This window comes from Sphingomonas sp. NPDC019816 (assembly GCF_050274375.1).
Classification (GTDB): Bacteria; Pseudomonadota; Alphaproteobacteria; order Sphingomonadales; family Sphingomonadaceae; genus Sphingomonas.
This window is the reverse complement of record NZ_JBNNOB010000014.1, coordinates 1-43,061: the sequence shown is the minus strand read 5'-3', so window position 1 is coordinate 43,061 and position 43,061 is coordinate 1. Positions and strand designations below refer to the sequence as shown.

Below are 43,061 nucleotides of genomic sequence, written 5' to 3'. Positions count from 1 at the left end.
GTCGATGTGCGGGATCACGTTGAAGGCGATCTGCTTGGTGAACTTCTTCGGCTCGGCGGGGTCGCCGACGAAGATGTTGCGGCTCTGCTCGAACAGCTCATCCATGCCCGCCTTGCCCGCGCCCGACACCGACTGATAGGTCGCGACGACGACGCGCTTGATCGTCGCCCTGTCGTGCAGCGGCTTGAGCGCCACGACCATCTGCGCGGTCGAACAGTTGGGGTTGGCGATGATGTTCTTGGCCGTATAGCCGTCGATCGCGTCGGGGTTCACCTCCGGCACGATCAGCGGCACGTCGGGGTCCATGCGATAGAGCGACGAATTGTCGATCACGACGCAGCCGGCGGCGGCGAATTTGGGGGCATAGATTTTGGTCGCGTCAGATCCGATCGCGAACAGCGCCATGTCCCAGCCGGTGGGATCGAAATGCTCGATATTCTTGATGGTGAGCATCTTGCCCGTCTCACCATATTCGATCTGGTCGCCCTGGCTGCGCGACGAGGCGACGACCGCCAGTTCGTCGATCGGAAATTCCCGCTCCGCCAGAATGTTGATCATTTCCCGGCCGACATTGCCCGTCGCCCCGGCGACCACCACGCGATAACCCATTAAACCCTCCACTCGGAAGCGTGAGCCGGTAGCGTCATTGCGCGGACGCGTCCACCAACTTTGCGAAAAGTGCGCGTTTGGTAAGGCCAAGCGGGGGTTTAGGGGGGACCGTCGCCCCAGCGAAGGCTGGGGCCTCCCGTCTCACGCCAATCGGCCGAAAAGATCGTCCCAATCCGGATTGATGCTCTCGATCAGCCGAACTTTCCACGTTCGCTTCCACGCCTTCATCGCCTTCTCGCGCGCGATCGCATCATCGATGCGGCCATGTTCTTCGGCATAGACCAGCCGGTGCAAGCCATAACGTCGGCAGAACTCAGCGCCGGTGTCCGTGCGGTGCTGGTGAACGCGCGCAGCCAGATGGGCGGTCACGCCGATGTAAAGCACACCGTTCGGTCTGTTGGTCATGATGTAGACCCAGCCTGCCATCGTTCAGCCCATGCGAAGAAAGGCCCCAGCCTTCGCTGGGGCGACGGATTGAAGGGATGGGGTGGGGCCGTCAATCATGCGTGCTGGCGGCCCAGGTCGCGTGGGTGATGCCGTGGACGGTCTGGAAATGGTCGGTGATGCGGTCGAGTTCGCCCGCCTCGACGATGGTGCTGGTCAGCGTGGCGGCGACCGTCACCTGATCCTCGCCCAGTTCCTCCGTCTCCAGTTCGCCGACCGGCAGGCCGGCGCGCTCGAGATGTTCGACCAGCATGTCGCCGACCGGGCCGGCCTGCGCGGCGCTGGTGGTCAGGCTGACCGAATAGGTCGCCTCGACATGCCGTCCCTCGACCGGGATGCGGTTGATCGCGTCGACCAGCGGGCGCAGCGCGGTGTTGGCGAGCAGCACGACGCCGGTCAGCAGCACCGCTTCGGCCACCATGTCGCTGCCCGCGATCGCGCCGACCGCCGCCGAGCACCATAAGGTCGCGGCGGTGTTCAGCCCGCGGACGTTCATCCCCTCCTTCATGATGACGCCCGCGCCCAGGAATCCTATCCCTGAGACGACATAGGCGATGATGCGGATCGACTCGACATCGCCGCTCAGCCGCTGGCCCAAATCCACGAACGCCGCGGCGCCGATCGCGACCAGCGCATTGGTGCGCAGGCCCGCGGTCCGCTGGCGGTACTGCCGCTCCGCGCCGATGACGGTGCCGAGGATGAAGGCGGTCAGATAGCTGACCAGCGTGTCGAGGAACGGCCAGAGATGGAAGGTCTTCAGGAATGCCATATGCAGGCTCCTAAATCCTCCCCGTTACGGGGAGGTGGCAGCGCGTCAGCGCTGACGGAGGGGGCGTGCCACATAGGTCAGCCTTCGCGGCAAGCCCCCTCCACCAGCTCCGCTGGTCCCCCTCCCCGTACCGGGGAGGATCATTACTTCGCCGGCTTGTCCTTCACCGTCCGGTCGAGGAAGTTCAGGATCGTGTGCCACAGATGCTGTGAAATACCCGGCCCGCCGACACGGTGGGTCTGCCCCGGATAGAGCATCATCTCGAACGGCGTGTCGGTCTTCTGCATCTCGGCGGCGAAGGCGGTGGCATTGTCGAGGAAGACGTTGTCGTCCGCCATGCCGTGGATCAGCATCAGCGGATCGCGGATCTTCGCCGCATCGGTGATCGCTTGCGACGTCGCATAGCTTTGCGGGTCGGTACGTGGGTCACCCAGATAGCGCTCGGTATAATGGGTGTCGTATAGCTGCCAGTCGGTGACCGGCGCGCCCGACACGGCGGCGGCATAGACGCCCGGCGTCTTCTCCAGCATCTTGATCGACATATAGCCGCCGTACGACCAGCCATAGGTCGCGATGCGCGCGGGATCGACAAAGGGCAGCGTCTTCAGATAATTCGCCCCCGCCAGCTGATCGGCGACCTCGACGGTGCCCATCGCGTGGTAGATGTGATCCTCGAACGCCTTGCCGCGATTATACGATCCGCGATTGTCGATCTGGAAGAAGATCCAGCCCTGATCGACCAGATATTGCGGCAGCGCGCCCTGCCAGCCGCGCGTCACCTGCTGACCGGTGCCGGGGCCGCCATAATGCTGGAAGAACACGGGGTAGCGCTTGCCCGGTTCCAGCTTGGGGGTAATCATCTCCCAATAGAGCGTCGTGCCGTCATCGGCCTTGATCGTGCCGAACTTGGTTTCGCGGTGGCTGGCGAGATAGGGCGCATAGGGGTGCCCGGCGACAATCGCATTCTCGTTGATCCAGTTCAGCCGCTTGCCCGTCGTATCGGCGAGATAGATCTGTGTCGGCTGGGTCGGGCTGGAGCGCGAGACGATGAAGCGGCTGGCGGAAGAGTCCATCGACGCGCTGTTGGTATAGCCGCGCTCGGTCAGGCGGGTAACGACGTTCGGCTGCGCGATGTCGACCGCGTAGAGATGCTGTTCGAGGACATCGTCCTTCAGCCCGGTGAAATAGAGCCGCCCCTTCGCTTCATCGACGCCGACGAGATTGGTGACGACCCACGGCCCCTTGGTCAGCTGCGTCCACTGGCCGTTCGCGAAGCGATAGAGATGGCCATAGCCGTCGCGCTCCGACCGCCAGATCAGGCTGCCGTCCTTCATCGGGCGATAAGCGTCGGACAGGTTCAGCCAGCTGCGATCGCCGGAACGCTCGGTGAAGAGCACCGTCGACTTGCCCGTCTTGGGATCGACGCGCAGCATGTCGAGCGTCTTCTGGTCGCGGCTTTCCCGCTGGACCAGCATCGCCGAGCCGTCGGGCGTCCAGTCGACACGCGCCAGATAGATGTCCGGGTTGGTGCCGAGATCGACCTTCACCCGGCCCGAACCGTCCGCCTTCATGACGTACAGGTCGACCAGCGCATTGGGCGTGCCCGCCGCCGGATAGCGCTGTTCATAGACCTTGGTGCCCGCCGCACCAATCGCGGCGCGCACCGCGACCTTGACCGGTGCCTCGTCGAACCGCTCGACCGCGATGTAGCGCTCGTCGGGGCTCCACCAATAGCCGGTGAAACGGTGCATTTCCTCCTGCGCGACGAACTCCGCCTCGCCGAAATGGACGGTGCCGCCGCCCTCCTTGGTCAGCGCGCGCGCCTCGCCGCCGGCCAAGGGCATGGCCCAGAGATTCTGGTCGCGTACGAAGCTGACATAGCCGCCCTTGGGGCTGACGATCGGGTTCAGCTCGCCGCCTGGCGTGTTGGTCAGGCGGCGGACCTGCCCGTCCAGCCCGGCGAGATACAGGTCGCCGTCCAGCGGGACCAGGATCGACTTGCCATCGGGGGCCCAGTCATAGGCGACGATGCCCTTCGACCCGCCGATACGCGCACGCTCGCGCTGCATCTTCTCGGCCTCGGACAATTCCGCGCCGGAGCCGACCTTCTTGGAGTCGACCAGCATCCGCTCCTCGCCGGTGCGGGTATCGCGCGCCCAGAGGTCCAGCCGCTCCTTCTCATCGGCGCGCGGGCGCAGCGAGGTGAGCAGCGTGCCGTCGGGCGACAGGCGCAGGCCGCGCGGCTGCGACCCCGACAGGTCCGGGCTGCCGAACACCCGCGCCAGCGTCAGGTCGCCTGCCTTCTCATTCCGCTCAGCGGCCATCGCCGGCACCCCCGATCCGATCGCGATCGAGGCCCCGACCGAAGCCAGCGCCAGACCAAGCACCCATTTGCGCATCCATAGCACTCCAAACCATCGTTCGCCGGTCATTCCGGCCTATGGCGCGCGTTATCGCGGCCGTGCCGTCATCCGTAAAGCGGCATCCTGGGCCAGGAATGTCGCGCCGCGCGGATATTCGTAAACCCGGCATTAACGAAAAGCCGATAGGACCGACGATCGGGAGCATAAGGGCGGCGCACCTCCCCTCGCGGTCGGGAGGCTTATCGGAACGGACATGACGATCACGGCAGCATTCGACATCCAGCATGACCGGCGCGGGGATATCGACGCGATCCTGGCGCGGCTGGGCAGCGCGGGGCATCCGCATGTCCAGGCGCTGCTGATGCCGCAGGCGCTGCTGCACGACCTGACCGACGCGGTGCATGCGTTGTGCGCGGTGCATGGCAATCATCCCAGCATGATCGACTATGCGATGGCGCGCGGTATCCAGATCGAAACGCTGCCCTGGCTGATCCGTTCGTCCAACGCCTTTGCGCATGAACGCGCCTTTCTCGCCAACCTGACCTCAGCCGCCGGCCCGCTTCCCTCCACCCCCGGACAGGCGCAGGCTGATGCCGCGCTGACCCAGCTGCGCCACACGCTGGAGATGCTTGCCAATTCCGACCGGCGCGGCTGCGCGACGGGTGCCGTCTCCGCCCTCATCCTCGACTGGCAGGCGATCCGGCAATTGCTGGACCATGCCGCGAACCGCTTCGGGATCGAGGCGCCGCCCGAAATGCTGCCCGATCCGATCCGGCGCGAAACCGATGGCGACGATCCCGCGCTGGGCATCGCCCGTGCGCGCGGGTTCGGCGCGACGCAATTGCTCAACCAGCATCGCGGCATGTGGGAATTGCTCGAAGCCCGCGCCAGCGCGCGTCGGGGATAGGGCATGACGCGGCGTACCCTCGACCGGGCGTACGCGAGGCACCGTTCGCCGGCTTGCCTGGCCGTTAACCATATCGAGCAGGCCCGAGTTAATCCCCGAAAATCACTATGGTGGGCATGAAAGGCATCGTTCCCCCCGTAACTTTGTCACTCTGCGCCGTGGCGATCGCCTCGCCCGCCCCCGCGCGCTCGCTGCTCGATTATGTCGGGCAATGCGTACCCTTCGCCCGGCAGGCGTCGGGTATCGCGATCTATGGCGACGCCTGGACCTGGTGGGGACAGGCGGAGGGGAAATATCCGCGCGGCCATACGCCGCAGGTCGGCGCCGTGGTCGTCTTCGCCAAGACCAGCCGCCTGCCGCTGGGCCATGTCGCGGTGGTCAGCCGGGTGGTCGAGGACCGAGTGCTGATGCTGACCCACGCCAATTGGTCGATCCAGAATGGCGAGCGCGGCCACGCCGAACAGGACGTGACCTTGTTCGACGTCTCTCCCAACAATGACTGGAGCAATGTCCGCGTCTGGTTCCGCGACTCGGATGGCCTGGGCAGCTCGACCTACCCGCTTTACGGCTTCATCTACGGCAAGGGCCGCACCGCGCCCGAGCTGACCAGCGAAAAGCCCGATTATGTCGGCGCGCTGATCGACGCCTATGTCGCGCGCTGATTGCTGGAAACCTCGATAAGGCATGGTCTGACGGCCGTTGCCTGGGAGGAGAATGGCGATGATGATGCTGGTGGCGTGGCTGACCCTGTCGACCATCGGTGAGGATGTGCTGAACACCATGCCGACGCATGGTAAGCCCCTGGCCCGTTGCACGCCGCATGCTGACCAGGTGGCCAGCCCCGCCCCGACGAAGGGCGGCCTTCGCAAGCTCAACGAAATGCCCGCCGTCGAGCCGCATCTGGCGGTGCTGCGCAGCGTCGATGGCTGCCCCGTGCCCGTCAAGGTCCGCGCCGAGGTCACCCCGCGCCGCTGATCCTCATGCGACGGCGGGGCGGTGAATGACGCCGCCGGTCATCGGCTTGGGTACGCCGGTCGTCCCCGGAAAGCTGATCGGCAGGTCGCACAGGCGGCGCACCGCCATATAGGCGAAACCCTCCGCCTCCAGCGCGTCGCCGTTCCAACCGAGCGTATCGGTCGGCTCGGGCGTCAGGCCCGTTTCGGCGGCGATCATCGCCAGCATCGTCGCATTGTGCCGGCCGCCGCCGGCGACCAGCAGTCGCTCCGGCCGCTCCGGCAGATGGTCGAGCGCGCGCGCCACCGTCCGTGCGGTAAAGGCGGTCAGAGTGGCGGCACCGTCCGCCGCCGACAGCCCCCGCGCCGGCTGGATGGTGAAGTCGTTGCGGTCGAGCGACTTGGGCGGCGCGAGGTCGAACCAGTCATTGTCCATCATCGTGTCGAGCACGGTCGGCTCGACCCGCCCCGCCCCCGCCAGCGCGCCGCCGGCATCGAAACGCTGCCCCGCCTCGGCCTCCATCCAGTGATCGATCAGCCCGTTGGCCGGCCCCGTGTCGAAGGCGACCAGCGCGCCGTCGCGCCCGATCCAGGTGATATTGGCCACCCCGCCCAGATTGAGCAGCGCGACCGGCCGCGCCAGTCCGGCGGCGAGCGCGGCGTGATAGATCGGGATCAGCGGCGCCCCCTGCCCGCCCGCGGCGACATCGGCGGACCGGAAATCGCCGACCACGGTGATCCCGGTCGCCTCCGCCAGCGCCTGTCCATCGCCGATCTGCCAGGTCCAGCCGCGATCGGGGCGGTGCGCCACCGTCTGGCCGTGAAAGCCGATGACGTCCACCGCCTCCGCAGCCAGCCCGGCATCGCGCAGCAGCTTCTGCACGACCATCGCATGAGTGCGCACGATCAGGTCGCTGGCGGCCACGATCGGCGGGCTGGCGCGCGGCCGCTCGAAGGTCAGCGCCAGCGCGGTCGCCTCGGCCAGTTCGGCGCGGGCGGCATCCGAATAGGCTTCGGTGCGAAAGGCGACGGGACGTACCTGGCCCTCGCCATCGGTTTCGATCAGTGCGGCATCCACCCCGTCGAGCGAGGTCCCCGACATCAATCCGATCGCCAGCATCACGCCCAACCCTTGTGAATTTACGCCTCTCATGCCGGGATCGCGGCGGCCTGTCGACCACATGGCGCAAGCGCATCTGGAAAAGCGGTGCGTTTTGCACTATGTGCGCGCGCATCCCATGGCAACCAAACTCCCCACTCCGCCGCGCGTCGGCATGGTCTCGCTCGGCTGTCCCAAGAATCTGGTCGACAGCGAACGCATCCTGACCCAGCTTCGCGCCGATGGCTATCAGATGTCGCCCGACTATGCCGGCGCGGACGTCGTACTCGTCAACACCTGCGGCTTTCTCGACTCCGCCAAGGAGGAAAGCCTGGAGGCGATTGGCGAGGCGATCAAGGAGAACGGTCGCGTCATCGTAACGGGGTGCATGGGCAAGGAAGCCGAGGCGATCCGCACCCGCTTCCCGGACGTGCTGGCGATCACCGGCGCGCATGAATATGAGCAGGTGGTGGAGGCGGTCCACGCCGCCGCGCCCGCCAATTTGTCGCCCTATATCGACCTGATTCCCGACGCCGGCCTGAAGCTGACGCCGCGTCATTACAGCTATCTGAAGATTTCGGAGGGCTGCAACCACCGGTGCAGCTTCTGCATCATCCCCAGCCTGCGCGGCGATCTGGTCAGCCGCCGCCCCGACGCGATCCTGCGCGAGGCGGAGAAGCTGGTCGCCGCGGGCACGCGCGAACTGCTGGTCATCAGCCAGGACACCTCGGCCTACGGCATCGACATCCGCAAGGAGCCGCGGATGTGGAAGGGGCAGGAGGTCGTGCCGCACATGACCGACCTCGTCCGCGAACTGGGCAAGATAGCGCCGTGGGTACGCCTCCATTATGTCTATCCCTATCCGCATGTGGATCAGGTGATCCCGCTGATGGCGGAAGGACTGGTACTGCCCTATCTGGACATTCCGTTCCAGCATGCCGCGCCGTCGGTCCTGCGCCGTATGAAGCGTCCCGGCAACGACGCCAAGGTGTTGCAACGCATCCACCAGTGGCGCGACATCTGCCCCGACATTGCGATCCGCTCGACCTTCGTCGTGGGTTTCCCGGGGGAAACCGAGGAGGACTTCGAATACCTCCTCGACTGGCTGGACGAAGCCCAGCTCGACCGGGTCGGCGCCTTCCGCTTCGAACCCGTCGAGGGTGCCGCCGCCAACGCGCTGCCCGATCACGTCCCGGAGGAGGTGAAGGAGGAGCGTTACGCGCGGATTATGGCGAAGACCGCCGCCATCTCCGCCGCCAAGCTGGCCGCCAAGGTCGGCCGCACCCTGCCCGTCATCATCGACGCGGTCGACGAGGACGGTGGTGCTACCGGCCGTAGCCAGGCCGACGCGCCCGAGATCGACGGCGAGGTCTTCCTGCGCGATGCCGGCCATCTAAGCGTCGGCGACATCGTGAAGGTCGCAATCGAGGACGCCGACGAGCACGACCTGTACGGCGTCCCCGTTACAGGAAACGGATAAGCATCATCACCAGTCCGGCCATCGAAACCAGATAGGCAAGCGACCGTACATAGCGGACGCCGAAGATGTACAGCGGGACATAGGCGACCCGCGCGAGGAACCACACCCACGCGCCGGTCGCCGCCAATCCGCCGCTCTGGCCCGTCACCGCCAGCCCCAGCGCCAGCGCGATGAAGACGGGCCAGGTCTCGCGAAAATTGGCCGAGGCACGCTCGGCCCGCCCGGCATAGGGGCCAAGCGGTGCCGGCGTTCCATCCCGCGGCCCGGCGTTCCAGCCGATCCCCCGGTCGAGCGTCGCCAGCTGCGATTGCAGGGCGATATGGACGAACAGCAGAATGATCGACCAGCCGAGGATCGTCAGTTCGGTCGTCATTTGCCCTTACCCTTCACTCCACCCCGGCGCAGGCCGGGAGTCCCATGCCATAGCGGTTCCAACGCAAAGCATCGCGACTGGACCCCGGACTCCGCCGGGGTGGCAAAGAAATTCACTCCCCAACCCCCGTTCAGCCTGAGCGTAGTCGAAGGCCAAGGGAAACCCTCTCCACGCCAACCACTAATCCAATGTGGCGGACGTGCCGGCGTGGCCTTCGACTTCGCTCAGGCTGAACGGAGGGTGGGATGATTTCGCAAAAGCCGTTCAGGCGGAGCGTAGTGGAAGCTCACACCCCCAACACCCCGCACCCCGTTGCACCGCCCCGCCAAACCTGCTTCCTTGAGCGCCATGAGATACCCCCATTTGCTGGCGGCGATCGCGTTCATCGCCCCCGCCCCGTTGCTTGCCCAGGCGCTGACCCCCGCCGAGACCCGGACGATCGATGCGCTGGTGACGAAGACGCTGGCCGATACCGGCGTTCCCTCCGCCTCGATCGCGGTGGTGCGTGGCGGCAAGACCGTGCTCGCCAAGGCGTATGGCAAGCAGTTCGAGGGGCAGAAGGGGCCGGCCGATCCGACCCTGCCCTATCAGATCGCCTCTGTGTCCAAGCAGTTCACGGCCGCCGCCGTCCAGTTGCTGGCGGACGAGGGCAAGCTGTCGCTCGATGACACGGTCGGCAAATACATTCCCGGCATCACCGGTGGCGACACGATCACCATCCGCCAACTGCTCAGCCACACCTCGGGCCTGCGCGATTACTGGCCGCAGGATTACAGTTTCAAGGCGATGGCGACCCCGACCACGCCGCAGGGCATCGTCGACCGCTGGGCCAAGGCGCCGCTCGACTTCGCGCCGGGCACCCAGTGGCAATATTCCAATACCGGCTATGTCGTCGCCGGCATGATCGTGGAGAAGGTCTCCGGCCAGCCGCTGCTCGAGTTCCTCCAGGCGCGCGTATTCCGCCCGCTCGGCATCCGCGCGCTGGATCAGGACAAGGCGATCGGGCCGGGCTTCCCGCAGGGCTATCTGCGCCATGCGCTGGGTCCCGTCCGGGTCGAGACGCCGGCCGCGCCCGGCTGGCTCTATGCGGCGGGCGAACTCGCCATGTCGCCGCAGGATCTGGCCAAATGGGACATCGCCCGGATGAACCGCACCCTGCTGCCGGCCAAGCTCTGGGCCGAGCAGGAGACGCCGATCAATCTGACCAACGGCACCAGCACCGGCTATGGCCTGGGCGTCGGGATCGGCACGAAGGATGGTCGTCGCATCGTCGAGCATAGTGGCGAGGCGGTCGGCTTCCTGACCGAGAATATCGTCTATCCCGAGGACAAGGCGGCGATCGTCGTCGCGGTCAACGCCTGGTTCGCCGATGCGCAGGGCCGCATCGCCAAGGGGATCGCCGACGTCATCCTGCCCCAGCCCCAGGCGAGCAATCCCGACGCCGCCGCGCTCGACCGGACGAAGCAGGTCTATGCCCAGTTGCAGGCCGGGCGGCTGGACCGCGCGCTGCTGACCGAGGATGCGGCCTATTATTTCACCCCGGCGACCATCACCGATTACCGGACCAGCCTGTCACCGCTGGGCGCGCCGAGCAAGATCGAGCAGGTCGGCCAGACACGGCTGCGCGGCGGTTTCGTCAATCGCTCGTACCGCGTCAGCTATCCGACCCGGACCCTGCGGATCAGCACCTATGCCGAGCCGGGTGTTCAGGGCCGCATCGAACAATTTCTGGTAAGCCCCGTCGAATGAACGATTTCTCCGCTCTGCTTCAACCCGATCGTGGCCAGCCCGCGCAGTCCGTCACCGTCCTGACCGCCGATGGCTTTCCCGCGTGGCTGACCCGCCAGTCCGCCGCCACCCGCGCGCTGGCGACGGCGCAGCGTTTTGCGGCCAAGCCCGACACACATCTGCTCGTGCCGCATGGTGACGGCATCGCGGTCATCGCGGGTGTCGCCGATCCCGCCTCGCCCTGGGCGCTCGCCAAGCTCGCCGAGAGTCTGCCGGCGGGCACCTATCGCCTCGACGGGGCAGCGGTCGGCGCCAATGCGCTGGGCTGGCTGCTCGGCCAATATCGCTTCACCCGCTATCGCAAGGGCGAGACGATTGGCGACCGCGTGCTGCTGACCGGCGACGTCGCGCATCGCGACGAGATCGTGCGCATCGCTTATGCGACCGCACAGGTGCGTGACCTGGTCAATACCGGTGCGGGCGATCTCGGCCCGGCGGAGCTGGAAACGGAGGCCCGCGATCTCGCGCAGCGTCATGGCGCCAGTGTGACGGTGACGGCCGGCGAGGCGCTCGCCCGCGACTATCCGATGATCCACGCGGTCGGCCAGGCTGCGATCCGCGAGCGCGCGCCCCGGCTGATCGAGCTGCATTGGGGCGATCCCGCCCATCCGCGCATCGCCATCGTCGGCAAGGGGGTGTGCTTCGACACCGGCGGCCTCGACATCAAGCCGTCTGCCGGCATGCGCCTGATGAAGAAGGACATGGGCGGCGCGGCGCATGCGCTATCGCTGGCCGGACTGGTCATGGCGGCCGGGCTTCCGGTGCGGCTGCACCTGCTGATCCCGGCGGTCGAGAATGCGGTGTCGGGGGCGTCCTTCCGCCCTGGCGACGTGCTGCGGACTCGCAAGGGCCTGACGGTCGAGAACACCAATACCGATGCCGAGGGGCGCCTGATCCTGGGCGACGCGCTGACCCGCGCGGGCGAGGACAACCCCGAGCTGATCCTCGATTTCGCGACCCTGACTGGCGCGGCGCGCGTGGCATTGGGTCCTGACCTGCCGCCGCTGTTCACCGATGACGAGAGGCTAGCGGCCGATCTGCTCGCGGCGGCGGCCAGCGAGCGAGACCCCGTGTGGCGCCTGCCGCTCTGGGACGGCTATGACGAGATGCTGAAGTCGGACATCGCCGACATGGTCAACGCCCCCGATGGCGGCTTTGCCGGCGCGATCACCGCTGCGCTGTTTCTGCGCCGCTTCGTGCCCAGGGACACGGCCTGGGCGCATCTTGACGTGTTCGCGTGGCGGCCTTCGGGTAAGCCGGGGCGGCCCAAGGGCGGTGACGCCTATGCGTTACGTGCGGCATACCGGATGTTGAAGGGGCGGTATTCGGGGATTTGAGGCGTGGCCTTCGACTACGCTCAGGCTGAACGGAGGTTGGGGGGTGAGGCCAAACAGCCGTTCACGCTGAGCGAAGTCGAAGCGCACGCCCAGCCCTCACCCTAACTGCACAACCCCGTCCGGCGTTTGGAGTGAACGCCGGGGCGTAGCCTACGACTACGCTCAGGCGGAACGGAGATTGGGGGTGGGACCAAACAGCCGTTCCCGCTGAGCGAAGTCGAAGCGCACGCCCCGCCCTCACCCCGGGCTCACAACCCCGCCGCCGCCTCGATGATCGGTACGAACTTCGCCGCCGTCAGGCTGGCACCGCCGACCAGCGCGCCGTCGACATTCTCGACCGCCAGCAGCGTCGTGGCATTGTCGCCCGTCACCGAGCCGCCATACAAAATCCGCACCCCGTCCGCTGCATCGCCGATCAGCATGCGCAGCTTGGCGCGCGCGATGGCGTGGATGCTGGCGATCTCCTCCACGGTCGGCGTCCGCCCCGTGCCGATCGCCCAGCGCGGTTCATAGGCGAGCGTGAACCAGCTGCCCTCCGCATTGTCGGGCACCGACTTCTCGATCTGCGCCTGCACCACCCGTTCGGCGCGGCCGGCATTGCGCTCAGCCTCGGTCTCGCCGCAGCACAGGATGACGTGCAGACCGTTGCGATGCGCCGCCGCCGCCTTGGCCCAGGCATCCTGGCTGGTCTCGCCCTGGTCCGCGCGGCGTTCGGAATGGCCGACGATGGTGAAGCGCGCGCCCGCCTCCTTCACCATGCCCGCCGAGACGCAGCCGGTATGCGCACCCGAATCGCGCTCATGCACGTCCTCCGCGCCGATCGACAGGTCCGGCACGCGCTCGGCCGCCGCAGTGATCAGCGTGAAGGGCACCGCCATCGCTACATCGACCTGCGGAGCCGCCTTCGCCGCCGCCGCGATGGCGTCCAGCTCGGCCAGGGCCGCGCGCGAGCCGTTCATCTTCCAATTGCCCGCCACCAGTTTGCGCCGTGCCATTTCAAAGGCTCCCATGAGTCGACTGTTATACGTGTTCAACACCGATAGCGGATCGCGCGCGCGGCACAAGCTTGATGCGGGCGCGCCGTCCCCCTAAAGCACATCCGTTTTTATCCCTTGCCGATCGGTCGTCCATGCTCAGCTTCTTCCGCCGGATCATCAATTCCAAGGCCGGCGTCATCGTGACCTTCATCGTGCTCGGCGTCATCGCGATCGCCTTTGCCGCTGGTGACGTGTCCAACGTCGCGGGTATGGCCGGCGGGCTGACCGGCTCGACCGTCGCCAAGGTCGGCGACGCCAAGGTTACCGTCGACGACCTGCGCACCGCCGCGCAGAACGAGGTCGCCGCCTATCGTCAGGAACAGCCGACGCTCGACATGGCGCAGTTTATCGCCGCCGGCGGGTTCGAGGGCGTGTTGCAGCGGGAGGTCACCGGCCTTTCGCTTGAACAGTTCGGCAAGGACCAGGGCATGGTCGTCTCGCGCCGGCTGATCGACGGACAGATCGCCTCGATCCCCGCCTTTCGCGGCCCCAATGGCCAGTTCGATCCGGCGCTGTATCAACAGCTTCTGGCGCAGCGGAAGATGACCGACGCGCAGGTCCGCACCGACCTGCAGCGCACGCTGTTCGCGCAGCAGCTGACCGTGCCGACGATCGGTGCGACCCAGATGGCGACGCAGATGGCGTTGCCCTATGCCTCGCTGCTCCTCGAAAAGCGGCAGGGCGAGGTCGGCTATATCCCGACCCGTCTGGTCGGTGCCGGTGCCGCGCCGAGCGATGCCGACATCCAGACCTTCTATACGCGCAACGTCCAGCGCTACACCCTGCCGGAGCGTCGCGTGGTGCGTTATGCGCTGGTGACCCCGGCGTCGGTCGCGGCCCAGTCCGCCCCGACCGATGCGGAGATCGCCCGCTATTACCAGACCAATGCCGCGCGCTATGCCGCGACCCAGAAGCGCGACATCACCCAGGTGATCGTCGCCGATCAGGCGGGTGCCAATGCGCTGGCGGCGCGTGCCAAGGGTGGCACCAGCCTGGCCGATGCGGCGCGCGCCGCCGGGCTGGAAGCCTCTGTCCAGAAGGGCGTCGACAAGGCGACCTATGCCACCCAATCCTCGCCCGCCGTCGCCGATGCGGTGTTCGGCGCGGCGCAGGGAGCGGTTATCGGCCCGGTGCGGGGGCCGCTCGGCTTCGTGGTGGCACGCGTCGACGCGGTAACCCAGGTTCCGGGCAAGACGCTGGCCCAGGCGCGGCCCGAGATCGTGACCGAGCTGACCAAGCAGAAGCAGGCCGCCGCATTGGGTGAGACCCGCAACGCGATCGAGGACTCGCTGTCCGGTAACGCGACCTTCGACGAGGTCGTCGCCGACCGCAAATTGCAGGCGCAGACCACCCCGGCGGTCACCGCGCAGGGCGCCGCGCCCGAGGCCCCCGCCTTCCAGCCGACGCCCGAACAGCGCGCGATGATCACCGCCGCCTTCACCGCCGAGGAAGGCGACGCGCCGCAGATCGTACCGGTCGGCGAGGATGGCGGCTTCGCGGTGGTCGGCGTCGGACAGATCCAGCGCGCCGCCCCGCGTCCGCTGGCGCAGGTCCGCCAACAGGTTATCGCCGACCTGACCGCCGACCGTGCCCGCGCCGCCGCGCGCAAGCTCGCCAATGCCGTCCTTGCCAAGGTGAACAAGGGCATGCCGATGGCGCAGGCGCTGAAGGAAACCGGGCTGGCGGTGCCGCCGGTCCGCCCGATCGCCGCGTCGCGCCGCGACCTCGCCGCCGCGCAGAACACGCCTGCCGCCGCGCCGCTCGCGCTGCTGTTCTCGATGCCGCAGGGCAAGGCCAAGACGCTGGAAGCCCCGGCCAATGAGGGCTGGTACATCATCCGCGCGACGAAGATCGATGCGGGCAATGCCACCGGCAACACCGCCGCGATCCAAGCTGCGCGCCAGGACATCGGCCGCCTGATCGGCCGCGAATATGTCGCGCAGTTCGCGCGCGCCGTGCGCGACACGGTCGGCGTGAAGACCGATCCCAAAGCGGTGGCCAAGGTGCGCTCGGAGCTGCTGAACAATGGGAGCAACTAAGCCCCGCACCGACGACGCCGCGATCGCCCAGCTTGAGGCGGGTCGGCCGGCGCTGATCTGGCGTCGGCAGATCGCCGACACCGAAACGCCGGTCGCCGCCGCGCTGAAGCTGATCGAGCCGGGGCGCGGCGACTTCCTGCTCGAATCGGTCGAGGGCGGTGCGACGCGCGGGCGCTACAGCCTGATCGGCCTTGCCCCCGATCTGGTGTTCCGCGCGCATGGGCATGCGGCGGCGATCAACCGTCGCTGGGCGACCGATCGCGAGGCGTTCGAGCCCAGCGCCGCGCCGACGCTGGAGGCGCTGCGCCAGCTGGTGGCCGAATGTCGCGCCGATGTGCCCGAGGGACTGCCCGCCGCGCTCGCCTGCCTGGTCGGCTATTTCGGATATGAGACGGTCGGCCTGGTCGAGACGCTGCCCCAGCCGGCGAGCGATCCGCTCGGCCTGCCCGACATGATCTTCGTGCGCCCGACGGTGATCCTGGTGTTCGACCGGCTGGCCGATGCGCTGTACCTGGTCGCCCCCGTCTGGCCGGGTGCGGACGTCGATCCCGCGAGGGCGGTTGCCGAGGCGCAGGACCGGCTGGACGCCACCGCCGCACGACTGGCCTCGACGCCTCTGCCCGCGCCGGTTCGCGCCGAGCTGGACGAGCCCGCTTATACCCCCGCCCTGCCCGCCGGCCGCTATGGCGAGATGGTGGCGCGCGCGAAGGACTATATCGTCGCGGGCGATATTTTTCAGGTGGTGCTGGCGCAGCGTTTTTCCGCGCCCTTCGCGCTACCGCCGTTCGAGCTGTATCGCAGCCTGCGTCGGATCAACCCGTCGCCCTTCCTCTATCATCTCGACCTGCCGGGCTTCGCACTGATCGGGTCCAGCCCCGAAATTCTGGTGCGCGTTCGCGATGGCGAGGTAACGATCCGCCCGATCGCCGGCACCCGTCCCCGGGGCAAGACGGCCGCCGAGGACATGGCGAACCGCGACGGCCTGCTCGCCGACCCCAAGGAACGCGCCGAGCATCTGATGCTGCTCGACTTGGGCCGCAACGATGTCGGTCGCGCGGCGCAAGCCGGGAGCGTGCGGGTCACCGACAGCTACACGGTCGAGTTCTACAGCCATGTGATGCACATCGTGTCCAACGTCGTCGGTCGATTGGCGGACGACAAGGACGCGCTCGACGCGCTGTTCGCTGGCTTCCCCGCCGGCACGGTCAGCGGCGCGCCCAAGGTGCGCGCGTGCCAGATCATCGCCGAGCTGGAACCGGAGCGGCGCGGCGCCTATGCCGGCGGCGTCGGCTATTTCTCGCCCGACGGCTCGATGGACTCGTGCATCGTGCTCAGGACCGCCGTGGTCAAGGACGGCACCATCCATGTCCAGGCGGGCGCCGGTATCGTCGCCGACAGCGACCCTGCCTATGAGCAGCGCGAATGCGAGGCCAAGGCGGGCGCGATGCTGGCGGCGGCGCGCGACGCGGTGGCACGGGCGGGCGAAGGCGGTTTCGGGCAGTAAGCTACGGGGTGGGTGTGCTCGGGGGGCGGCATCGCCCGCTGCGAGAATTTCCATTCCGCACTGTTCCCCCGCGAAGGCGGGGGCCCAGTTCTCTTTTAGGACGCAATTATCAGCGGGCCCGCTTTCACAATAACCCGACAAAGACACTGGGCCCCCGCTTTCGCGGGGGAACGGCGGACTTACTGGGTTTCGGTTGGCAAACTCTCAGCGCCCCGCTTACTCTCCATCGGCCGCCGGTGGCGTCGCCTCCGCCCGGCGGGCGCGGCGTTCGGCCTGATATTGCTGGTTCCACATCATGCTGCATCCGCTCTGGCCGCCCGTGCCCACCGGCGAGCAGGTATCGGGGATGCCCCCCGCCACACGTCCGACCTGATCGATCGTCGCCGCGCGGTTGACCCAGCTCTGGTTCTGGGCGGGAATAGGGCGATCGTCGCGCAGGGCCTTGGGGATGCGATACGGTTCGTCGTCGCGGCCGCACACCACTACTTCATCGGCGGTGCTCTCCGGGCACTTCTGGTCACCGGTCAGCGTGACGTTGCGCACCCGCTTGGGCGGTTGACCGGTCGCGGCCTGCTGATCCTGCGGCGTCGCCTGGGCAAGGGCGCCCCCGGAGGACAAGAGCAGGGCGGCGATCAGAGCGGCACGAACCATGGCAACGGGACTCCTTTGACATCCTAACGTCAGACACGGCGCATGGCTCCATGCTGAATGACCTGCCCAGACGCCCGCATTCGGGCAGAATTACGGCCGCCCGCCTACCCGTGGCCCCGCCACCTGACCCATGGGTCAAGCGGGGCGTTGCACCGCCCGCGCGATCGTTTATGGCGGGGGAATGATCCTGGTCGTCGACAATTACGACAGCTTCACCTGGAACCTCGTCCATTATCTTCAGGAATTGGGCAGCGAGGTGGAGGTGGTGCGCAACGATGCGATCTCGGCGGGGCAAGCGCTCTCGTCGGGGGCGCAGGCTTTTCTCATTTCCCCCGGCCCCTGCACGCCGACCGAGGCCGGCGTCAGCCTGGACCTGGTCGCCGCCGCCGCCGATGCCGGCCGGCCGCTGCTGGGCGTGTGCCTGGGCCATCAGGCGATCGGCCAGCATTTCGGCGGGCTGGTCCAGCGTGGCGGGCTGATGCACGGCAAAACCTCGCCGGTGCTGCATGACGGGACCGGGCTGTTCCGCGGCCTCCCCTCGCCCTTCACCGCAACGCGCTATCACTCGCTGATCGTCAACGATGTGCCGGACGATCTGGTCGTCAACGCGCGCGCCGAGGACGGGACGGTGATGGGCTTCCGGCACCAGACGCTGCCGATCCACGGCGTGCAGTTCCACCCCGAAAGCATCGCCACCGAATATGGCCATGCGATGCTCGCCAATTTCCTGCGCGAGGCGGGCGTGGCGCATGACCTGCCCGAACGGCTGCGCCCCCCGGTCGGACACGCCGCGTGACGACCATCGCGCTCCTGCCCGATACGATCAGCCCGTTGTCGCGCGAAAGCGCGGCGGCGGCCTTTTCCGACATTCTCGACGGGCGCGCTGATGACGAGGCCATCGCCGCCTTCCTGATCGGCCTGACCGAACGCGGCGAAACCTCGATCGAGATCGCCGAGGCCGCACGCGCCATGCGCCAGCGGCTGATCCCCATCGAAGCGCCCGCCGGCACCATCGACGTCTGCGGCACGGGTGGCGACGGGCATCATACGCTCAACGTCTCGACCGCCGTATCGCTGGTCGTCGCCAGCCTGGGCGTGCCGGTCGCCAAGCATGGCAATCGCGCCGCTTCGTCCAAGGCGGGGGCCGCCGACACGCTGGAGGTGCTGGGCCTCGACATGCAGCGCGCCGGCGAGATGGCACAGGCCAGCCTGACGGATATCGGCATCGCCTTTCTTTTCGCCGCCAACCACCATCCCGCCATGGCGCGGATCACCCCCATTCGGAAACGGATCGCGCGGCGCACCATCTTCAACCTGATGGGGCCGCTCGCCAATCCGGCGCATGTCGGGCGGCAGCTGATCGGTATCGCCCGCCCCGATTATGCGACCGTCTATGCCGAGGCGCTGGAGCAGTTGGGGGCAGAGGCGGCCTTGGTCGTCTCGGGCGAGGAAGGGCTGGACGAACTGTCCGGTGCCGGTCCCAGCATCACCGTATCGGTCGGCCAGGTCGACGCGCCCCGCACGATCACGCCCGAGGATGCCGGGCTGCCCCGTCATCCCATCACCGCCATTCGCGGCGGCGACGCGCGGCACAATGCCGAGGCGCTTCGCCGTCTGCTCGCCGGAGAGCCGGGCGCCTATCGCGACGCGGTTCTCCTCAATGCCGCAGCCGCGCTGCTGGTCGCCGGGCATAGCGCCGATCTGGCCCAGGGGGCCGTGGCCGCCGCCCGCGCGATCGACAGTGGCGGGGCCGCAGCACTTCTCGATCGATGGATTGCCTACCGATGACGATGCTCGACCGCATCCTGGAAACCAAGCGCGCCGATGTCGCCGCGCGCAAGGCGACCATGTCGCACGCCGATCTCGATGCCCGGATCGCGAACGTATCGAAGCCGCGTGGCTTTCGTGCCGCGCTCGAGGCCAAGACCGGCCATGCGCTGATCGCCGAGGTCAAGAAGGCCAGCCCGTCCAAGGGGCTGATCCGCGCCGATTTCGATCCCCCCGCCCATGCTCGCGCCTATGAGGCGGGCGGCGCCGCCTGTCTGTCTGTGCTGACCGACGAGCGCTGGTTCCAGGGGGCCGACGCCTATCTGGAACAGGCCCGCGCCGCCGTGTCGATCCCGGTGCTGCGCAAGGACTTCATGGTCGATCCGTGGCAGGTGCATGAATCGCGGGCGCTGGGCGCCGACGCGATCCTGATCATCGTCGCCGCGCTCGACGATTCGCAGATGCAGGAGATCGAGGCAGCCGCCATCGACTGTGGCATGGACGCGCTGGTCGAGGTGCACGACGCCGCCGAGATGGAGCGCGCCACACGGCTCAAGTCACGGCTGATCGGGGTGAACAACCGTGATCTCAGGGACTTCTCGGTCGATTTTCAGCGTACCTATGATCTGATCGCGCACGCCCCCGCCGGTGCGACCTTCGTCGCCGAAAGCGGGCTGACCAGCCGCGCCGATCTCGATGCGATGGCCGAGCATGGCATTCGCTGCTTCTTGATCGGCGAGGCACTGATGCGGCAGCATGACGTCGAGGCGGCCACCCGCGCGCTGGTCGGATGACGGGCCTTACCCATCTCGACAACGAGGGTTCGGCCCGCATGGTCGATGTCGGGGCCAAGACCGTTACCCAGCGTCAGGCGGTCGCGCGGGGGCGGATCACGATGACCCCTGACGCCGCCGCTGCGATCGCTGCCGGCAGCGTCCAGAAAGGCGATGTGCTGGCCGTCGCGCGGGTGGCGGGGATCATGGCGGCCAAGAAGACCAGCGACCTGATCCCGCTGTGCCACCCGCTGCCGCTGAGCAAGGTCGAGATCGATCTCGCGCTCGACGACACCGGCGTGACCGTCACGGCGACCGCTGCGACCGCCGGGCAGACGGGCGTCGAGATGGAGGCGCTGACCGCCGTGTCGGCCACGCTCCTGACCGTTTACGACATGGCGAAGGCGCTGGATAAGCGCATGACGATAGGCGATATTCGCCTGTTGTCGAAGACGGGCGGTAAATCGGGCGACTGGCACGCCTGAGCCCCGGAACTTCAGGCGCGTCGGGTGCGTCCTTCGCGTCAACAGGAGTGACCGCCATTCTCTTACCCGTCGCCAAAGCCCAGCAGCGCCTGATCGCGCTGACGACCGATCGCCCCGTCACCCATGTCCCGTTGCGCGAGGCCGCCGGTCGCTGGGCCGCCGAGGATGTGCCCGCCCGCCGGACCCAGCCGGCGAGCGACCTGTCGGCGATGGACGGTTATGCGATCCGCTTCGCCGATATGCCCGGCCCCTGGACGGTGATCGGCGAAAGCGCGGCGGGGCGCCCCTTCCAGGGCCATGTCAGCTCGGGGCAGGCGACCCGCATCTTCACCGGCGCCGCGCTTCCCGAGGGCACGGACACGGTGCTGGTGCAGGAAGAGGCCGCGCGCGACGGTGACCGATTGATCCTGGCCGGCGAAGGACCGGCGCATCAAGCGCGTAATGTCCGCCGCAAGGGGCTGGACTTCACCACCAGCGACCGGCTGATCAAGGCTGGCGAGCGGCTGACCCCGGCACGGATCGCGGTGGCGGCAACGGGCGGCCATGCCACCCTGCCCGTTCGCCCGCGCGTTCGCGTCGCCATCGCCGCCACGGGCGACGAACTTGTCGCGCCGGGGGCGGGCGATCTCGCCGCCCTGCCCGAATCCAATGGCGCGATGCTGGCGGCGATGCTGGCCGACTTGCCGGTCGACATCATCGACCTGGGGATACTGCCCGACAATCTCGATCGGCTGCGCGAAGCCTTTGCTGGTGTAGATGCCGATCTGCTGGTTACCACGGGTGGCGCCTCGGTGGGCGATCACGATCTGGTCCAGCCCGCGCTCAAGGCGGCGGGGGGCAGCATTGATTTCTGGCGGATCGCGCTTCGGCCGGGCAAGCCGATGATGGCGGGCCGGCTGGGTCGCGCGGTGGTGCTGGGGTTGCCCGGCAATCCGGTGTCCGCCTTCGTCACCGCCATCCTGTTCGTCAAACCGCTGATCGCGCATCTGGCCGGCGCGGCCGATCCTTTTCCCGCGCCCATCCCCGCCGTACTAGGCGAGGATTTGGCCGCCAATGGGCCGCGCATCGACTATCTGCGCGCCGCGATGATTGACGGGCGCGTCCATGCCGCCGCCATTCAGGACAGCTCGATGCTGCTGACGCTTGCCCGTTCGACGTGCCTCGTCATCCGTCCACCGCATGCGCCGCCAGCCAACGCGGGCGACTCGGCGGAAATCCTGATGCTCGCTTGACGCAAGCCAAAACGTTCCATATAGGTTCCACGTCTGTTCTGGACGGAGGATCGCGATGCTCACCGCAAAGCAGCATGAGCTTGTCTGCTTCATCAATGACCGATTGAAGGAAGCGGGCGTTTCGCCCTCCTTCGAGGAGATGAAGGAGGCGCTGGACCTCAAGTCCAAGTCGGGTGTCCACCGCCTGATCTCCGCGCTGGAGGAACGCAATTTCATCCGCCGCCTGCCCAACCGCGCGCGGGCGCTGGAAGTGCTGCGGATGCCCGACCGTCCCGAAAAGTCCATGGCGCCGGCGCCGGTCGATACGAATGTCCGCGCGCCTGCGGGACGTAGCGTCGCGGAGCCCGCCAATGACGTGGTGGAGATCCCGCTCCATGGCCGGATCGCCGCCGGTGTACCGATCGAGGCGTTCGAGGGCAGTTCGACGCTGGCAGTGCCCGCCGCGCTGCTCGGCTCGGGTGAGCATTATGCCTTGGAGGTGTCGGGCGACTCGATGGTCGAGGCCGGCATCCTGGACGGCGACTATGCGCTGATCCGCCGCACCGACGTGGCCCGCGACGGCCAGATCGTCGTGGCGCTGATCGACGATGCCGAGGCGACGCTGAAATATTTCCGGCGCGAAGGCTCGATGGTCCGGCTCGATCCCGCCAACCGTGCTTATGATCCGCAACGCTATGCCCCGGCGCAGGTTCGGGTGCAGGGCAAGCTGTCCGGTATTTTACGCCGCTACGAGTGAGCGGCGTCGATGGCAGCGTGTCTGGTGCACCGTTGCCATGGAGCCGTAGCCAGACTTGTTCCGGCAGCGCGTAGCGTGGGGTCGGAATGGCCTAGCCGCTAGTTGGTGGATCGTTCGAAGGACTGCTTTCCATCGGACTTCGCGGTCTTTGACGGGAAGTTCGCTGGCCCCATATTCTCCCTACCTCGCATTGCGTTGGAAGCGGTCCGCGACGTTCGTCCGAACCGCTCCGGCAAAGGCCGGGGTCCAGCTGTTCGGCTCGTCCACTAGACCGCGATGACATAGCTTTCAATCAATACGAGCCCCTCCCCTTCAGGGGAGGGGTTGGGGTGGGGCATCGCCGCGAACGGCTCGGCACGTGGAAGCGCCCCACCCCCGGCCCCTCCCCTGAAGAGGAGGGGTGGGTTCGTTTCATGTCATCCTCCTCTAAGCTACCGACGTTTCCCTAACAGATCCCGGCCCCCGCCGGGCTGGCGTGGCGGTTTTGCCATGATTTTCTCCCAGAGGAGATGACGGGCCGAAAGCGAAACCGGAGAATGTCTTCGCTGCGCGACGGGATCGTCGACCGGTCGGTGCCTCAAGCGGTGGATGCCCTCAGGACGGCTTGCACAGGCGGCTTAAATTGCCGAACCTCACCTTGAAGGTCGCCCTTCGGCCGAAGGGCGCCGCCACGGATGTCCGTCACCCGGGCTGTTGACCGTCTCGACGCGCGCCGGATCGAACCACACACTTACCCCACCCGTCTTGCGTAAGGTCGCGGCGTCGAGTTTCAGCCAATAGGGCTGGCAGGCGTCGGGCAGGCGCCGATCGGCGATCATGACGTCGACCGTGCCACACAGCGCAACCAAGCTGCGCCAAGGCACCGTATAGCCGCTGCGGGTCGCGGCGATCCGCCATGATCGCCCACCCATGGTCATACGCGTGAGGCAAACGTCCGCCCCGCACCGGGCCACGGGCTGATCGGATAGCGCCGCCAGATCGGCTTGCAATCCGCTCATCTCCGCGAGCGTGGTCCGCATATAGTCGCCCGCGCGCTCGCGCAGCAGCGCCATCCCCGCATCGGTTCGGATCGCGGCATGACGCCCGTCACCGGTGACGATCATGTCCGGCGCGCGGGCGACGAGCATGCCGCCCACGCCCAGCAGGATGAGCGGCACCCCCAGCCATCGCCCCCGCGTCCGCCACAGGGCCAGCCACAGCCCCCCGGCAATGGCCAATCCGAACGCCCGATCGGACGACACCGGCACCGCCATCGCCGAACCCGGCAATCCCGCGACATGATGCGCCAAGGAGAGCAGCAGGCCCAACGCCCAACCGAGCAACCGCCAGAACGGCCCCGCCAGCCCCAACGGCTCCAGCAAGAGCGCCAGGATCTCGATCGGCATCGCGACGAAGGTCGTCCAGGGGATCGCGACGATATTGACGAAGGCCCCGTACAGCCCCGCCTTGTGGAAATGATGGATGGCGATCGGCATCAGCGCGGCCTCGACGACCAACCCCGTCACCAACAGCCCACCGCCGCTCCGCAGGGCCGACCAGCGCCAGTCGGGATGCGGCCCGAACCAGCGCCGCATTGCGGGATGCTCGTGCAGGGCGATGATCGCGGTGATCGCGGCGAAGGACAGCTGGAAGCTCGCGCCCATCAGCGCCTCTGGTCGGAACAGGAGGACAAGCACGGCGCCCGCCGCGACCAGTCGCAAGGTCACCGCCTGTCGCCCCATGGCCAGCGCCACCAACACCAGCATCGCGGCGACGCAGGAGCGGATGGTGGGCACCTCCGCCCCGGTCAACACGGTATAACCCAGCGCCGCCAGCGCCCCGGCCAGCGCACCGACAAGCGGCAATCGCGCCCGCAGCGCCAGCCACGGCCACAGCGCCAGCAGCCGAATGGTCATCGTCATCACGATGCCGACCACCGCCGTGATGTGCAGTCCGCTGACCGATAGCAGGTGGGCGAGCCCGGCGCGGCGCATCGCCTCCGCATCCGCCTGCCCGATCGCGCCGACATCGCCGGTGGCGAGCGCGGCGGCGATCCCGCCTGCGCCACCGCCCACCCGCTCGCTGATCCGGCGCGACAGACGCTGGCGCAGGCCGTCGCTCCGGTCCGCCGCGCGCAGTACCGTGACGGGTGCGAAGCCCCGCCCGGTCGCGCCGATCCCCTGGAACCAGGCGGCGCGCGCGAAGTCATAGCCACCGGGCGCGATCGGGCCCGCCGGCGGCATCAACCGCGCGCGCAAACGGATGAGGGCCCCCGGACCCAACCCGCCGGGAACGTCGGTATCCGCCAGCGATATCCGAATACGCGGCGGCAGCACGACCGCCCGCCCCCGTCCGTCGCGCGCCGCCAGCGGGCGAAGCCTCACCCGCACCATCCGCCGCGCGGCCAGCCGATCCACCCCTTCGACCCGCCCGGCCACGTCCGCCACCACCGGCCGCACCAGAACGGGCAACGCGACCGATTCGGCGCGCAGCCAGGCCAGCGACAGCCCGGCCATCAGCAGCAACGCCAGTCCCCCGACCATCCGGGCCAAGCGGCCGCCGTCCGTCACAGTCGCGGCGGTCACCGCCATCGCGGCCGACAGACACAGGAACGCCGTCCAGGCGCGCGCATCGGGCAGCATGAACCATGCGGCGATGCCAAGCCCCAGTCCGACCGGGGTCCAGAGCGGTATCTGCGTTCGCTCCGCCTCGGCCCATCGCTCCGCGCGGTCGCGCCCGGTCCGCCAGTACAGGGACATGCCGCCCGACCATGGCATTTGGCGGCGCGGGCGCTTGATGCTAGGGGCTGCGGCGGCTGAATGGGCCATCGGATTTCATGATTGGGAGTATGCTCGGTTGAGCGCAACAGATGATATCGCCGCCAAAGGGGTCGTGACCCGTTTCGCGCCCTCGCCGACCGGCTTCCTCCATATCGGCGGCGCGCGCACCGCGCTGTTCAACTGGCTGTTCGCCCGTCACCATGGCGGCAAGTTCCTGCTGCGTATCGAGGATACCGACCGGGTCCGCTCGACCCAACCGGCGATCGACGCGATCCTGGACGGCATGCGCTGGTTGGGCCTCGACTGGGACGGCGAGGCGGTGTTCCAGTTCGCGCGCGCCGATCGCCATGCCGAGGTCGCGCACGAGATGATGGCGCGCGGCCACGCCTATCGCTGCTATATGACGCAGGACGAGATCACCGCCCAGCGCGAGGCTGCGCAGGCCGCCAAGCAGCCCTTGCGCATCCGCTCGCCGTGGCGCGACGCCGATCCCGCGACCGCACCCGAAGGCCAGCCCTTCGTCGTCCGCCTGCGCGCGCCGCGCGAGGGGTCGGTAACGATCGACGACCAGGTGCAGGGCAGCGTCACCGTCCAGAATGCCGAGCTCGACGACCTCATCCTGCTGCGGTCGGACGGCACGCCGACCTATATGCTGGCGGTGGTGGTCGACGATCACGACATGGCCGTCACCCATGTCATTCGCGGCGACGATCACCTCAACAACGCCTTCCGCCAGTTGCCGATCTACAAGGCGATGGACTGGCCCGAGCCGATCTATGCGCATATCCCGCTGATCCACGGGTCGGACGGGGCCAAGCTGTCCAAGCGCCACGGCGCGGTCGGGATCGAGGCCTATCGCGACGAGATGGGCATCCTGCCCGAAGCGCTCGACAATTACCTGCTCCGCCTCGGCTGGGGCCACGGCGATGCCGAGATCATCGCGCGCGAGGATGCGGTGAAGTGGTTCGACCTCGCCGCCGTGGGTAAGGCGCCGTCGCGCTTCGACATCAAGAAGCTGGAAAATCTCAACGGCCATTATATCCGCGAGGCCGATGACGCCCGCCTGGCGGAGCTGACCGCCAAGCGCATGGGCGTCGAGAATGTCGCGCTGCTGACCGCTGCGATGCCGTCGCTGAAGCCCCGCGCCGCCAATCTCAACGAACTGGCCGATGGCGCCAAGTTCCTTTTCGTGACCCGCCCGCTGACCATGGACGACGCCGCGAGCGGGCTTCTCGATGAAAAGGCACGCAACATTCTCTTTGCCGTGCACGGCGCGCTTGACGCGGTGCACAACTGGGATACGGAGCTTTTGGAAGACGCGGTACGCAAGGTGGCCGAAGCCGAGGGCGTCAAGCTCGGCCAGGTCGCCCAGCCGCTCCGCGCTGCCTTGACCGGACGCAAGACGTCTCCGGGGATCTTCGATGTGCTCAACGTGTTGGGCCGTGACGAGAGCCTGGGTCGGATCGCGGACCAGATGACCGCAGATAGGAAGGATATTTGAGCATGAACGACACCGCGAAATTCAACATCGCAGGCAAAGAGTTCGACTATCCGGTCATGTCCGGTTCGATCGGCCCGGACGTGGTCGACATCCGCAAGCTCTATGCGCAGACCGGCGCGTTCACCTATGATCCCGGCTTCACCTCGACCGCGTCGTGCCGGTCGGAACTGACCTATATCGACGGCGACCAGGGCGTCCTGCTCCATCGCGGCTATCCGATCGGCGAACTGGCCGAGAACAGCAGCTTCATGGAAGTCGCCTATCTCCTGCTCAACGGCGAACTGCCGAACCAGGACGAGCTGTCGGGCTTCACCAACACCATCACGCGCCACACCATGGTGCATGAGCAGCTGGCGGCGTTCTTCCGTGGCTTCCGCCGCGATGCGCACCCGATGGCGATCATGTGCGGCGTCGTCGGCGCGCTGTCGGCCTTCTATCACGATTCGACCGACATCCATGATCCGGTGCAGCGCACGATCGCCTCGCACCGCCTGATCGCCAAGATCCCGACGATCGCGGCGATGGCGTACAAGTACTCGGTGGGCCAGCCCTTCCTGTACCCGGACAACTCGCTGTCCTACACCGGCAACTTCCTGCGCATGACCTTCGGCGTTCCGGCCGAGCCGTATGAGGTGAACCCGGCCGTCGAAAAGGCGATGGACCGCATCTTCATCCTGCACGCCGATCACGAGCAGAACGCCTCGACCTCGACCGTGCGTCTGGCGGGTTCGTCGGGCGCCAATCCGTTCGCGTGCATCGCGGCGGGCATCGCCTGCCTTTGGGGCCCGGCGCATGGCGGCGCGAACGAGGCCGCGCTCAACATGCTGCGTGAGATCGGCACCCCCGATCGCATCCCCGAATTCATCGCGCGCGCCAAGGACAAGAACGACCCGTTCCGCCTGATGGGCTTTGGCCACCGCGTCTACAAGAACTACGATCCGCGCGCGACCGTGATGCAGAAGACCGTGCGCGAAGTGTTCGACGCGCTGAAGGTCAACGATCCGCTGTTCGAGACCGCGCTGCGCCTCGAGGAGATCGCGCTGAGCGACGATTACTTCGTCGAGAAGAAGCTGTTCCCGAACGTCGACTTCTATTCGGGCGTCATCCTGTCGGCGATCGGCTTCCCGACCGAGATGTTCACCGTGCTCTTCGCGCTCGCCCGCACCGTCGGCTGGGTCGCGCAGTGGAACGAGATGATCACCGATCCCGACCAGAAGATCGGCCGCCCGCGTCAGCTCTACACCGGCCCGACGCAGCGTTCCTACGTCCCGGTTTCGCAGCGCTAAGTGATGAACCGGGCCCGGCCGATCCTGATCGCCATCGGCGTCATGCTGGCGCTGACCGGCGCGTTATGGATCGGCCAGGGCCTGGGCTACATCCGCTGGCCGCAGGAAAGCTTCATGCTCGGGCGCGGCGAATTGGCCGATCGCGGCGCTTTCACGGCGATCGTCGGACTGGCGCTGATCCTGGTCGCACGGCGGCTGCCCCGGCGGCGCTGACGCTTTCGTCAGAACGAACCCATGAAAGGGGCTCCCTCGGGGGCCCCTTTTTTATCGGGCGCGAAGGCGGAAGGTAAAGGTGGCGCCCGCGCCGGGCACGCTCTCGACGCTCAGGTCGCCGCCCATCGCCCGCGCCAATCGCCGCGCGATATAGAGGCCCAGGCCGTTGCCGCCCGGCTCGGTCGGATCGACGCGTTCGAACTTCTCGAAGATGCGCGCCTGATCCTCTGGCGCGATGCCTTTGCCTTGGTCGACCACGCGGACCAGCGCCCAATCGCCCTCTCGCTCGGCCGTCACCATCACCTCACCCCCGCGCGGCGAATAGCGCAGCGCATTTCCGATGAGGTTGATGAGGATTTGCAGGCTGCGTCCGAAATCGCCGGTCGCGTCCAGCATGTCGGTCGCGCCGGGCCGGCGCACCGTCACCCCGGCGGCCTCGGCGCGAACGCCCAGCAGGCCGGCGGCTCGACGCGCGACATCGGCCAAGTCGATCGGCATAGACGCGAGCCGGAAATCGGGCTGCTCGATCGCCTGAAGCTCGACCAGATTGTCGACCAGCCCCATCAGGTGCCGCCCGGCATGGGCGATGTCGCTGGCATAATCGGCATAGGTCGCGGCGACCGGCCCATCGCCCTGCGCCGCGATGCTGTCGGCATTGGCGACGATCCGCGCGAGCGGCGTACGCAGCGCACGGTCGAGGCCGTTGGTGAAGCTCTCGGTCAGCGACGGGGCGCCCGGCGACACGGCCTCGATCTCGTCGCCCACCTCGTCGATCAGATAGGCAGCCCCGATCAGCCCGGCGATGCCGCCCATGGCATCGTGGCGGATCGCCGCGGACAGACGGACCGGTGCATCGGTCGGGCGGAGCCGCGCGCCCTGCCCGTCGAGCGGGGCCGGATCGGCCAGCAGCCGCCCCCCCGCCGCCGTGTCGAAGGCGAACAGCGCATGAAGCGGCTGACCCAGCATCGCCTGCGCATCGAAACCGTGCCCCGCCCCCGACGACAGCGCGATCAGGCGCAGCGCAGCGTCGGTTTCCCACCAGACATCGGCACCGGCGGCCGCATAATCGGGCGGCGTCGCACGAGGCTTCCACGCCTCGCGGTCGCGCCAGCCACTGACGCTCAGGCGGATCTGCCCCGTTTCGGGGCGAGCCTGCACCCACAGGTCGAGATCGCCTTCGTCGTCCGCCACGAGGACACGGCGCGACACCGCGATGCCAAGGCGGCGGGCCAGCTGCGCGATCGTCGCGATCGGCGCCACCGCCAACCGGTCATGCGCCCCGCCCCCGGCACGGATATGTAGCAGCTCGATCGGGGGATCGGCCGACAGGATATGATTCTCTCCGTCGAGGATGGCGCGTGCCACCATCGATTCGCCGGGGCTGTTCATCGACGTCATCGCCGCGCCGTCCCGTCGAACCGGTCGATCGCCGCGCGAAATGGGGCGGGCAGCTTCAGTATCGCGAGAGCCTCGGCCGCGTCGCGCGCGGCGATCGACATCACGTCATCCAGGCCATCGGCAAAAGCCTCGATATCGCGCCGCCGGTCCGCCTCGCTCAGGGACCAGCCGATCCGTGCGATCGTAACACGATCCAGGTCCAGCGCGCGCAGCGCCAGCCAGAGCCGATCGCCCTCGGGCTCCAGCACGATCTCGCGCATGTCGCGATCCCCAAATCCCAGCGCATGGGAGAGAAAGGCGACGAACAGGCCAAGCTGCCGATCCGACAGGCTTTCGAGCAGAAGGTCGGGCAATTCGGCGGGCCGCGCGTCGATCGCCATCGCCAGCCGCAGCGCTGCGGCCCCGAAAGGCTCGCTCTCGTCGCGCGCGGCCAGCACGCGCTCGGCCGCCTGCGCCAGCGCCCGATCCGCCGCCGGGTGGTCCCTGTCGCGCATCGCGGCGGCGACCGCCCAGACCAGCGCATGGTGCGTCTGTGCCGTCAGGGTCGACGGGCGCTCGCCGCCGTGATCGGCCGCAGCCAGCACCGCGCGCGCCGCGACCGCGACGATCCGGTCGGGCGCTTCGCTCAACCGGACGAGCAGGCTGGGCGCGTCGCCGCCATGCTCGCTGGGCAGCGCGGCGGCGATCAAGCGCTGGTGCGCCTGGGCGACGATCTCCGCCACCCACGGTGCATCGTGCAGCATGCCGGCATCGCGCAGCCGTTCGACGATGTCGCCCGCCGAGGCGGACCAGAAATTCGCCGCATCGTGCCCCGCGTCCACCGCCAGCCGGGTGGCCTGGTGCTTCAGATCGTGAAAGATCGCCTCGACCAGCTGGCGGAGATGCGCGGCCACGGTCAGGCGGATCCGGTCGGTCAGCCGCTCGGTATCGTCCAGCGAGAGGTCGAGCGCGGCGGCCTGTCGTTGCCGGGCGGCACGGCGACGGGCTTGCGCGACACGCGCGATCCATCGCGCGGCCTGCCTGTCAGCCTGATCTGGGTCCGCTTCGACCGCCATTCGGCACCGCTAACCCCTATGATGTTAATGCGACACTAAACTTGCGCGCGTAATGTCTCGATTGCGGACGCCAGGGTGGCGATGGCGTAAATACCCGCCAGCGCCAGCCCCCATAGCCCGATGCCCAGCAGCGCGGCGGGCAGGATCACGAGCAGATAGGCCGGCGGGCTGGCCCACCAGCGCCGGCGAAAGCGATAGAGGCCCGCACGCTCGGCCAATATGCCGAGGATAACGAGCATCAACGCCAGCATCGGCCCCAGCTCGTCGCCCGCCACACGGTAATATTGCCAGCCCAGAGCGCCGATCGCCAGCGCGGCCACCACCGCGATCGCCGCCGCTTGCGCGCGCGCCGCCTGCTGCTCGTCGCGCAGACCCGCCAGCGTCTCGCCGAGACCCAGCCCCAGCGTCCCGGCGATCGTCACGAACAGGCCCAGAGCGCGCAGTCCGACGAGGATCAGCACCATGCCCAGCGCGGCGAGCCCGACGCCGACCCCGCCCGCGACATGCGCCGGCACCGCCCGCTCGACCAGTCGGGGCAGCGCGAAGCGCGCAACGGGCGCCAGGACATAGCGGTCGAACCAGCTGCGCCGACCCGACACCAGTCGCGCCACGACGGCCCGGCCGCGCGCATCCAGCGTCTCGGCGCGGTGTACGATGCCATGTCCGGCCTTTTCGGCTTCGGCGGGCAACAGGATATGGGTCGCGTGTGCCTGCGCGGCGAGGCGCAGCAGCGTGGATTGCAGATCGTAATCGCGGGGCAGCGCCGCCACCTCGGCCACCCGGCGCGGATCGACGCGCGCGACGCCGGCCCAGGCCATCTGTCCGCCGACGCGCTCCAGCCCCGCTTCCGCTCCCGCCTCGGGCACGACCATCAGCGCGTCATGACCGGTATCGCGCAGGACCAGCGCGATCGTCTCCTCGGTGGTGATGAGGCCATCGGCCAGTACGACCAGCCGCGACAACGGGTGCAGCTTCTCGGCCGCCTCGACCGCGCTGCGCACCGTATCGACCACCACGCCGCGCTGCGCGATGCGGGCGATCGCGCCGAGCAATTCGGGGGTCAGGCGGGCAACGACGATGATCACCTGCGCCGCGCCCGCCGCGATCAGCAGGCGCGCCTGATATTCGATCAGGGTCACGCCTGCGAATGGCAGGGTGGCCGTCAACCGCCCGGGGCGGTCATCGGCATCGTCGATCGCGAATAATAGCCCGGACAACATCGGTCGCTGTTAGGCGGTCGGCGGCATCCATGCCAGCCCCGACCGTCCATCCTTTCATATTGGCACCAGCCTCTTAGAGCCGCGCGACGACCTCACCGATCCGGTCGAGCAGGGCGGCGTCCGCCGCCTCCCTGTCCGCCGCCTGGCTGGCCAGCGTCATCAGCGGCAGGGCGTTGACGCTCGCCGCCAGCCCCTTCAGCCGCAACGCGGCCTCCCGCCATTCGGGGCCCTCATGGGCCAGGTGCATCGCTTCCAGCGCGCGCGTCGCGCTGTCGACAAAGGCGATGCGCAGGTCCTGGATCACGGCCGGTTCGTCACCCGCAACCGCCGCCAGGGCAGAGTCGATCGTTCCGCGTTCATAGGTCATCACCGCCCCTTAAACCGGAAGCTCCTGCACGGAATAGCGCAATTCGCTTTCTGCCGCCGGCAAACGTGATAAACCGACCCATTGTGACACGGGGGCTTGGATGATCGTGGATTTGCGCGCGGAGCGTCAGGACAGATCGGACCTGCTGGACGGCGATGCGATCCAGACGGCGGCGACATCCCCGTTCGACACGCCCGCTGCGACGGAGCCCCCCGCCCCCGGCCAGCCGGCGCACGTCTGGCTGGAGGATCGCCTCGACATTCCCGCCGAGCCGCCGGCACCACGCTGGCCGCTGTTCGTCGCGGTCGCGGCCGCCACGCTCTGGCCGCTCGCGATCCTGCTTTGGGGCCTGGTCGGATCGGCGGCCGTGACCCCTACGAGCTTGGCACCGGTGGTGACACTGGCGCTGGCCGGACCGATGCTGGTGGCGATCCTCTGGCTGATCCTGCAACGCGGCAGCCGCGCCGAGCAGCGCCGCTTCGCGCTGACCGCGCGCGACATGCGCGACGAGGCGTTGGCGCTGGAGGCCGCAGTCACCGCCATCGGCCAGCGGCTGGAGGCCAATCGCCGGGAGCTGTCGGCGCAGGCGGTCGCGCTCGCCGAAATGGCGCAGGCCGCCGAGACGCGCTTCAACGCGATCGCACGCGACCTGTCCGACGATATCCAGATGGTCGAGGCGCATGGCCGCACGCTGGCCGATGTCGCGGGCACCAGCCAGACCAGCCTCGCCCAGCTGCTCGACGCGCTGCCCCATGCCGTGGACGAAGTGGGTGAGGCGAGCGACCGCATGGCCGAGACCGCACGTTCGGCGCAGAGCCATGCCGCCGCGTTGGATGCGCAGCTGGTCGCGCTGGGCCGGCGTGGGCAGGATGCGGACACCATCGCCAGCGGCGCGGCGCAGCGGCTGGCGACACACCTCGAACAGATGGAGGCGACCAGCCGCTCCGCGAGCGCGCATCTGGAGACCCTGACCGCCAGTGTCACGACCACCATCGACGCGCTGCTCGATCGGACGGCGCAAGCGCTCGACCAGTCGCGTCAGGGCATCGCCGAACAGGGCGAGGCGCTGATTGCCATGGTCGGCGAGAACCGGCACGCGCTCGACAGTGCCGCCCGCGACAGTGCCGATGCGCTGGCCGAGCGGCTGACCCAGGTGGACGGCGCGGTGACCCGCCTGACCGCCGAACTGGAGGCGCAGCGGATCGCGGGCGAGGCGATCGTCGATACGCTCGACACCCAGCTCGACCGGGTCGAGACGCGGATCGCCACGCTGCATGTCCAGGGCACCGAGAAGTCGCAGATGCTCGCCGCCTCGATCAGCGCGCTGGGCGGGTCGGCCGACGCGATGACCGGTGCGCTGGAGGCTGGCGAAAGCATGGCCAATCGCGTGATCGGCACGACCGAGACGCTGCTGATCGCCCTGGACGCGGCCGCGCGCGAGATCGACGAGACGTTGCCCGAAGCGCTGGCTCGGCTCGACCAGCGGATCGTCGGCAGCCATGAGGTCGTCGTTCGGACCAAGCCCGAATTGCTCGCCCTGGTGACGGCCGCCGAAAGCACCCACGAAGCGATCGAGGCGATCGCCGAGGTCATCGCCGAACAGCGGCAGACGCTGGAAACCCTGTCGGGCACGCTGATCGAAACGCTGTCGACCGGCCGTGCCAAAGCGGATGCGCTGGGCATGATGGTCGAGGAGACGATCGACCGTACGAACCAGTTCGCCGACGAGGCCGCGCCCAAGCTGGTCGACGCGCTGCTCCGCGTCCGCGAAACCGCCGTGACGGCCGCCGACAGCGCGCGCGAAACGCTGGCCAACGTCGTCCCCGAAGCCGCCAGCGTGCTGGAGCAGGCCAGCGCCGAGGCGATGCGCCGCGCCACCGGCAACACGGTCGAGCGGCAAGTGCACGCCATCGTCGATGCGACCCAGAGCGCCGTCGAGGCCGCGACCCGCGCGACCGAAAGGCTGGCGCGCCAGGCCGATCTGATCGCCGAGAAGACGGCGGTGGTCGAGACGCGGATCGAGGAGGCCCGTACCGAACGCGAGGACGCCGACCGCGATAATTTCGCGCGGCGTGCCTCGCTCTTGGTGGAATCGCTCAACTCCGCCTCGATCGACATCGCCAAAATCTATGCGCCCGAGGTCACCGACAGCGCATGGGCGGCTTATCTGAAGGGCGATCGCGGCGTCTTCACCCGGCGCGCGGTGCGTATCCTCGACTCGCATCAGGCGCGCGACATCGCCGATCTCTATGATCAGGACACCAAGTTCCGCGAGCATGTGAACCGCTATATCCATGATTTCGAGGCGATGCTGCGCGGCGTGCTGGCCCAGCGCGACGGATCGCCGCTGGGCGTGACCTTGCTGTCGTCGGATATGGGCAAGCTCTATGTCGCGCTCGCCCAGGCGATCGAGCGGCTTCGCTGAGATCGCAAGATATGTCGTGACAGCCGCCGAGACGTGAAGCCCGGCCTATTCCTGATCCGCGTCCCGTTCGTGCAGTCGATAGCGGTCATGCTCGATATCCCGCCGCGCGCGCCATTCTCGCAACAGGGCGGACCGGCGGCGGGGATAGCGATCGGGTAGCGGGCGTACGGTCACGATACGGTCGATGCGGAAGGTCCGGTAATCGCGGCGCAATTCGCACCAAGCGAGCAGCACATCCGCGCGATTGTACAGACCGGTCGCGAAGGGCCAGATGATGCGCCGCGACGGATCGCCATCGATGTCACGATAGACGAGATTTATCCGCCGCTCCCCCTGAATGGCGGCATCCAGTTCCAGAGGCTCACCCTCTTGATGATCCTCGTCGTCCAGATCGATGCATGACAGGGTCGACCGCATCGCGATGGCCTGTCCCGGCGTCATCACGGCCATGATCCGCGCGGCGGCATTCCGCGCCGCCCTTGCCGTGTCCGGGTCGGCATGCTCGGCGACCTCGGCCGCGCCCAGGAGTAGCGCCTCGACTTCCTCGACCGGGAAATGCATCGGCGCCAGCACTATGCCGGGGGTCAGGTGATAGCCGCGTTCTGCCTCACCCTCGATCTCGACCCCCAGCGCCCGGAGCGTCGCGATGTCACGGTCAAGCGTGCGCGGTGACATGCCAAGCTGCCCGGCCAGTTGCCGGCCGGGCACGACACCGACCTGGCGATCGAGCAGGTGGAGAATATCCAACAGGCGGGATGCGCGCGCCATGTCAGACGCCCCGGCTCACCCCGCTCCAATCGAGCATGCCGGCGGTGATCCAGCCATTGACGTAGTTGAGATAGAAGATCGCGAACATCACCGTCGCGGTGATCGTCGTGCGCAGCAGGAAGCGCCCGATCAGAAAGACATGCGGCGCGCTCTCGGCGGTGCCGGGGACATGCTCGCCCCCCGCCTCGTGCGTGGTCCTGACCCCGAAGGGCAGGACCAGGAACACGGCGAGGAACCAGAACAGGACGTAGATCGCGAGGGCCGACGTCCAGTGCATGGCCTTATCCCTCGATCAGCAGGACGTCGACGATCGGCTTCTTGCCGGTCCAGCGGGTCGCGACCTTGCGCACCGACAGGCGGATATCCTCGCGCAGCTTGTCGGTCGCACGACGCGGGCCGTCAACCGCCTTGGCCGCGGCCGCCACCGCCTCGGCGATGAAGGCATCGCGCTCGTCCTCAACCGGCACGCCCTGCACGCGGACCTGCGGGCTGCCGACCAGCCGCCCCTTGGCGACCGCGACGCCGACCGAGATCTGGCCGTTGATCGCCAGCTTGCGCCGCTCGTTCATCGTCGAGCCGTCCGAGGGCAGAATCACGTCGCCGTCGAGCACCAGCCGTCCGACCGGCACATTGCCGATCTTGGTCGCGTTACCGGGCAGCAGGCGGACCATGTCGCCGTCCGACTGAACGAGGGTCTGCGGCACGCCCTGCGTCGTGGCGAAGCGGGCATGTTCCATCATGTGGCGCATCTCGCCATGGACGGGCATCAGCGTGCGCGGACGCAGCCACTTGTACATCTGCGCCAGCTCGGGCTGGCCGGGGTGGCCCGAGACATGGACATGCGCCTGACGTTCGGTGACCATGCGGACGCCCTTGCCCGCCAGGATGTTCTGGATACGGCCGACCGCCGTCTCGTTGCCGGGAATCTGGCGCGCCGAGAAGATCACAGTGTCGCCGGTGTCGAGCCGGATCGTATGGCTACCCTCGGCGATGCGCGACAGCGCCGCGCGCGGCTCGCCCTGTCCGCCGGTCGCGACGATCAGCACGCGGTCCTTGGGCAGGCGCATCGCCGTCTCGGGATCGACCGTTTCCGGGAAGCCCTTGAAGTAACCACAAGCCTTGCCGACCTTCAGGATCCGGTCGAGCGAACGGCCGGTGACGCACAGCTTGCGCCCCGTCTCCTTGGCGACCTCGCCCAGCGTCACCAGACGCGCGGCGTTGGAGGCAAAGGTGGTGACGACGACGCGCCCCTTGGCCTTGGCGACCGTCTCGGCAATGCCCGGACGCACGCTGGCTTCCGAGCCCGAGGCTTCGGTGTTGAAGGCGTTGGTGGAGTCGCACACCAGCACGTCGACGCCCATGTCGCCGATCGACGACAGCTGTGCCGGGCTGGCGGGCTTACCGATGACGGGGGTCTGGTCGAGCTTCCAGTCGCCGGTATGGAAGACGCGGCCGACAGCGGTCTCGATCAGCAGCGCGTTGGCTTCGGGGATCGAGTGCGACAGCGGGACGAAGGTGAAGTCGAACGGGCCGACCTCGAACGTCTTGCCCGTCTCCATGACGCGCAGCTTGACGCGATTGGCGCTGCCCTCTTCCTCCAGCTTGCCGCGGACGAGCCCGGCGGTGAAGGCGGTGGCATAGATCGGCACGCCCAGATCTTCGGCCAGATAGGGCAGCGCGCCGATATGATCCTCGTGGCCATGGGTCAGCACGATGCCGACCAGATCGTCCAGCCGGTCCTCGATGAAGCTGAGGTCGGGCAGGATCACGTCGATGCCCGGATAGGCCGGGTCGGCGAAGGTGATGCCGCAATCGACCATCACCCATTTACCTTCGGTGCCGTACAGGTTCACGTTCATGCCGATTTCGCCCGATCCACCGAGCGCGCAGAACAGCAATTCTTTCTTCGGAGTCATTCACTTCCTGACAATAGAAGCCCCACCCCGCTGAAAGCGGAGTCCATGGGGCATAGGGATTGCGCCGGTCAGGGCGCGGTCATCTCATGCGTGGTCCGAACGCCCTGCGGATATTCGCGGGCTGTCCGAACCAAATTCTGTTTAGCCAATATGGGCGCGTTCCCACAGGATCGCCAGCCCCTGAATGGTCAGATCGGGTTCGATATGATCGAATACGTCGGTGTGCGGCGACAGAAGCGCGGCAAGACCACCGGTCGCCAGCACCTTGACCGGCCGACCGACCTGCGCCTTCAGCCGCGCGACCAGTCCCTCAATCATCGCGATATAGCCCCAGAAGATACCGATATGCATCTGGCCGACCGTATTGCGGCCGATGACGCTGCGGCTTTCGGGCGCTTCGATGGCAATGCGCGGCAGCTTGGCGGCGGCGGTCACCAGCGCATCGAGCGACAGGTTGATGCCGGGCGCGATGATCCCGCCCTTGTACGCGCCCTGATAGTCGCTGATGTCGAAGGTGGTCGCGGTGCCGAAATCGATGGTGATCAGGTCGCCGGGATGAAGCGCATGCGCCGCAATCGTGTTGACGGCGCGGTCCGCGCCCAGCGAAGCGGGTTCGTCGACGTCGATCGCGATCCCCCACTCCACCGGCGCGCGGCCGGCGATCAGGGGATCGACCTTGAAATATTTCTGCGCCAGCACCTGAAGATTATGCAGCGCGCGCGGCACGACCGTGGCGATGATGACGCCGGTCACATCCTCGCGCGCATAGCCTTCCAGCGCCAGCAACTGGCTGAGCCATACCGCATATTCGTCGCCCGTCCGGCGCGGATCGGTCGCGATGCGCCAGCGGCCCTTGATCGTCCGCCCCTCGAGCAGCGCGAAGACCACGTTCGTGTTCCCGGCATCGATGGCAAGCAGCATGAAAGTCCCTCAGACCAGGAAGATATCGCCGGCATGGATGACATGGGCCGAGCCATCCGCCAAGCCAAGCCGCAACGCGCCGTCGCTCGCCAGCCCATCGAACGCGCCCGTCAGGGCCTGCCCATCGGGCAAATGTGCGGTCAGCGGCGTTCCGCGCGGATGCGCCCGCGCCTCCCAGCGCCGGACGATCGCCCCCAATCCCTGCTCACGCCAGACAGCGAGCCAGCGGGTCATGGCTTCGGCGAGCAGCGCCTGCATCGTCGCGGGCGCGACATCGACGCCATGATCGACCAGCGCGGTCGTGGCGCGGTCGGGTAGCTGCGGGGCCGACGCCAGATTGATCCCCATGCCGATGATGACCGCATCGCCGGTGCGCTCCAACAAGATACCCGACAGCTTGGCCCCGTCGATCAGCAGATCGTTGGGCCATTTGAGCATCGGCCGTACCGGACTGCCCGACAGGCACGCCGCCACCGCACCCTCGATGGCGACGGCCGCGACCAGTGCGAGCGTCGCCGCCAGCGGGTCGCCGGGCCGCAGTCGGACGAGCGTCGACCCGTAGAAATTGCCCGAGGGCGAAGACCATTCCCGCCCCTGGCGTCCGCGCCCCGCCGTCTGGCGGTCGGCGCGGAGCCAAAGGCCGTCTTCACCGCCTGCTTCCACAAGCTGGCGAAGATCGGCATTGGTCGATCCCGTCTCCGGGACGTGCAGCAATCGGCTCAGAACAGCGCCCGCGCCGCCGCCAGCGACCATGCGCCCAGCACCGGGATCAGCAGATAGCCGACCGGCGACACGAACAGCGCCGACAGCGCGATCAGGCCGTTCTCGACGGGCTGCGCCTCGCTATTGTCCCAGGCACCTGCCGGCTCATCGAAGAACATCGTCTTGATGATACGCAGATAATAATAGGCACCGATCACCGAAGCGACGACACCGATGACCGCCAGCGGGAACAGGCCCGCCGCGACCGCCGCATTGAACACCGCGAACTTGGCGTAGAAGCCCAGCAGCGGCGGAATGCCCGCGACCGAGAACATGAAGAACGCCATCGCCCAGGCGAGTGCCGGCCGCGTCCGCGACAAGCCCGACAGGCTGGCGATCGACTCCAGCGGATTGCCCTGCTCGTCACGCATACGGATGACGATCAGGAACGCACCCAGCGTCATGATGACGTAGATGGTGAGGTACGTCAGCACCGCCGCGACGCCCTGCGCCGTACCCGCCGCCAGACCGATCAGCGCGAAGCCGACATTGTTGATCGACGAATAAGCGAGCAGACGCTTGATATTGGTCTGCCCGATCGCCGCGACCGCACCGAGGATGATCGACGCGAGCGCCGCGAAGGTCACGATCTGCTGCCACTGCTGCACCGCCGAGCCCATCGCCTCGACGGCGACGCGGATGGCCAGCGCCATCGCCGCGACCTTGGGGGCCGAGGCGAAGAAGGCGGTCACCGGGGTCGGCGCACCCTCATAGACGTCCGGGGTCCACATGTGGAACGGCACCGCCGACATCTTGAACGCCAGGCCAGCGAATACGAACACCAGACCGAACATCAGGCCCAGCGAGCGCGTGCCGGTGGCGGCGTCGCGACCATAGGCACCCGCGATCTGGGCAAAGTCGGTCGAGCCCGAGAAGCCGTAGACCAGCGAGATACCATAGAGCAGGATGCCCGAGGCCAGCGCGCCGAGCACGAAATACTTCAGACCCGCTTCGGCCGAACGACCGTCGCGACGCATGAAGCTCGCCAGCACATAGGCCGACAGGCTCTGCAGTTCGAGACCGACATAGAGCGTCAGGAGGTCGCCCGCCGAGACCATCATGCCCATGCCCACCGCCGAAAGCAGCATCAGAATGGGATATTCGGGGCGCAGATCCTCGCCCGGCGAGCGCGCGAAGAAGCGCGGCGCCATGATGATCGCCACCGCGGTCGCCAGATAGATCAGCACCTTGGCGAAACCTGCAAAGGCGTCGGCGCGGTACAGGCCGCCAAAGGCCAGACCGCCGGTCGTCGACGGCCCGGCGAGCGCGACCATCGCGCCGGCCAGCACGAACACCGCCGCGATCGAGATGCCGCGCGTGGCGTTCGTCCCGCCCCAGGCGGCGACGAGCATCAGCGCGATCGCGCCCAGGCTCAGCACCAGCTCGGGCAGGACCATCAAAAGGTTCAACGAATAGCTCATCAGTGCGCCTCCCCGTGCGCAGCTTGGTGCTCAGGGGCATGAGTAGTGGCCAGCGCTGGGTTACCGGCGGTCGGACGGCTGTCCGAACCCGGATTCGCCCGGTCGATCCGCTGGAGCAGGACCTGAACGTCCTTGCGCATCGGCGCCAGGAAGCTTTCCGGGTATACACCCATCCACAGCGTCACCGCCGCAATCGGGGCGAGCAGCCACAGCTCACGGCTGGACAGGTCGGGCATCGCCGCCACCTCGTCCGACTTGATCTCGCCATAGGCGACGCGCCGGTAAAGATAGAGCATGTATGCCGCGCCCAGGATGATGCCGGTGGTGCACAGCAGCGCGGTCCAGGTCGACACCTGATAGGTGCCCATCAGCGACAGGAACTCCGCGACGAAGCCGCTGGTGCCCGGCAGACCGATCGACGCCATGGTGAAGAACAGGAACAGCACGGCATATTTGGGCATGTTGATCGACAGCCCGCCGTACCGCGCGATCTCGCGGGTGTGCAGCCGGTCATAGATGACGCCGACGCACAGGAACAGCGCGCCCGACACCAGACCATGGCTGAGCATCATGATCATCGCGCCTTCGATGCCCTGCTGGTTGAAGGCATAGAGGCCAATGGTCACGATCGCCATGTGCGCGACCGACGAATAGGCGATCAGCTTCTTCATGTCGGACTGCACCAGCGCGACCAGCGAAGCGTAGATCACCGCCACCGCCGACAGCGCGAAGATCAGCCAGGTCAGCTGTCCGCTCGCCTCCGGGAACATCGGCAGCAGGAAGCGCAGGAAGCCATAGCCGCCCAGCTTCAGCAGCACGCCCGCCAGGATGACCGAACCCGCCGTCGGCGCCTGAACGTGCGCGTCGGGAAGCCAGGTGTGGACCGGCCACATCGGCATCTTGACCGCGAACGAGGCGAAGAAGGCGATCCACAACCAGGTCTGGACCGAGGCTGGGAAGTCATAGGCCAGCAGCGCCGGGATCGAGGTCGTGCCCGCCGTGCGCGCCATATAGAGCATCGCGACGAACATCAGAAGCGAACCGAGCAGCGTGTACAGGAAGAACTTGTACGACGCGTAGATGCGGTTCGCCCCGCCCCAGATGCCGATGATCAGATACATCGGGATCAGGCCGGCTTCGAAGAAGACGTAGAAGAGGAACAGGTCCTGCGCCGCGAAGGTGCCGATCATCAGCACTTCGGTGAACAGGAACAGGCCCATATATTCGGGGACGCGCTTGTCGATCGCACGCCAGCTGGCGCCGATGCAGATCGGCATCAGAAACACGCTGAGCATGATGAGCAGCAGCGCGAAACCGTCGATGCCGAGCGACCAGCCGAACGGGCCGAAGATGCCGGGGGCATGTTCAACGAACTGCCACTGGGCGCCGCCCACATCGAACTGCGTCCAGAGCACGATGCCCAGGGCGAAGTCGATCAGCGTGGCGGCGAGCGCCAGCATGCGCGCGCCGTTCGCATTGAGGAAAAGGCAGGCGATCGCGGCAATAGCCGGGACCGCCAGCATGACGGAGAGGATCGGGAAGCCCTGCATCACGCGATCAACCCAAAATGGCCCAGGTGACGGCCGCGGTCAGGCCGATCAACATGACGAAGGCATAGCTGTAGAGGTATCCCGTCTGGAAGCGCGCCGCACCCCGGCTGCCCTGCTGGATAAGCCAGGCGACACCATTGGGGCCGAAGCGGTCGATCGTCTTCTCGTCGCCACGGTGCCACAGCAACCGGCCGATCGCGAAGGCGGGGCGCACGAAGAGGAAATGGTAGATCTCGTCGAAATACCATTTGTTGAGGAGGAAGCGGTACAGGATGCGGAACTGGTCCGCGAACTTGGCCGGGAATTCGGGCGCACGGATATAGGTCAGATACGCGGTCAGCAGACCGAGCAGCATGACGATCGTCGCCGACAGCTTCACCCACACCGGCACGCCGTGCATCGAATACATCAAATGCTCGTTGAAGGCGATCGCCCCCTTCCAATAGCTCTCGCCCGCTTCCGGCTCGATGAACCAGCCGTGGAAGACGAAGCCCGCCGCGATCGCACCGATCGACAGGACGATCAGCGGGATCAGCATGACCAGCGGGCTCTCATGCGGATGATAGCCCCCGGTGCCTTCGGGCAGGTCCTCCTGCGACGGACCATGGACATGCGGCTCGTCGCCGGCATCCTCGTTCGCGGGGTGCGGATCATGGGTGTGCCCGTGATCGCCATGCCCGTGGGCGTCGTGAATGGCATGCTGAATATGCTCCGACCCGGTCCAGCGCGGCTTGCCCCAGAAGGTCAGGAACATCAGGCGCCACGAATAGAAGCTGGTCAGCAGCGCGGCAATCACGCCCGCCCAGAAGGCGAAGCCCGAACCACCCGCATAGGCGACCTCGATGATCGCGTCTTTCGAATGGAAGCCTGCGAAACCGAACGCCATCGGATTGCCGAACAGAGCCGGGATACCCACGCCGGTGATCGCCAGCGTCCCCATCATCATCGCCCAGAAGGTGAGCGGGATGTGGCGACGCAGACCGCCATAGTAACGCATGTCCTGCTCGTGATGCATGGCATGGATCACCGAGCCCGCACCCAGGAACAACAGCGCCTTGAAGAAGGCGTGCGTGAACAGGTGGAACATCGCCGCGCCGTACGCGCCGACGCCGGCGGCGAAGAACATGTAGCCGAGCTGCGAACAGGTCGAATA

The 43,061-nt window shown here is 67.5% G+C and carries 39 protein-coding genes; 18 read left to right on the top strand and 21 right to left on the bottom strand.

Annotated features, from left to right (window positions below):
- The 4 genes from ACQKJZ_RS03720 to ACQKJZ_RS03705 form a co-directional block, all read right to left on the bottom strand.
- On the bottom strand, nt 1-609 hold a 609-nt coding region (locus ACQKJZ_RS03720; protein ID WP_427730019.1), incomplete at its 3' end, for an aspartate-semialdehyde dehydrogenase.
- Between the two features lie 141 nt (nt 610-750).
- Entirely contained in the window at nt 751-1,035 is a 285-nt protein-coding gene (locus ACQKJZ_RS03715; RefSeq protein WP_427730018.1) for a GIY-YIG nuclease family protein, read from the bottom strand.
- Between the two features lie 70 nt (nt 1,036-1,105).
- Nucleotides 1,106-1,822 carry an MgtC/SapB family protein gene (locus ACQKJZ_RS03710; protein ID WP_427730017.1) on the bottom strand — a complete coding sequence of 239 codons (717 nt, stop codon included), beginning with the start codon at nt 1,820-1,822 and terminating at the stop codon, nt 1,106-1,108.
- Between the two features lie 143 nt (nt 1,823-1,965).
- Nucleotides 1,966-4,221 (bottom strand): DPP IV N-terminal domain-containing protein, encoded by a 2,256-nt coding sequence (locus ACQKJZ_RS03705; protein ID WP_427730016.1) that lies wholly within the window; start codon nt 4,219-4,221, stop codon nt 1,966-1,968.
- A 217-nt stretch (nt 4,222-4,438) separates the two neighbouring features.
- Here ACQKJZ_RS03705 and ACQKJZ_RS03700 point away from each other — a divergent pair, with 217 nt between their 5' ends.
- The 3 genes from ACQKJZ_RS03700 (at nt 4,439) to ACQKJZ_RS03690 (ending at nt 6,067) form a co-directional block, all read left to right on the top strand.
- Nucleotides 4,439-5,092, top strand: a complete 654-nt coding sequence (locus ACQKJZ_RS03700) for a DUF6975 family protein (protein ID WP_427730015.1) — start codon at nt 4,439-4,441, stop codon at nt 5,090-5,092.
- 116 nt (nt 5,093-5,208) lie between these two features.
- Nucleotides 5,209-5,754, top strand: coding sequence for a CHAP domain-containing protein (locus tag ACQKJZ_RS03695; protein WP_312489641.1), 546 nt, complete (start codon nt 5,209-5,211; stop codon nt 5,752-5,754).
- Nucleotides 5,755-5,812: 58 nt separating this feature from the next.
- Nucleotides 5,813-6,067, top strand: a complete 255-nt coding sequence (locus ACQKJZ_RS03690) for a hypothetical protein (protein ID WP_427730014.1) — start codon at nt 5,813-5,815, stop codon at nt 6,065-6,067.
- 3 nt (nt 6,068-6,070) lie between these two features.
- On the opposite strand, the gene ACQKJZ_RS03685 is transcribed toward ACQKJZ_RS03690, so the two are convergent.
- Nucleotides 6,071-7,165, bottom strand: coding sequence for an anhydro-N-acetylmuramic acid kinase (locus tag ACQKJZ_RS03685; RefSeq protein ID WP_427730022.1), 1,095 nt, complete (start codon nt 7,163-7,165; stop codon nt 6,071-6,073).
- 118 nt (nt 7,166-7,283) lie between these two features.
- Here ACQKJZ_RS03685 and rimO point away from each other — a divergent pair, with 118 nt between their 5' ends.
- Complete coding sequence (gene rimO, locus ACQKJZ_RS03680) at nt 7,284-8,624, top strand: 30S ribosomal protein S12 methylthiotransferase RimO (RefSeq protein ID WP_427730012.1); 1,341 nt, start codon at nt 7,284-7,286, stop codon at nt 8,622-8,624.
- On the opposite strand, the gene ACQKJZ_RS03675 is transcribed toward rimO, so the two are convergent.
- Nucleotides 8,608-8,997 carry an MAPEG family protein gene (locus ACQKJZ_RS03675; RefSeq protein ID WP_427730011.1) on the bottom strand — a complete coding sequence of 130 codons (390 nt, stop codon included), beginning with the start codon at nt 8,995-8,997 and terminating at the stop codon, nt 8,608-8,610. The genes rimO and ACQKJZ_RS03675 overlap by 17 nt on opposite strands.
- Nucleotides 8,998-9,345: 348 nt before the next feature.
- Here ACQKJZ_RS03675 and ACQKJZ_RS03670 point away from each other — a divergent pair, with 348 nt between their 5' ends.
- Nucleotides 9,346-10,746: a serine hydrolase domain-containing protein gene (locus ACQKJZ_RS03670; RefSeq protein ID WP_427730010.1), complete on the top strand. Its 1,401-nt coding sequence runs from the start codon at nt 9,346-9,348 to the stop codon at nt 10,744-10,746.
- Entirely contained in the window at nt 10,743-12,122 is a 1,380-nt protein-coding gene (locus ACQKJZ_RS03665) for a leucyl aminopeptidase family protein (protein ID WP_427730009.1), read from the top strand. Before ACQKJZ_RS03670 ends, ACQKJZ_RS03665 begins: the two co-directional genes overlap by 4 nt.
- A 248-nt stretch (nt 12,123-12,370) precedes the next feature.
- Here ACQKJZ_RS03665 and tpiA read toward each other — a convergent pair whose 3' ends face one another.
- Entirely contained in the window at nt 12,371-13,117 is a 747-nt protein-coding gene (gene tpiA, locus ACQKJZ_RS03660; protein WP_427730008.1) for a triose-phosphate isomerase, read from the bottom strand.
- 134 nt (nt 13,118-13,251) lie between these two features.
- Here tpiA and ACQKJZ_RS03655 point away from each other — a divergent pair, with 134 nt between their 5' ends.
- Nucleotides 13,252-15,198, top strand: coding sequence for a SurA N-terminal domain-containing protein (locus ACQKJZ_RS03655; RefSeq protein ID WP_427730007.1), 1,947 nt, complete (start codon nt 13,252-13,254; stop codon nt 15,196-15,198).
- Nucleotides 15,185-16,702, top strand: coding sequence for an anthranilate synthase component I (gene trpE, locus ACQKJZ_RS03650; protein ID WP_427730006.1), 1,518 nt, complete (start codon nt 15,185-15,187; stop codon nt 16,700-16,702). Before ACQKJZ_RS03655 ends, trpE begins: the two co-directional genes overlap by 14 nt.
- A gap of 216 nt (nt 16,703-16,918) precedes the next feature.
- On the opposite strand, the gene ACQKJZ_RS03645 is transcribed toward trpE, so the two are convergent.
- Nucleotides 16,919-17,353 carry a hypothetical protein gene (locus tag ACQKJZ_RS03645; RefSeq protein WP_312490172.1) on the bottom strand — a complete coding sequence of 145 codons (435 nt, stop codon included), beginning with the start codon at nt 17,351-17,353 and terminating at the stop codon, nt 16,919-16,921.
- A gap of 181 nt (nt 17,354-17,534) precedes the next feature.
- Between ACQKJZ_RS03645 and ACQKJZ_RS03640 the strand changes: the two genes are divergently transcribed.
- From ACQKJZ_RS03640 to lexA, 6 genes are read left to right on the top strand one after another with little or no spacing between them, the layout of a single operon-like run.
- The gene (locus tag ACQKJZ_RS03640; RefSeq protein ID WP_427730005.1) at nt 17,535-18,149 is read left to right on the top strand and encodes an anthranilate synthase component II; all 615 of its coding nucleotides are present in this window, start codon (nt 17,535-17,537) and stop codon (nt 18,147-18,149) included.
- On the top strand, nt 18,146-19,141 hold the full coding sequence (trpD, locus tag ACQKJZ_RS03635) for an anthranilate phosphoribosyltransferase (RefSeq protein WP_427730004.1): 996 nt from the start codon (nt 18,146-18,148) through the stop codon (nt 19,139-19,141). Before ACQKJZ_RS03640 ends, trpD begins: the two co-directional genes overlap by 4 nt.
- Nucleotides 19,138-19,914, top strand: a complete 777-nt coding sequence (gene trpC / locus ACQKJZ_RS03630; RefSeq protein WP_427730003.1) for an indole-3-glycerol phosphate synthase TrpC — start codon at nt 19,138-19,140, stop codon at nt 19,912-19,914. Before trpD ends, trpC begins: the two co-directional genes overlap by 4 nt.
- A complete protein-coding gene (gene moaC, locus ACQKJZ_RS03625) occupies nt 19,911-20,378 on the top strand; it encodes a cyclic pyranopterin monophosphate synthase MoaC (protein WP_427730002.1) in 468 nt (155 codons plus the stop codon). The genes trpC and moaC overlap by 4 nt, the downstream gene beginning before the upstream one ends.
- A gap of 47 nt (nt 20,379-20,425) precedes the next feature.
- Nucleotides 20,426-21,610: a molybdopterin molybdotransferase MoeA gene (locus tag ACQKJZ_RS03620; protein WP_427730001.1), complete on the top strand. Its 1,185-nt coding sequence runs from the start codon at nt 20,426-20,428 to the stop codon at nt 21,608-21,610.
- Between the two features lie 55 nt (nt 21,611-21,665).
- Complete coding sequence (gene lexA / locus ACQKJZ_RS03615; protein ID WP_427730000.1) at nt 21,666-22,346, top strand: transcriptional repressor LexA; 681 nt, start codon at nt 21,666-21,668, stop codon at nt 22,344-22,346.
- A 632-nt stretch (nt 22,347-22,978) separates the two neighbouring features.
- Here lexA and ACQKJZ_RS03610 read toward each other — a convergent pair.
- On the bottom strand, nt 22,979-25,084 hold the full coding sequence (locus ACQKJZ_RS03610; RefSeq protein ID WP_427729999.1) for a ComEC/Rec2 family competence protein: 2,106 nt from the start codon (nt 25,082-25,084) through the stop codon (nt 22,979-22,981).
- A 133-nt stretch (nt 25,085-25,217) separates the two neighbouring features.
- Here ACQKJZ_RS03610 and gltX point away from each other — a divergent pair, with 133 nt between their 5' ends.
- From gltX to ACQKJZ_RS03595, 3 genes are read left to right on the top strand one after another with little or no spacing between them, the layout of a single operon-like run.
- Nucleotides 25,218-26,606, top strand: a complete 1,389-nt coding sequence (gene gltX, locus ACQKJZ_RS03605) for a glutamate--tRNA ligase (RefSeq protein ID WP_427729998.1) — start codon at nt 25,218-25,220, stop codon at nt 26,604-26,606.
- A 2-nt stretch (nt 26,607-26,608) separates the two neighbouring features.
- A complete protein-coding gene (locus ACQKJZ_RS03600; protein ID WP_427729997.1) occupies nt 26,609-27,892 on the top strand; it encodes a citrate synthase in 1,284 nt (427 codons plus the stop codon).
- 3 nt (nt 27,893-27,895) lie between these two features.
- Complete coding sequence (locus ACQKJZ_RS03595) at nt 27,896-28,105, top strand: hypothetical protein (RefSeq protein WP_427730021.1); 210 nt, start codon at nt 27,896-27,898, stop codon at nt 28,103-28,105.
- A gap of 51 nt (nt 28,106-28,156) precedes the next feature.
- Here ACQKJZ_RS03595 and ACQKJZ_RS03590 read toward each other — a convergent pair whose 3' ends face one another.
- From ACQKJZ_RS03590 to ACQKJZ_RS03575, 4 genes are all read right to left on the bottom strand, one after another.
- Complete coding sequence (locus ACQKJZ_RS03590; protein ID WP_427729996.1) at nt 28,157-29,503, bottom strand: sensor histidine kinase; 1,347 nt, start codon at nt 29,501-29,503, stop codon at nt 28,157-28,159.
- Entirely contained in the window at nt 29,500-30,558 is a 1,059-nt protein-coding gene (locus tag ACQKJZ_RS03585) for a hypothetical protein (protein WP_427729995.1), read from the bottom strand. Before ACQKJZ_RS03585 ends, ACQKJZ_RS03590 begins: the two co-directional genes overlap by 4 nt.
- A 35-nt stretch (nt 30,559-30,593) precedes the next feature.
- The gene (locus ACQKJZ_RS03580; RefSeq protein WP_427729994.1) at nt 30,594-31,778 is read right to left on the bottom strand and encodes a hypothetical protein; all 1,185 of its coding nucleotides are present in this window, start codon (nt 31,776-31,778) and stop codon (nt 30,594-30,596) included.
- A gap of 73 nt (nt 31,779-31,851) precedes the next feature.
- Complete coding sequence (locus tag ACQKJZ_RS03575) at nt 31,852-32,145, bottom strand: Hpt domain-containing protein (protein WP_427729993.1); 294 nt, start codon at nt 32,143-32,145, stop codon at nt 31,852-31,854.
- A 100-nt stretch (nt 32,146-32,245) separates the two neighbouring features.
- On the opposite strand from ACQKJZ_RS03575, the gene ACQKJZ_RS03570 reads away from it, so the two are divergent.
- Complete coding sequence (locus tag ACQKJZ_RS03570; protein ID WP_427729992.1) at nt 32,246-34,570, top strand: hypothetical protein; 2,325 nt, start codon at nt 32,246-32,248, stop codon at nt 34,568-34,570.
- A 45-nt stretch (nt 34,571-34,615) separates the two neighbouring features.
- Here ACQKJZ_RS03570 and ACQKJZ_RS03565 read toward each other — a convergent pair whose 3' ends face one another.
- The 8 genes from ACQKJZ_RS03565 to ACQKJZ_RS03530 all read right to left on the bottom strand — a co-directional run.
- The gene (locus ACQKJZ_RS03565) at nt 34,616-35,338 is read right to left on the bottom strand and encodes a helix-turn-helix transcriptional regulator (RefSeq protein ID WP_427729991.1); all 723 of its coding nucleotides are present in this window, start codon (nt 35,336-35,338) and stop codon (nt 34,616-34,618) included.
- 1 nt (nt 35,339) lies between these two features.
- Nucleotides 35,340-35,615: a DUF1467 family protein gene (locus tag ACQKJZ_RS03560; protein ID WP_312487441.1), complete on the bottom strand. Its 276-nt coding sequence runs from the start codon at nt 35,613-35,615 to the stop codon at nt 35,340-35,342.
- Nucleotides 35,616-35,619: 4 nt separating this feature from the next.
- The gene (locus ACQKJZ_RS03555; protein WP_427729990.1) at nt 35,620-37,254 is read right to left on the bottom strand and encodes a ribonuclease J; all 1,635 of its coding nucleotides are present in this window, start codon (nt 37,252-37,254) and stop codon (nt 35,620-35,622) included.
- Between the two features lie 141 nt (nt 37,255-37,395).
- Nucleotides 37,396-38,175 carry a type III pantothenate kinase gene (locus ACQKJZ_RS03550; protein ID WP_427729988.1) on the bottom strand — a complete coding sequence of 260 codons (780 nt, stop codon included), beginning with the start codon at nt 38,173-38,175 and terminating at the stop codon, nt 37,396-37,398.
- 9 nt (nt 38,176-38,184) lie between these two features.
- Nucleotides 38,185-38,928: a biotin--[acetyl-CoA-carboxylase] ligase gene (locus ACQKJZ_RS03545; protein ID WP_427729987.1), complete on the bottom strand. Its 744-nt coding sequence runs from the start codon at nt 38,926-38,928 to the stop codon at nt 38,185-38,187.
- On the bottom strand, nt 38,895-40,358 hold the full coding sequence (nuoN, locus tag ACQKJZ_RS03540) for an NADH-quinone oxidoreductase subunit NuoN (RefSeq protein WP_427729986.1): 1,464 nt from the start codon (nt 40,356-40,358) through the stop codon (nt 38,895-38,897). The genes ACQKJZ_RS03545 and nuoN overlap by 34 nt, the downstream gene beginning before the upstream one ends.
- Nucleotides 40,358-41,908 (bottom strand): NADH-quinone oxidoreductase subunit M, encoded by a 1,551-nt coding sequence (locus ACQKJZ_RS03535; protein ID WP_427730020.1) that lies wholly within the window; start codon nt 41,906-41,908, stop codon nt 40,358-40,360. The genes nuoN and ACQKJZ_RS03535 overlap by 1 nt, the downstream gene beginning before the upstream one ends.
- Before the next feature lie 7 nt (nt 41,909-41,915).
- Nucleotides 41,916-43,061: proton-conducting transporter membrane subunit (locus tag ACQKJZ_RS03530; protein WP_427729985.1), on the bottom strand; the 1,146-nt coding region annotated here is incomplete at its 5' end.

Coding starts and splice junctions, on each gene's coding strand:
- ACQKJZ_RS03715 (WP_427730018.1), bottom strand. CDS start 1,035: ATGGCAGGCTGGGTCTACATCATGACCAACAGACCGAACGGTGTGCTT.
- ACQKJZ_RS03710 (WP_427730017.1), bottom strand. CDS start 1,822: ATGGCATTCCTGAAGACCTTCCATCTCTGGCCGTTCCTCGACACGCTG.
- ACQKJZ_RS03705 (WP_427730016.1), bottom strand. CDS start 4,221: ATGCGCAAATGGGTGCTTGGTCTGGCGCTGGCTTCGGTCGGGGCCTCG.
- ACQKJZ_RS03700 (WP_427730015.1), top strand. CDS start 4,439: ATGACGATCACGGCAGCATTCGACATCCAGCATGACCGGCGCGGGGAT.
- ACQKJZ_RS03695 (WP_312489641.1), top strand. CDS start 5,209: ATGAAAGGCATCGTTCCCCCCGTAACTTTGTCACTCTGCGCCGTGGCG.
- ACQKJZ_RS03690 (WP_427730014.1), top strand. CDS start 5,813: ATGATGATGCTGGTGGCGTGGCTGACCCTGTCGACCATCGGTGAGGAT.
- ACQKJZ_RS03685 (WP_427730022.1), bottom strand. CDS start 7,165: ATGCTGGCGATCGGATTGATGTCGGGGACCTCGCTCGACGGGGTGGAT.
- rimO (WP_427730012.1), top strand. CDS start 7,284: ATGGCAACCAAACTCCCCACTCCGCCGCGCGTCGGCATGGTCTCGCTC.
- ACQKJZ_RS03675 (WP_427730011.1), bottom strand. CDS start 8,997: ATGACGACCGAACTGACGATCCTCGGCTGGTCGATCATTCTGCTGTTC.
- ACQKJZ_RS03670 (WP_427730010.1), top strand. CDS start 9,346: ATGAGATACCCCCATTTGCTGGCGGCGATCGCGTTCATCGCCCCCGCC.
- ACQKJZ_RS03665 (WP_427730009.1), top strand. CDS start 10,743: ATGAACGATTTCTCCGCTCTGCTTCAACCCGATCGTGGCCAGCCCGCG.
- tpiA (WP_427730008.1), bottom strand. CDS start 13,117: ATGGCACGGCGCAAACTGGTGGCGGGCAATTGGAAGATGAACGGCTCG.
- ACQKJZ_RS03655 (WP_427730007.1), top strand. CDS start 13,252: ATGCTCAGCTTCTTCCGCCGGATCATCAATTCCAAGGCCGGCGTCATC.
- trpE (WP_427730006.1), top strand. CDS start 15,185: ATGGGAGCAACTAAGCCCCGCACCGACGACGCCGCGATCGCCCAGCTT.
- ACQKJZ_RS03645 (WP_312490172.1), bottom strand. CDS start 17,353: ATGGTTCGTGCCGCTCTGATCGCCGCCCTGCTCTTGTCCTCCGGGGGC.
- ACQKJZ_RS03640 (WP_427730005.1), top strand. CDS start 17,535: ATGATCCTGGTCGTCGACAATTACGACAGCTTCACCTGGAACCTCGTC.
- trpC (WP_427730003.1), top strand. CDS start 19,138: ATGACGATGCTCGACCGCATCCTGGAAACCAAGCGCGCCGATGTCGCC.
- moaC (WP_427730002.1), top strand. CDS start 19,911: ATGACGGGCCTTACCCATCTCGACAACGAGGGTTCGGCCCGCATGGTC.
- lexA (WP_427730000.1), top strand. CDS start 21,666: ATGCTCACCGCAAAGCAGCATGAGCTTGTCTGCTTCATCAATGACCGA.
- ACQKJZ_RS03610 (WP_427729999.1), bottom strand. CDS start 25,084: ATGTCCCTGTACTGGCGGACCGGGCGCGACCGCGCGGAGCGATGGGCC.
- ACQKJZ_RS03600 (WP_427729997.1), top strand. CDS start 26,609: ATGAACGACACCGCGAAATTCAACATCGCAGGCAAAGAGTTCGACTAT.
- ACQKJZ_RS03595 (WP_427730021.1), top strand. CDS start 27,896: ATGAACCGGGCCCGGCCGATCCTGATCGCCATCGGCGTCATGCTGGCG.
- ACQKJZ_RS03590 (WP_427729996.1), bottom strand. CDS start 29,503: ATGACGTCGATGAACAGCCCCGGCGAATCGATGGTGGCACGCGCCATC.
- ACQKJZ_RS03585 (WP_427729995.1), bottom strand. CDS start 30,558: ATGGCGGTCGAAGCGGACCCAGATCAGGCTGACAGGCAGGCCGCGCGA.
- ACQKJZ_RS03580 (WP_427729994.1), bottom strand. CDS start 31,778: ATGTTGTCCGGGCTATTATTCGCGATCGACGATGCCGATGACCGCCCC.
- ACQKJZ_RS03575 (WP_427729993.1), bottom strand. CDS start 32,145: ATGACCTATGAACGCGGAACGATCGACTCTGCCCTGGCGGCGGTTGCG.
- ACQKJZ_RS03570 (WP_427729992.1), top strand. CDS start 32,246: ATGATCGTGGATTTGCGCGCGGAGCGTCAGGACAGATCGGACCTGCTG.
- ACQKJZ_RS03565 (WP_427729991.1), bottom strand. CDS start 35,338: ATGGCGCGCGCATCCCGCCTGTTGGATATTCTCCACCTGCTCGATCGC.
- ACQKJZ_RS03560 (WP_312487441.1), bottom strand. CDS start 35,615: ATGCACTGGACGTCGGCCCTCGCGATCTACGTCCTGTTCTGGTTCCTC.
- ACQKJZ_RS03555 (WP_427729990.1), bottom strand. CDS start 37,254: ATGACTCCGAAGAAAGAATTGCTGTTCTGCGCGCTCGGTGGATCGGGC.
- ACQKJZ_RS03550 (WP_427729988.1), bottom strand. CDS start 38,175: ATGCTGCTTGCCATCGATGCCGGGAACACGAACGTGGTCTTCGCGCTG.
- ACQKJZ_RS03545 (WP_427729987.1), bottom strand. CDS start 38,928: ATGGTCGCTGGCGGCGGCGCGGGCGCTGTTCTGAGCCGATTGCTGCAC.
- nuoN (WP_427729986.1), bottom strand. CDS start 40,358: ATGAGCTATTCGTTGAACCTTTTGATGGTCCTGCCCGAGCTGGTGCTG.
- ACQKJZ_RS03535 (WP_427730020.1), bottom strand. CDS start 41,908: ATGCAGGGCTTCCCGATCCTCTCCGTCATGCTGGCGGTCCCGGCTATT.